The 56,501-nt window shown below is 72.6% G+C and carries 43 protein-coding genes, 1 tRNA gene and 1 other RNA gene (1 of these 45 running past the window's edge); 11 read left to right on the top strand and 34 right to left on the bottom strand.

Features of this window, described 5'->3' with window-relative positions:
• The 11 genes from recN to ABIC30_RS22355 form a co-directional block, all read right to left on the bottom strand.
• A protein-coding gene (recN, locus tag ABIC30_RS22405; RefSeq protein ID WP_020094135.1) for a DNA repair protein RecN crosses the window boundary here: on the bottom strand, nt 1-1,379 show its 5' portion. It extends 295 nt beyond the left edge of the window; the window shows 1,379 of its 1,674 coding nt (coding positions 1-1,379); the start codon lies at nt 1,377-1,379; the stop codon falls past the left edge of the window.
• A 183-nt stretch (nt 1,380-1,562) separates the two neighbouring features.
• On the bottom strand, nt 1,563-2,444 hold the full coding sequence (locus ABIC30_RS22400) for an outer membrane protein assembly factor BamD (protein WP_091979221.1): 882 nt from the start codon (nt 2,442-2,444) through the stop codon (nt 1,563-1,565).
• A gap of 187 nt (nt 2,445-2,631) precedes the next feature.
• The gene (gene lpxC, locus ABIC30_RS22395; RefSeq protein ID WP_020094133.1) at nt 2,632-3,579 is read right to left on the bottom strand and encodes a UDP-3-O-acyl-N-acetylglucosamine deacetylase; all 948 of its coding nucleotides are present in this window, start codon (nt 3,577-3,579) and stop codon (nt 2,632-2,634) included.
• Between the two features lie 436 nt (nt 3,580-4,015).
• Nucleotides 4,016-5,806, bottom strand: coding sequence for a cell division protein FtsZ (gene ftsZ / locus ABIC30_RS22390; RefSeq protein ID WP_354456101.1), 1,791 nt, complete (start codon nt 5,804-5,806; stop codon nt 4,016-4,018).
• A gap of 91 nt (nt 5,807-5,897) precedes the next feature.
• Nucleotides 5,898-7,220: a cell division protein FtsA gene (gene ftsA / locus ABIC30_RS22385; protein ID WP_012319319.1), complete on the bottom strand. Its 1,323-nt coding sequence runs from the start codon at nt 7,218-7,220 to the stop codon at nt 5,898-5,900.
• A 52-nt stretch (nt 7,221-7,272) separates the two neighbouring features.
• Nucleotides 7,273-8,226: a cell division protein FtsQ/DivIB gene (locus ABIC30_RS22380; RefSeq protein ID WP_020094131.1), complete on the bottom strand. Its 954-nt coding sequence runs from the start codon at nt 8,224-8,226 to the stop codon at nt 7,273-7,275.
• Nucleotides 8,193-9,116, bottom strand: coding sequence for a D-alanine--D-alanine ligase (locus ABIC30_RS22375; protein WP_020094130.1), 924 nt, complete (start codon nt 9,114-9,116; stop codon nt 8,193-8,195). The genes ABIC30_RS22380 and ABIC30_RS22375 overlap by 34 nt, the downstream gene beginning before the upstream one ends.
• Before the next feature lie 67 nt (nt 9,117-9,183).
• Entirely contained in the window at nt 9,184-10,110 is a 927-nt protein-coding gene (gene murB, locus ABIC30_RS22370) for a UDP-N-acetylmuramate dehydrogenase (RefSeq protein WP_020094129.1), read from the bottom strand.
• 199 nt (nt 10,111-10,309) lie between these two features.
• A complete protein-coding gene (murC, locus tag ABIC30_RS22365; RefSeq protein ID WP_091927097.1) occupies nt 10,310-11,716 on the bottom strand; it encodes a UDP-N-acetylmuramate--L-alanine ligase in 1,407 nt (468 codons plus the stop codon).
• A gap of 50 nt (nt 11,717-11,766) precedes the next feature.
• Entirely contained in the window at nt 11,767-12,876 is a 1,110-nt protein-coding gene (gene murG, locus ABIC30_RS22360; protein WP_354456100.1) for an undecaprenyldiphospho-muramoylpentapeptide beta-N-acetylglucosaminyltransferase, read from the bottom strand.
• Nucleotides 12,873-14,039 carry an FtsW/RodA/SpoVE family cell cycle protein gene (locus tag ABIC30_RS22355; protein WP_020094126.1) on the bottom strand — a complete coding sequence of 389 codons (1,167 nt, stop codon included), beginning with the start codon at nt 14,037-14,039 and terminating at the stop codon, nt 12,873-12,875. The genes murG and ABIC30_RS22355 overlap by 4 nt, the downstream gene beginning before the upstream one ends.
• Before the next feature lie 285 nt (nt 14,040-14,324).
• On the opposite strand from ABIC30_RS22355, the gene ABIC30_RS22350 reads away from it, so the two are divergent.
• Complete coding sequence (locus tag ABIC30_RS22350; RefSeq protein WP_020094125.1) at nt 14,325-15,800, top strand: methyl-accepting chemotaxis protein; 1,476 nt, start codon at nt 14,325-14,327, stop codon at nt 15,798-15,800.
• Nucleotides 15,801-15,828: 28 nt separating this feature from the next.
• On the opposite strand, the gene murD is transcribed toward ABIC30_RS22350, so the two are convergent.
• The 9 genes from murD to ABIC30_RS22305 all read right to left on the bottom strand — a co-directional run bounded on the left by murD (nt 15,829) and on the right by ABIC30_RS22305 (nt 26,191).
• The gene (gene murD, locus ABIC30_RS22345) at nt 15,829-17,193 is read right to left on the bottom strand and encodes a UDP-N-acetylmuramoyl-L-alanine--D-glutamate ligase (protein ID WP_354456099.1); all 1,365 of its coding nucleotides are present in this window, start codon (nt 17,191-17,193) and stop codon (nt 15,829-15,831) included.
• 205 nt (nt 17,194-17,398) lie between these two features.
• Entirely contained in the window at nt 17,399-18,484 is a 1,086-nt protein-coding gene (mraY, locus tag ABIC30_RS22340) for a phospho-N-acetylmuramoyl-pentapeptide-transferase (RefSeq protein WP_012319328.1), read from the bottom strand.
• A gap of 68 nt (nt 18,485-18,552) precedes the next feature.
• Entirely contained in the window at nt 18,553-20,001 is a 1,449-nt protein-coding gene (locus ABIC30_RS22335; RefSeq protein WP_234082790.1) for a UDP-N-acetylmuramoylalanyl-D-glutamyl-2,6-diaminopimelate--D-alanyl-D-alanine ligase, read from the bottom strand.
• A 19-nt stretch (nt 20,002-20,020) separates the two neighbouring features.
• A complete protein-coding gene (locus ABIC30_RS22330; protein WP_020094121.1) occupies nt 20,021-21,478 on the bottom strand; it encodes a UDP-N-acetylmuramoyl-L-alanyl-D-glutamate--2,6-diaminopimelate ligase in 1,458 nt (485 codons plus the stop codon).
• Nucleotides 21,479-21,502: 24 nt separating this feature from the next.
• Nucleotides 21,503-23,347: a peptidoglycan D,D-transpeptidase FtsI family protein gene (locus tag ABIC30_RS22325; RefSeq protein WP_376738867.1), complete on the bottom strand. Its 1,845-nt coding sequence runs from the start codon at nt 23,345-23,347 to the stop codon at nt 21,503-21,505.
• A gap of 54 nt (nt 23,348-23,401) precedes the next feature.
• Complete coding sequence (ftsL, locus tag ABIC30_RS22320; protein WP_012319332.1) at nt 23,402-23,815, bottom strand: cell division protein FtsL; 414 nt, start codon at nt 23,813-23,815, stop codon at nt 23,402-23,404.
• Nucleotides 23,812-24,873 carry a 16S rRNA (cytosine(1402)-N(4))-methyltransferase RsmH gene (gene rsmH / locus ABIC30_RS22315; protein WP_020094119.1) on the bottom strand — a complete coding sequence of 354 codons (1,062 nt, stop codon included), beginning with the start codon at nt 24,871-24,873 and terminating at the stop codon, nt 23,812-23,814. The genes ftsL and rsmH overlap by 4 nt, the downstream gene beginning before the upstream one ends.
• A 427-nt stretch (nt 24,874-25,300) precedes the next feature.
• Nucleotides 25,301-25,699: RNase P RNA component class A (rnpB, locus tag ABIC30_RS22310), an RNA gene on the bottom strand.
• Nucleotides 25,700-25,750: 51 nt separating this feature from the next.
• The gene (locus ABIC30_RS22305) at nt 25,751-26,191 is read right to left on the bottom strand and encodes a VOC family protein (protein ID WP_056534063.1); all 441 of its coding nucleotides are present in this window, start codon (nt 26,189-26,191) and stop codon (nt 25,751-25,753) included.
• A gap of 419 nt (nt 26,192-26,610) precedes the next feature.
• Between ABIC30_RS22305 and ABIC30_RS22300 the strand changes: the two genes are divergently transcribed.
• From ABIC30_RS22300 to ABIC30_RS22290, 3 genes are all read left to right on the top strand, one after another.
• Nucleotides 26,611-27,738 (top strand): acyltransferase family protein, encoded by a 1,128-nt coding sequence (locus ABIC30_RS22300; protein ID WP_354456098.1) that lies wholly within the window; start codon nt 26,611-26,613, stop codon nt 27,736-27,738.
• Between the two features lie 105 nt (nt 27,739-27,843).
• On the top strand, nt 27,844-30,468 hold the full coding sequence (pepN, locus tag ABIC30_RS22295; RefSeq protein ID WP_354456097.1) for an aminopeptidase N: 2,625 nt from the start codon (nt 27,844-27,846) through the stop codon (nt 30,466-30,468).
• Between the two features lie 253 nt (nt 30,469-30,721).
• Nucleotides 30,722-33,016: a PAS domain-containing sensor histidine kinase gene (locus ABIC30_RS22290; protein ID WP_234082780.1), complete on the top strand. Its 2,295-nt coding sequence runs from the start codon at nt 30,722-30,724 to the stop codon at nt 33,014-33,016.
• A gap of 10 nt (nt 33,017-33,026) precedes the next feature.
• On the opposite strand, the gene ABIC30_RS22285 is transcribed toward ABIC30_RS22290, so the two are convergent.
• Nucleotides 33,027-33,281 carry a hypothetical protein gene (locus ABIC30_RS22285; RefSeq protein WP_026605077.1) on the bottom strand — a complete coding sequence of 85 codons (255 nt, stop codon included), beginning with the start codon at nt 33,279-33,281 and terminating at the stop codon, nt 33,027-33,029.
• 169 nt (nt 33,282-33,450) lie between these two features.
• Here ABIC30_RS22285 and ABIC30_RS22280 point away from each other — a divergent pair, with 169 nt between their 5' ends.
• A complete protein-coding gene (locus ABIC30_RS22280) occupies nt 33,451-33,735 on the top strand; it encodes a hypothetical protein (RefSeq protein ID WP_020094113.1) in 285 nt (94 codons plus the stop codon).
• A gap of 307 nt (nt 33,736-34,042) precedes the next feature.
• Here the strand turns inward: ABIC30_RS22280 and ABIC30_RS22275 are convergent, their stop codons facing one another.
• The 4 genes from ABIC30_RS22275 to ABIC30_RS22260 are packed head-to-tail and all read right to left on the bottom strand — an operon-like array spanning nt 34,043 to nt 38,506.
• Nucleotides 34,043-35,182, bottom strand: coding sequence for a GNAT family N-acetyltransferase (locus tag ABIC30_RS22275; protein WP_234082779.1), 1,140 nt, complete (start codon nt 35,180-35,182; stop codon nt 34,043-34,045).
• Nucleotides 35,179-36,519: a lipopolysaccharide biosynthesis protein gene (locus ABIC30_RS22270; RefSeq protein ID WP_354456096.1), complete on the bottom strand. Its 1,341-nt coding sequence runs from the start codon at nt 36,517-36,519 to the stop codon at nt 35,179-35,181. The genes ABIC30_RS22275 and ABIC30_RS22270 overlap by 4 nt, the downstream gene beginning before the upstream one ends.
• A 56-nt stretch (nt 36,520-36,575) precedes the next feature.
• On the bottom strand, nt 36,576-37,448 hold the full coding sequence (locus ABIC30_RS22265; protein WP_354456095.1) for an SGNH/GDSL hydrolase family protein: 873 nt from the start codon (nt 37,446-37,448) through the stop codon (nt 36,576-36,578).
• Nucleotides 37,409-38,506, bottom strand: a complete 1,098-nt coding sequence (locus tag ABIC30_RS22260) for an OpgC family protein (protein ID WP_042672499.1) — start codon at nt 38,504-38,506, stop codon at nt 37,409-37,411. The genes ABIC30_RS22265 and ABIC30_RS22260 overlap by 40 nt, the downstream gene beginning before the upstream one ends.
• Before the next feature lie 169 nt (nt 38,507-38,675).
• Here ABIC30_RS22260 and ABIC30_RS22255 point away from each other — a divergent pair, with 169 nt between their 5' ends.
• Nucleotides 38,676-38,942: a hypothetical protein gene (locus tag ABIC30_RS22255; RefSeq protein WP_020094108.1), complete on the top strand. Its 267-nt coding sequence runs from the start codon at nt 38,676-38,678 to the stop codon at nt 38,940-38,942.
• Between the two features lie 30 nt (nt 38,943-38,972).
• On the opposite strand, the gene rfbA is transcribed toward ABIC30_RS22255, so the two are convergent.
• The 4 genes from rfbA to rfbC all read right to left on the bottom strand — a co-directional run bounded on the left by rfbA (nt 38,973) and on the right by rfbC (nt 42,468).
• On the bottom strand, nt 38,973-39,872 hold the full coding sequence (rfbA, locus tag ABIC30_RS22250; protein WP_020094107.1) for a glucose-1-phosphate thymidylyltransferase RfbA: 900 nt from the start codon (nt 39,870-39,872) through the stop codon (nt 38,973-38,975).
• Nucleotides 39,869-40,774 carry a dTDP-4-dehydrorhamnose reductase gene (gene rfbD / locus ABIC30_RS22245; protein ID WP_103985615.1) on the bottom strand — a complete coding sequence of 302 codons (906 nt, stop codon included), beginning with the start codon at nt 40,772-40,774 and terminating at the stop codon, nt 39,869-39,871. Before rfbD ends, rfbA begins: the two co-directional genes overlap by 4 nt.
• The gene (gene rfbB, locus ABIC30_RS22240) at nt 40,774-41,823 is read right to left on the bottom strand and encodes a dTDP-glucose 4,6-dehydratase (RefSeq protein WP_042672497.1); all 1,050 of its coding nucleotides are present in this window, start codon (nt 41,821-41,823) and stop codon (nt 40,774-40,776) included. The genes rfbD and rfbB overlap by 1 nt, the downstream gene beginning before the upstream one ends.
• A gap of 93 nt (nt 41,824-41,916) precedes the next feature.
• The gene (rfbC, locus tag ABIC30_RS22235) at nt 41,917-42,468 is read right to left on the bottom strand and encodes a dTDP-4-dehydrorhamnose 3,5-epimerase (RefSeq protein ID WP_020094104.1); all 552 of its coding nucleotides are present in this window, start codon (nt 42,466-42,468) and stop codon (nt 41,917-41,919) included.
• Between the two features lie 175 nt (nt 42,469-42,643).
• Between rfbC and ABIC30_RS22230 the strand changes: the two genes are divergently transcribed.
• Entirely contained in the window at nt 42,644-43,555 is a 912-nt protein-coding gene (locus ABIC30_RS22230; RefSeq protein WP_354456094.1) for a DUF6925 family protein, read from the top strand.
• A gap of 282 nt (nt 43,556-43,837) precedes the next feature.
• Here the strand turns inward: ABIC30_RS22230 and queE are convergent, their stop codons facing one another.
• Nucleotides 43,838-44,470: a 7-carboxy-7-deazaguanine synthase gene (gene queE / locus ABIC30_RS22225; protein WP_354456118.1), complete on the bottom strand. Its 633-nt coding sequence runs from the start codon at nt 44,468-44,470 to the stop codon at nt 43,838-43,840.
• Between the two features lie 270 nt (nt 44,471-44,740).
• Between queE and ABIC30_RS22220 the strand changes: the two genes are divergently transcribed.
• The 4 genes from ABIC30_RS22220 to ABIC30_RS22205 all read left to right on the top strand — a co-directional run bounded on the left by ABIC30_RS22220 (nt 44,741) and on the right by ABIC30_RS22205 (nt 49,216).
• Entirely contained in the window at nt 44,741-46,258 is a 1,518-nt protein-coding gene (locus tag ABIC30_RS22220; protein ID WP_354456093.1) for a D-alanyl-D-alanine carboxypeptidase family protein, read from the top strand.
• A gap of 66 nt (nt 46,259-46,324) precedes the next feature.
• Complete coding sequence (locus ABIC30_RS22215) at nt 46,325-47,431, top strand: CobW family GTP-binding protein (protein WP_042672494.1); 1,107 nt, start codon at nt 46,325-46,327, stop codon at nt 47,429-47,431.
• A 104-nt stretch (nt 47,432-47,535) separates the two neighbouring features.
• The gene (locus ABIC30_RS22210) at nt 47,536-48,423 is read left to right on the top strand and encodes a GNAT family N-acetyltransferase (RefSeq protein WP_020094099.1); all 888 of its coding nucleotides are present in this window, start codon (nt 47,536-47,538) and stop codon (nt 48,421-48,423) included.
• A gap of 73 nt (nt 48,424-48,496) precedes the next feature.
• Nucleotides 48,497-49,216, top strand: coding sequence for an endonuclease III domain-containing protein (locus ABIC30_RS22205; RefSeq protein WP_026605075.1), 720 nt, complete (start codon nt 48,497-48,499; stop codon nt 49,214-49,216).
• Between the two features lie 3 nt (nt 49,217-49,219).
• On the opposite strand, the gene ABIC30_RS22200 is transcribed toward ABIC30_RS22205, so the two are convergent.
• The 4 genes from ABIC30_RS22200 to ABIC30_RS22185 all read right to left on the bottom strand — a co-directional run bounded on the left by ABIC30_RS22200 (nt 49,220) and on the right by ABIC30_RS22185 (nt 56,491).
• On the bottom strand, nt 49,220-49,537 hold the full coding sequence (locus ABIC30_RS22200; RefSeq protein WP_020094097.1) for an HPr family phosphocarrier protein: 318 nt from the start codon (nt 49,535-49,537) through the stop codon (nt 49,220-49,222).
• Nucleotides 49,538-49,667: 130 nt separating this feature from the next.
• A complete protein-coding gene (locus ABIC30_RS22195; protein ID WP_354456092.1) occupies nt 49,668-54,020 on the bottom strand; it encodes a translocation/assembly module TamB domain-containing protein in 4,353 nt (1,450 codons plus the stop codon).
• Nucleotides 54,021-55,979, bottom strand: coding sequence for an autotransporter assembly complex protein TamA (locus ABIC30_RS22190; protein WP_020094095.1), 1,959 nt, complete (start codon nt 55,977-55,979; stop codon nt 54,021-54,023).
• A 435-nt stretch (nt 55,980-56,414) separates the two neighbouring features.
• A tRNA-Met gene (locus ABIC30_RS22185) sits at nt 56,415-56,491 on the bottom strand.
• Between the last annotated feature and the right edge of the window lie 10 nt (nt 56,492-56,501).

Below are 56,501 nucleotides of genomic sequence, written 5' to 3'. Positions count from 1 at the left end.
ATCTCGTCGAAGATGAGCGTCGGGGCCGAGCCCTTGTCGGCCAGCACGACCTTCAGCGCCAGCATGAAGCGCGACAGCTCGCCGCCCGAGGCGACCTTCATCATCGGGCCGGGCTTGGTCCCGGGATTGGTCTGGGCCCAGAACTCGACCCTGTCGGTGCCGGCCGGGTCGCGGGAATCCGGGTCCGTGGCGATCTCGGTGATGAAGCGGGCGCGCTCCAGCTTGAGCGGCGGCAGCTCGGCCTTCACGGCCGCGTCGAGCTGCTTGGCCGCCCGGCGCCGCCCGGCGCTGAGCTTCTCGGCCGCCTCGGCGTAGGCGGCCTCCGCCGTCGCGAGCGCCTGCTCCAGCCCGGCCAGGGCCGCCTCGCCGGCATCGATCGCCGCCACGTCGCCGGCGTAGCGCTCCGCCAGGGCCGCGAGGTCGTCGGCCGGGACATCGTACTTGCGCGAGGCGGCGCGCAGGGCGAAGAGCCGCTCCTCGACGCGCTCCAGGTCGCGGGGATCGAACTCCGTCTCGGCCACCGCCGCCTCGAGGACCGCGCGGGCTTCGTCGAGGGCGACCATCGCGGCGTCGAGGACGTTCACGCAAGGGTCCACCAGGGCCGGCAGCTGCGCCGCGCGCCGCTCCAGCTTGCGCAGGGCGGCCGAGAGGTGCGGCACGCCGGAATGGGGGCCGCCGACGGCCTCGAGCGCCTCGTTGAGCTCGCGCGCGACCTTCTCGGATTGCTGCATGATCGTGCGGCGCTCGGCGAGCTGGGCCTCCTCACCGGCGAGCGGCGCCAGTGCGGCGAGCTCCTCCACGGCGTGGCGCAGGAAGTCGGATTCCTTGCGGGCCGCCTCCACGCGGGCGCGGTGCTCGGCGAGTTCGGTGCGGGCATGCCGCACGGTCCGCGACGCGGCGGCGACCTTCGCGAGCTGGGTCTGGAGGCCGCCGAAGGCATCGAGGATCGCCCGGTGCGAGGCGGGGTCGGCCAGCGCCCGGTCATCGTGCTGACCGTGGATCTCCACGAGGGCCGCGCCGATCGCCCGCAGGACCTGCACGCCCACCGGCTGGTCGTTGACGAAGGCGCGGGTCCGGCCGTCCGCCATCTGGGTCCGGCGCAGGATCAGGTCGCCCTCGGTGTCGATCTCGGCCTCGGCCGCGATCCGGCGCGCCGGATGGTCGAGGGGCAGGTCGAACACCGCCGTGACCGCGCCCTGCGCCTCGCCGTGGCGGACCAAGCGGCCGTCGCCGCGGCCGCCGAGCGCCAGGGCGAAGGCGTCGAGCAGGATCGATTTGCCCGCGCCCGTCTCCCCGGTCAGGACGCTGAGTCCCGATCGGAAATTCAGTTCGAGCCTGTCGATCAGGACGATGTCGCGGATCGCGAGCTGCGCCAGCATGCGGCGACGGGGATTCCTCAGGATGGGACCGCAGACATAAGGCCGCCGCGGCGCGGATTCACCCCAAAAATGCGTCGCACCACGCGGTCGGTGCAACGCGCCGGGCGCCGCAATGGGCAAGGCCCGGAGCGGCGGCTCCGGGCCTCGAGGTTTCGTGGGCGGTCCCCGCGCGGGCGCGGCGGCTTACTGGGCCGAGGCGGTCTTGCCCGTGACGGTCCGGTAGATCTTCGAGAGGAACGAGCTCTTCTCCTCGCGGGGCTCGAGACCGCCCTGCGCCAGCAGCGCGTGGGCGTCCTTGTACCAGGGGCTCTCCGGGAAGTTGTGGCCGAGCACCGCGGCGGCGTTCTGCGCCTCCTGGGTGATGCCGAGCGCCCAGTAGGCCTCGGTCAGGCGCTCGAGCGCCTCCTCGGCGTGCCGGGTGGTCTGATACTTGGCGACCACGTCGCGGAAGCGGTTGATCGCCGCCGGGAAATTGCGCTTCTCGAGGTAGAAGCGGCCGATCTCCATCTCCTTGCCGGCGAGCTGATCGCGGGTGATCTGGATCTTCGCCTTCGCGTCCGCGGCGTATTCGGAGGTCGGGTACTTCTGCACCAGCTCCTGCAGCGCGACGAGGGCCTTCTCGGAGCGCTCCTGATCGCGGGTGACGTCCGGGATCTGCTTATAGTTCGACATCGCCATCAGGTACTGCGCGTAGGCCGCATCCTTGCTGGCCGGATGGCGCTGCAGGTAGCGCTTCGAGGCGCTGATCGCGTCGTCGTACTTCTGGCCCTCGTAATTGGCGTAGGCCGTCATCAGCAGCGCCTTCCGGGACCAATCGGAGTACTGGTACTGCTTGTCCAGGCTGTCGAACTTCTTGACCGCGCCCTCGTAGTCGCTGTCCTCGAGCTTGGCGAGGCCGTCGCTGTACAGCTTGTCGGCCGGAACGTCCGGCACGACCTCGGGCTTGTACTTCTCGGCGAAGATGCTCGTCGGGTCGAAGTCGCAGCCGCCGAGGCCCAGGCCGAGGACGGCCACGAGGGGCGCCGCGAAGGCCGCTGCCCGGCGATGACGAATGGTGACAGGCATCTGGCGCTCTTTCCCGGAACCGGCGCCGTTGCGCGCCGTCATGCCATCGCGTGGGTGGATCCGGCCCGCCCCGGGCCGTGCCCGCCGTTCACGGACCGTTAAACCGTGCCGTTCGATTCGGGCACGAAAGCGGCAAGGCTGCGGCAGTCAGGATCGGTTGCGGGCTGTGGCCCGTCGGTCACAGGGGCTACAGGTCGCCCGCGAAGGCGGCGAGGCCCAGGCCGGCGCCGAGTTCGGACAGCACGGTCTCGCGGCGCGAGCCCTGCGCCTCGACGATGGCGTAGTTCGCCCGGTCGGCGAACAGGGCCGACAGCACCCCGACATTCATCCGGTGGCCGCCGCAATACGAGCGGTAGGCTCCCTGGATCGGCAGGCCCGCCAGGGCGAGGTCGCCGATGGCGTCGAGGATCTTGTGGCGGACGAACTCGTCCTGGAAGCGCAGGCCCTCGGGATTGACCACCGCGGTCTCGCCGACCGCCACGGTGTTCTCCAGGGAGGCGCCGAGGGCGAAGCCCGCCTTCCAGTAGCGCTCCACGTCCCGCATCATCCCGAAGGTGCGGGCGCCGGCGATCTCGCGGCGGTAGGTCGCGGGCGACAGGTCCATCGCCTTGCGGGAACGGCCGATCACCGGGCTCTCGAAGTCGATCTCGACGTCGAGGCGGAAGCCGCGGTCGATCGGGCGCAGTTCCGCGAAGGATGTCCCGGTCTCGATGCGGACGTGGCGGAGGATCTTGAGCCAGCGCCGCGGCGTGTCGCAGGTGGCGATGCCGGTCTGGTCGATCGCCTGGACGAAGGGGAGCGCGGACCCGTCGAGGATCGGCATCTCGGGGCCGTCGATCTCGACCAGAGCGTTGTCGACGCCCAGCCCGTACAGGGCGGACATCAGGTGCTCGACGGTGGCGACCGCGCCGGTCTCGACGTCACCCAGGACGGTGCAGAGTTCGGTGGCGGAGACGAGGGCGTGATGCGCCTTGATCAGGCGGTCGTTGCCGTGGGTGGTGCCGGTGCGGAGGAAGGCGATGCCGTGATTGGCCGGAGCGGGTCGGATGGTGATCTCGGCGGGGTTGCCGGAGTGAACTCCGATCCCCGAGAGAGTCGCCGGCCCTTTGAGGGTCGTCTGTTTATGCGTTCGCATTCCTTAGCCCCCGGGCGCGATCATTTCCGCCACCCCGACTGGGGGTGAGGAGAAACTGACTGATCCGTCCGCTGCTTGATGCCCTAGCCCACGCGATCAGGTTGTGTCCTGCTGCGTGTCGTCTCGATCACATGGTTTCTATAGCTGCGCCGCACAGGGCAGCCAAATCACGGATTCTTACGGTCTGTTACAGACACGCTTAGCGGTTCGTAACCACAAAGCGCTGCTCCACCAAAGGCTTAAAGGTTGGTTAATGCGTGACTAACCCGCGGCCGTTCTGTGGCGCGGATGCACCATGCGCCACGGCTCGAGAGCCGCGGCGCACAGCCTCGTCGAGCCCTATTCCTCACTGCAACAACCATGAGTTGCTTTGCTGCAGCGCGAAGGGGCCGGCGGTTTCCCGCCAGCCCCGGGCCGTGCCGGAGACCCGCCCCGGTCAGTTCGCCTGACGGCGGAGGAAGGCCGGGATCTCGAGCTGATCGTCGTCCATCATCCGCGGCTGGGGCGCGGCCCGTCCCTGACCGTCGAGGTTGCCCTGGGCCGGGCGGTACTGCGGGACCGCGGGGGCGGCCGGAGCGCGCGGGGCCGGCGGCACGTGGGGCTGCGCCATGTGGGGCTGGGCCATGTGCGACTGGGCCATGTGCGACTGGGCCATATGCGGCTGCGGGGCGGCTGGCGAGGCCGGCCGGGCCGCCGGGGCGCCGTCCAAGTCCTCGCGGCGGCCGCCGAAGCCCACCGTCGCGAGCCGGCGCAGCAGCGAGGTCCGCTTGGATTCCGGGGCGGCCTCCTCGGCAGCGCGGTTCGCCATGATCTGCGTCTGGGCGATCGGCGGCAGCTCGTGGATCTGCGGCATGCGCGGGGCGCGGGCGAGCGGCGTGCCCGTCGGGGCGGCCGGACGCGGCGGCACGAACGGGCCGGCCTCGACGGCGGGCGCCGCCTCGACGCGCTGCGGCGCGGGGGCCGGGACGAACGGCGCCGCGGCGCGCGCCTGGACCGGGGCGAGCACGACGTCGTCGCGGGTCATCGGCGCGGCGGCCTCGATGCGGCTGTCGATCCGCGACTCGGGGCGCATCTCGGGGGCCGCGAGCGGCGCGGGGGCCGGGGCGGGCATCGGCGCCGGGGCGACCGACTCGGTGCGGATGCTCGGCACCGGCGAGGCGGCGCGCGAGCGGGCCTCGGCGCGCAGGCGCTCGGCAACCTCGGCGATGCGCTGCTCGGTCTCGGCGATGGCCGGGTTGTTGGGCGAGTTCGCCGAGATCAGCGCCGGCTCGATGCCGGTGGCGACCACCGACACGCGGATGATGCCGTCGAGGCTCTCGTCGAAGGTGGCGCCCAGGATGATGTTGGCGTCCTGGTCGACCTCCTCGCGGATGCGGGTGGCGGCCTCGTCGAGCTCGTAGAGGGTCAAGTCGGAGCCGCCGGTGATCGAGATCAGCAGGCCGCGGGCGCCCTTCATCGAGACGTCGTCGAGCAGCGGGTTGGCGATGGCGGCCTCGGCGGCGCGGTTGGCGCGCTTCTCGCCGGACGCCTCGCCGGTGCCCATCATGGCCTTGCCCATGCCGCGCATGATCGCCCGGACGTCGGCGAAGTCGAGGTTGATGAGGCCCTCCTTCACCATCAGGTCGGTGATGCAGGCGACGCCCGAGTAGAGCACCTGGTCGGCCATCGCGAAGGCGTCCGCGAAGGTGGTCTTCTCGTTGGCGACCCGGAACAGGTTCTGGTTCGGGATCACGATCAGGGTGTCGACCGCGGCCTGCAGCTCCTGGATGCCGGACTCGGCGGTCCGCATGCGGCGCATGCCCTCGAACTGGAACGGCTTGGTCACGACGCCGACCGTCAGGATGCCCATGTCGCGGGCCGCCCGGGCGATGACCGGCGCGGCGCCGGTGCCGGTGCCGCCGCCCATGCCGGCGGTGATGAAGCACATGTGGGCGCCGGAGAGCTGGTCGCGGATCTCGTCGATCACCTCGTCGGCGGCGGCCGAGCCGACCTCCGGGTGCGATCCGGCGCCGAGGCCCTGGGTGACGCCCAGGCCCATCTGGATCACCCGCTCGGCCTTCGAGGAGGTGAGCGCCTGCGCGTCGGTGTTGGCCACGACGAACTCGCAGCCGAGGAGGCCCGACTCGATCATGTTGTTGACGGCGTTGCCGCCGGCGCCGCCGACGCCGAAGACGGTGATGCGGGGCTTCAGTTCCCGGATGTCCGGCGCCTGGAGGGTGATGGCCATGGTGTCGAGCCTCTCGCTAACTGTGCTGTCCGTGCGACGCCTGGGCGCCGGATCCCTTCGATCCCCCCGCGCGAGCGGGCGGGCGTGAAACCTAGAAGCTGTCCCGGAGCCAGCGGCCGACCCGGTTCAGGTAGTTGTCGGTCCCGGTCGCCGCGAAGGCGCCGTGCCCCCGCGGCTCGAAATGCTCGGCATGGGCGACCTGCGGGTAGACGAGCAGGCCGACCGCGGCCGAGAAGGCCGGACCCTTGGCGGCTTCCGGCAGGCCCCGGATGCCGAGGGGCCGTCCGATCCGCACCTGACCCTGGAGGACGCGGCGGGCGACCTCGGGCAGACCGACGAGCTGGCTGGCGCCGCCGGTGAGGACGACGCGCCGCCCGGCCTGGGCGGCGAAGCCCGCGTCGCGCAGGCGGTCCCGCACCAGCTCGACCACCTCCTCGACGCGCGGCTTGATGATCCGCACGAGCTGCGAGCGCGGGATGTGGGCCGGCGCCTCGCCCTCGTCCTCGCCGACGCCGTGCACGGCGATCATGTCGCGGTCGTCGGAGGGGGTGGAGAGGGCCGAGCCGTAGAGGGTCTTCAGCCGCTCGGCCGCCGCCATGCGGGTGGAGAGGCCGCGGGCGATGTCCATGGTGACGTGGTGGCCGCCGACCGCCAGGGCGTCCACGTGAACGAGGTGGCCGCCGGAGAACACGCCGACGCTGGTGGTGCCGCCGCCCATGTCGACGACGCAGACGCCCATCTCGGCCTCGTCGTCGACCAGCGCCGAGAGGCCGGCCGCGTAGGGCGTGGCGATCACCGCCTCGACGCCGAGGTGGCAGTGCTCCACCGCCAGCATGACGTTGCGGGCGGCCGCGAGCTCGCTGGTGACGACGTGCAGGTCGACGCTGAGCGCCTCTCCGATCATGCCCGACGGGTCGATGACGGCGCCCTGCCCGTCGAGGGCGTAGCCGGTGGGCAGCGCGTGCAGCACGGCCCGGCCGGGGCTGACGCCGTGGGCGCTGGCGGTCTCGAGCACCCGCTCGACGTCGCTGCCCGTGACGGTGCCCGAGCGGACGTTCACCCGCGCCTGGAAATGCTGCGAGGCGAGCCGGCCGCCCGACATGTTGACGATGACCGACTGGACCTCGACCTTGGCCATCCGCTCGGCGGCGTGGACCGCCTGACGGATCGCGCTCTCGGCCGCGGCGAGATCGACGATGGCGCCGCCCTTCAGGCCCAGGGAGCGCTGGTGGCCGATGCCGATGATGCGCGCGAGGTGCGTGCGGCCGCGGAGCGTCGTGAGCGCTTCGGCGGGCTGCAGCTCGGCGATGAGGCAGACCACCTTGCTCGTGCCGATGTCGAGCACCGAGAGGGTGGTCGAGCGCCGGGCGGAGAGCGGCTTCAAGCGCGGCGTGAGGCCGTGTTGGCTGTGCATTGACGCTACCGGGCGCGGGATGCGGGACGGGCGGAGATCGACAGGAAGGGCATCAGCTGGCCGCGCCCTTCTTCTTCGCCTTCTGGGCTTCCGCGCGGGCGGCGGCGGCCTCCTCGGTCAGGCGCACCACCAGGCGGTCCGGCATGCGCAGGTCCACCGCGATGACGTCCTTCTCGAGCAGGTGGGCCTCGCGCTCGAACCGGACGAGGCGGGCGAGCGCCGCGGCCGGATCGACCTCGGGCAGGCGCACGTCGATGCCGTCGAACTTGAGGGTCCAGCGCCGGCCCGACACGTAGGTGCCGGCCTTGATCCGCTCGGCGAGCGGCCCCGCGGCGGCGATGAGGGCGAGGTATTCCGGAAGCTTGGTGTTGGCGTCCTCGCCGACCACCAGGGGCAGGCTGGCGTAGCGGTCGTCGCGCATGGCGTCGATGACGGTGCCGTCGGCGGCGATCACGCTGATCTCGCCGTTCTTCTGCCAGAGGGCCGCGGGCTCGCGCTCCACCTGGGTGATGGCGATCTCGTTGGGGTAGATCTTCCGGACCGAGGCCTGCGCGATCAGCGGCACGCGGAGCAGCCGCTCGCGCACGTCGTTGACGTCGAGGAAGGGAACCGAGGAGCGCCAGTCGATCCCGGCGGCCGCCAGGACCTCGCGCTCGTACATGCGGGAGATGCCCGAGATGGTGACGCGCTCGACGCCGAAGCCGGCGACGCGCGCGGCGATGTCGAGGGGGCGGCCCTGCTCGGCCACGAACGCGTCGTAGCGGCCGCTGGCCACGAAACCGGCGAGCGCCACGGCGGCGGCGGAGACGGAGACCGCCACGATCCCGGCGCCGCGGGGCAGGCGCTCGCTCAGGCGCTGACTCGGGCGGGCCCGACGAACCGAGAGCGACCGGGACGTGCCGCGGCCGGTGAGCCGTCCCAGGATCGCGCCGGCGAGGCGCGCGGGACCGCTCCGGCCGGCGGCGTCGCCGCTCAGCGATTCAGGGAAGCGTCCTCCACCATCCATCGGACGAGCTCACCGAAACTCAGGCCCGCATGGGCCGCCATCTCCGGCACAAGGCTCGTCTGGGTCATGCCGGGTTGCGTGTTGACCTCCAGAACCACGAGCAGACCGGTTCCACCCGGTGTGTCGTCGTAGCGAAGGTCGGCACGGCTGACGCCCCGACAGCCCAGTGCTTGATGCGCCGTTAACGACAGTTCTTGGACACGCTGGTAAACATTTGGTTTAAGTTCGGCCGGGAGCACGTGCACCGAGCCCCCCGGGGCGTACTTGGCGTCGTAATCGTACCAATCCCCCGTGGCGGCCTTCACCTCGATCACCCCGAGGGCCTTGTCGCCCATCACGCCGCAGGTGAGTTCGCGGCCAGCAATGTAAGGTTCTGCAAGGACTTGCTCGCCGAACGTCCACTCCTCGGAGGCGAGGATCTGGGGCGGGTGCGAGCGGCCGTCGCGCACGATGATCACACCCACCGATGAGCCTTCCGCGATCGGTTTCACGACGTAGGGTGGCGGCAGGGGGTGTGTCCTGGCGGCCTCACGACGGTTAACGATCCGGCCCTCGGGCACGTCGACGCCGGCGGCGCGCATGACGGTCTTGGCCCGCTCCTTGTTCATCGCGAGCGCCGACGCGAGGACGCCGGAATGGGTGTAGGGGATCTTGAGGATCTCCAGCAGGCCCTGGATGGTGCCGTCCTCGCCGTCCGGCCCGTGGAGCGCGTTGAAGGCCACGTCCGGCCGGAGCGCCGTCAGCACCGCGGCGATGTCGGGGCCGACATCGACCCGGGTGACCCGGTAGCCCTCCCCTTCGAGCGCGTCGGCGCAGGCCTTGCCGGAACTGAGGGAGACCTCGCGCTCGGCGGAGGTGCCGCCCAGCAGGACGGCGACGTGCTTGGACATCAGGGCACCTCGAATAGGTCGGCTTCAATCAGGATCTGAGCGCACCGGTCCGTCCGGAACACCGCTCTCACGTCGTGCCGGCGGGGCGGCCGATGCGCCGGATCTCCCAGCGCAATGCGACCCCGCTGGTCTCCCGGACGCGGCGGCGGACCTCCTCGCCGAGCCCCTCGATGTCGGCCGCGCTCGCGGTACCGGTGTTGATCAGGAAGTTGCAGTGCATCTCGCTGACCTGGGCGCCGCCCCGCCTCAATCCGCGGCAGCCGGCGGCGTCGACGAGCTGCCACGCCTTGCCGCCGTCCGGGTTGGCGAAGGTCGAGCCGCCGGTCCGCTCGCGGATCGGCTGCGCGGCCTCGCGGGCGGCGGTGACCCGCTCCATCTCGGCCTCGATGGCGACCCGGTCGCCGGGCCGCCCGCGGAAGACGGCGCGCGTGAAGATCACGTCCTCCGGGGCGTCCGAGTGCCGGTAGGAGAAGCCCATGTCGGCGTGGCTGAAGGTGCGCAGCGCGCCCCCGCGGTCGATGCCGCGGGCCTCGACCAGCACGTCAGTGGTCTCGCCACCGTGCGCGCCCGCGTTCATGCGCAGCGCCCCGCCGATCGAGCCGGGGATGCCCCGGTAGAAGGCGAGCCCGTCGAGCCCGGCCTCGGCGGCCGCCTTGGCGAGGCGCATGTCCGGGACCGCGGTGCCGACGGTCAGCGCGTCGCCGTCGACCGCGATGCTGCCGAAGGCCTTGCCGCCGAGGCGCACGACCACGCCCGGCACGCCGCCGTCCCGCACGATCAGGTTCGAGCCGAGCCCGATCACCGTGACCGGCACGTCCGGATCGAGAGCGGCGAGGAGGCGGGCGAGATCCTCCTCGTCGGCTGGGGTGAACAGCACCTCGGCCGGTCCGCCGACCCGGAACCAGGTGAGGTCGGCGAGCGGCTGGTCGGCGAGCAGGCGCCCGCGGAGGTCGGGCGCGGCGGCCCGGATGCGATCGTGCAGAGAGGCGGTCATCTGTGTGTCTCCCCTCGCCCCGCCCGCGGGGAGAGGGATGCGGCGATCCTGGTGTCGTCGCATCGGGGTGGCAGCGGACGCTGCGAGGCCGGGGTCCGGAGAGTCACCGCCGGGTTCATCCTCGGAGCGCAGCCCAGTGTGGACGGTCGAGGGTGCCGCCGACCCGAGAGGCCTCCCGGGGCAGGCGCGCGCACCGCGCCTACCGTCCCCGCGCGGCGAGTTCGTCCGGCAGGGCGTAGGCCCACTGGGTGATCGTGCCGGCGCCGAGGCACACCACGTAGTCGCCGGGCTTGGCGAGGTCCGCGATGATACCCGCGAGTTCCTCCGGCCGCTCCAGGGCCCGGGCGTCGCGGTGACCGCGGGAGCGCAGGCCGGCCACGAGGCTGTCGCGGTCGAAGCCCTCGATCGGCTGCTCGCCGGCCGCGTAGACAGGCGCGACGATGACCGTGTCGGCATCGTTGAAGCAGGTGCAGAAATCGTCGAACAGCGACTGCAGCCGGGTGTAGCGGTGCGGCTGCACGATGGCGACGACGCCGTGCTCGGTCGAGGCGCGGGCGGCCTTGAGCACCGCCTTGATCTCCACCGGATGGTGTCCGTAATCGTCGAAGATCGTCGCGCCGTTCCACTCGCCGGTGCGGGTGAAGCGCCGCTTCACGCCGCCGAAGCCCGCGAGCGCCTGGCGGATCGCGTCCGGCTTCACGCCGAGCTCGTGCGCGACGGCGAGCGCCGCGGTGGCGTTGAGGGCGTTGTGCTTGCCGGGCATCGGGAGGACGAGATCCTCCATCTCCATCCGGTAGCCGGGCCGACGGTCGCGGATCATCACCCGGAAGCGGCTCTGGCCGCCGCGCAGGTCCACGTCGATCAGGCGCACGTCGGCCTGCGGGTTCTCGCCGTAGGTGATGATCCGCCGGTCCTCGATATGGCCGACGAGATCCTGGACCACCGGGTGGTCGATGCACATCACCGCGAAGCCGTAGAACGGGATGTTGTCGATGAAGCGCCGGAACGCGTCCTTGATCGCGTCGAACGAGCCGAAATGGTCGAGATGCTCGGGATCGATGTTGGTGACGATCGCGACGTCGGCCGGCAGCTTCAGGAAGGTGCCGTCGGACTCGTCGGCCTCCACCACCATCCACTCGCCCGCCCCCATGCGGGCGTTGGTGCCGTAGGCGTTGATGATGCCGCCGTTGATCACGGTCGGGTCGAGGTTGCCGGCGTCGAGCAGCGTGGCGACGAGCGACGTGGTCGTGGTCTTGCCGTGCGTGCCGGCGATCGCCACGCAGGACTTGAAGCGCATCAGTTCGGCCAGCATCTCGGCCCGTCGCACCACGGGCAGGCGTCGCTCGCGGGCGGCCTGCAGCTCGGGGTTGTCGCGCCGGATCGCAGTCGAGACGACGACGAGGGCGGCCTCCTCGACGTTCTTGGCATCGTGGCCCACGAAGGTGCGCATGCCCTTCTCGGCGAGACGGCGGACATTGGCGTTGTCGGAGGCGTCCGAGCCCTGCACCGTGTAGCCGAGGTTGTGCATCACTTCGGCGATGCCGGACATGCCGATGCCGCCGATGCCGATGAAGTGGATGGGGCCGAGCTTGTCGGGCAGCTTCATGGGTCGAACCGTCTGGTGGCGGGACCGCCGGTGCGGAATCCCTCAAGAAATCAGGTGCGGGCGGCCGTCTCGACGACGACCTCGGCCAGCCGCTCGGCGGCGTCGTGGATGCCCGCGCTTCTGGCCGCATCGGCCGCCGCGGTCAATTTTGCCGGCGTCTCGAAGCAGGCGGTCAGCTCCGCGGCGAGGCGTTCGGGCGTGAATTCCGGCTGCTTCACCGCCAGCGCCGCGCCGATGGCGTCGAGAGTCGCGGCGTTGGCGGCCTGGTCCTGGTCGAGGGAGCCCGGCAGCGGCACGAGGATCGACGGGCGGCCGATCGCCGCGAGCTCGGAGACCGTCGAGGCGCCGGAGCGCGAGACCACGAGGTGGCTCGCGGCCATCCGCGCCGGCAGGTCCTTGAAGAACGGCGCCGCCTCGATTCCGGCGAGCCCCATGGCGAGATAGCGGTTCTGAACGGCCGTCAGGTCCTCGGGGCGGACCTGCTGGACGAGGTGCAGGCGGGCGCGCAGCGCGTCGGGCAGGCGGGCGATCGCCTCCGGCACGACCTCGCCCATCACGCGCGCGCCCTGGCTGCCGCCGAAGACGACGAGGCGCAGGGCGTCGCCTTCGCCGAAAGCGGGATAGGGGACCTTGGCCGCCTCGATCACCGCCGGGCGGAGCGGATTGCCGGTGTGGATCCGCGGAGCCTTGGCCTTGTCGGGCACGCCGCGCACGACCTTGAAGCCGGTCGCGATGGTGCGGGCGCCCCGCGCCAGGAAGGCGTTGGCCCGGCCCATCACGGCGTTCTGCTCGTGCAGGATCGTCGGCACGCGCAGGATCTGGCCGGCGAGCACCGGTGGGACGGTCGGGTAGCCGCCGAAGCCCACGATGGCGGCCGGGTTGATCCGGCGGATCTCCTTCGCGGCCACGCCGAAGCCCCGGCCGAGGGTCAGCACGGCGCCGGCCCGCTTCAGCGGCGAGCGGCCGGATGGCGTCGCTGAGGCGATGGTGACCACCTCGGAGGCCGGGAACTCGGACGCGATGGAATCGACCCGGGCGTCGGTGGCGAGCGCCACGCGGATGCCGCGGGCCCGCAGGGCGTGGGCGAGGCTCTCGGCCGGGAACAGGTGGCCACCGGTGCCGCCCGCGCAGAGCAGGATCGTGGGGGTGAAGACGGTCACCGCATCACCCCGGCGACGGTAGCCGGCGCGGTGCCGGGGGGCTTCTGGCTGAGCATGACGGTGCGGGGGCGCTTACGGGTCAGGGCGACGAGGAAGCCGGTGCCGAGCGCCAGCGAGATCAGCGAGGAGCCGCCGTAGGAGACGAACGGCAGCGTCATGCCCTTGGCGGGCATCAGCTGGGTGTTCACCGCCATGTTGATGCAGGCCTGCAGGCCGAACAGCGTGGTCAGGCCGGTGATCGCCAGCCGCGAGAAGGTGTCGTCGGTGCGCCGCGCGAGCTTGAGGCCGCGCAGGACGATGAAGGCGAACAGCGCCACGAGGCAGAGGCAGACGATCACGCCGAACTCCTCGCCGGTGACCGAGAAGATGAAGTCGGTATGCGCGTCCGGCAGGTGGCGCTTGGCCACGCCCTCACCCGGCCCGGTGCCGAACCAGCCGCCCGAGCGGAACGATTCGCGCGACCAGAAATCCTGGAAGCCGCCGCCGGAATCCCGGTCGAGGAACTTGTTGAAGCGCTCGCGGACGTGGTGGAAGAACAGGTAGGCAGCGAACACACCTCCGAGGCCCAGCACGCCGAGGACGGCCACCCAGATCAGGTGGAGGCCGGCCACGAAGAACAGCGCGCACCACACCATGGTAATCAGCATGGTCTGGCCGAAATCGGGCTGGAGCAGCAGCGGCACGATGGTGATCGGCAGGAGCAGCAGCGCCAGGATGCCGCCCGGCATGTCGCGGCGCTGGGCGCCCTCCGAGAAGGCCCAGGCGGCGACGACCACGAAGGCCGGCTTCACGAACTCCGAGGGCTGCAGGCCGAAGGAGCCGAACTGGATCCAGCGATGCGCGCCCTTGATCTCGGGCCCGAACTTGCCGGCGAGCAGGCACAGGATGACGCCCAGGATCCACGTGACGAGCGCGAGCCGCCGGATGCCGCGCAGCGACAGGAACGAGACCGCGCAGATCAGCAGGATGGTCGGCGCGAGGTACATCGCCTGCCGGTTGAGGAAGTAGAAGGTCGGCAGGCCGATCCGCTCGGCCACGGGCGGGCCGCCGCCCATCAGGAAGACGAGGCCCGCGACCATCAGCGCGAACAGCGCCGCGAGCAGGCCGCGGTCCACCGTCCACCACCAGTCCGTCAGGGGGGTGCGTTCCGCGCGTGACATCATGCCGGGCAACGACTCCAGGCCGCGCGGATGCCGATCCGCGCGGGTCGGCCGGGATCCTCGGCAGGAATGGTAAACGGAGCCTTATGACCGACAGGTCGGGGCGCGTCGGGGCACGTCAGGACGCGCCGGCCACGCAGCCGGCGGCCCCTGGGGTGCTGTATTAGGACGGCGCAATACTAGTAAAAAGACACTCTACGTTAATCTTCCCATTGCAACTTTCGGATGTATCGACCCGGCGGGTCGCGGTGCGCCGCGCCCGATCCGCCCAGCGGAAGCCGACGCGCCATGTTCTCTGCCCTGAACGTCCGTGAAGCGCATGCCAAGCTCGCGGCCCTCGACCGGGTTCAGGGCGTGATCGAGTTCGACCTAGCGGGGCGGATCCTGTCGGCGAACCGGAATTTCCTCGACGTCGTCGGGTACACGCTGCCGGAGATCGTCGGCCAGCACCACAGCATGTTCATGGAGCCCGCCCAGCGGGACGCGCCGGATTACCGGGCCTTCTGGGAGCGTCTGCGCTCCGGCACCTTCGAGTCGGGCCAGTTCCAGCGGGTCGGCCGGGGCGGCCGGTCGATCTGGATCCAGGCCTCCTACAACCCGATGCTCGACGTCCGCGGCCGGCCCTACAAGGTGGTGAAGTTCGCCACCGACATCACGCAGCAGCGCACCGAGGAGGCCGACCGCGCCGGGCAGATCGCCGCGATCGACAAGGTGCAGGCGGTCATCGCCTTCGACCTCGACGGCACGGTGATCGCGGTGAACGACAATTTCCTCGCCGCGATGGGCTACAGCCGCGCCGAGGTGCTCGGGCAGCATCACAGCCTGTTCGTGGAGCCCGCCTACCGGGAGAGCGAGGCCTACCGGGCCTTCTGGGCGGCCCTGCGGAACGGCACCTATCAGGCGGCCCAGTTCCGGCGGATCGGCAAGGACGGGCGCGAAGTCTGGATCCAGGCCTCCTACAACCCGATCCTCGACGCCGCCGGCCGGCCCTACAAGGTGGTGAAATTCGCCACCGACATCAGCGACCAGGTCCGGCTGTTCGCCAACCTGCGGACCCTGATCGATCAGAACTTCGGCGAGATCGAGCAGGCGGTGACGCACTCGACCACGGCGGCCTCGCTGGCCTCGTCGGCGGCGGACTCGACCTCCGGGAACGTCCAGACCGTGGCGGCCGCCGCCGAGGAGCTGGCGGCCTCGGTGGCGGAGATGTCCCAGAGCATCGTGCGCTCCCAGAGCGCCACCGACACCGCCTATGCCTGCGTTCAGGACGCGGACGGCCACACCAAGCGGCTGGCCGAGACCGCCACCGCCATGACCGGCATCGTCGGCCTGATCCAGGACATCGCCGGCCAGATCAACCTGCTGGCGCTGAACGCCACCATCGAGGCCGCCCGCGCGGGCGCGGCGGGCCGCGGCTTCGCGGTCGTCGCCTCCGAGGTTAAGGCGCTGGCCGACCAGGCGGCGCGCGCCACCGGTCAGATCAACGGCGAGATCGCCAGCGTGCAGCGCGTCTCGCAGGAGGTCGTGCAGGCTCTCAGCTCGATCGGGTCCTCGGTCTCGGTGATGCGCGAGACCGTGGTGGCCACCGCGGCCGCCATCGAGGAGCAGAGTGCCGTGACCCGGGATCTGGCCGAGAGCATGCAGAGCGCCGCGGGGGCCGTCACGGAGATCACCGGCAACATCGGGGCGATCGTCCAGTCGGTGGCCAACGTCTCGCATGCGGTCGACACCACCCGCGACGCCGCCAAGGTTCTGGCGCGCTGAGGTCCTGGCGCGCTGAAGTGGCGCTGACTCAGGGCAGCGCCTGCACCAGCTCGCGGAAGCGGTTGCCGCGGATCTCGAAGTTCCGGAACTGGTCGTAGGACGCGCAGGCCGGCGACAGGAGCACCACCGGCTCCGGTGCGCCCGAGGCGGCGGCGTTCTCGGCGGCCTTCGGGACGGCGTTCTCGAGGGTCTCGCAGCGCGTGTAGGGCACGGCGCCCTCCAGGGTCGCCGCGAAGGCGTCCGACGCCGCGCCGATCAGGTAGGCGTGCGCGACCCGCTCGAAATACGGCACCAGCGGGAAGATCCCGCCCTCCTTGGCCTTGCCGCCGAGGATCCAGTGGATGTCCCGGAAGGCGGTGAGGGCCTTCTCGGTGGAATCCGCGTTCGTCGCCTTGGAATCGTTGACGAACAGCACGTGGCCGCGCCGCCCGACCTCCTCCATCCGGTGCGGCAGGCCCGGGAACGAGGTCAGGCCGGCCTGGATCTGCTCCGGCGACAGGTCGAGGGCCCGCGCGACAGCCACCGCCACCGCGGCGTTCTGCCAGTTGTGCGCCCCCCGGAGCGAGCCGATCCCGTTGACGTCGGCGAGGGCCGTCCCGTCCGGCTCCCGGACGATCCCGTCGCGCACCGTCAGCGCGTCGGTGCACAGCACGTCGCCGTGGGGCACGTGGACGCGCACGAGGTCGGCGCCGCGGCGGTCCGCGATGGCGCGGCTCGGGGCGTCGTCGACGCCGACCACCGCGAGGCCGGCGCCCTGGATCAGACGCTCCTTGATGGCCGCGTACTGCTCCATCGTGCCGTGCCGGTCGAGATGGTCCGGCGTGATGTTCATCAGCACGCCGACGCTCGGGTCGAGGCTCGGCGTCAGGTCGATCTGGAACGACGACATCTCGATCACGTGGACGCGGTCGGCGGCCGGCGGCTCCAGCGACAGGATCGCGGTGCCGATGTTGCCGCCCATCTGCACGTCGCGGCCCCCCTGCGCGAGCACGTGGGCGATCAGCGCCGTGGTGGTCGACTTGCCGTTGGTCCCGGTGATCGCCACGAACGGCGCCCCCGGCGCCTGCGCCCGCCGCTCCCGGCAGAATAGCTCGATGTCGCCGATGATCTCGACGCCGGCATCCCGGGCGAGCCGGACGCTCCAGTGCGGCTCGGGATGGGTCAGCGGCACGCCCGGGCTCAGCACGAAGGCGGCGAACGCGGACCAGTCGGCCGCGCGCAGGTCCCGCGTCTCGATGCCGGCCTCCCGCGCGCGGGCGAGGCTGTCGGCATTGTCGTCCCAGGCCTGCACGCCCGCGCCACCGGCCTTCAGCGCCAGCGCCGTGGCGAGCCCCGAGCCGCCGAGGCCGAACAGGGCGACGGTCTTGTCCTGGAAGACGGTGACGGGTGTCATGCGGAACTCTGGATGCGGCGACCGGACCCGGCCGACCCGAACCGGACCCTCCTCCCGGGCGCCCCGCATCGGCGACCCCGAAGGCGGGCTCCCGGGATCGCGCGGCCGGCCGGGAGCCTCCTTCGAGGCTCCCCTCCGCGGCCGCGCCTCAGGACGAGGGCGAGGATCGGATCGACCTCTCAGGCCGCCCCTGTAGCACGATTTCTCAGCGCAGCTTCAGCGTCGCCAGGCCGGCCATCGCCAGGATCACCGCGATGATCCAGAAGCGGATCACGACCTGCGGCTCCTTCCAGCCCTTCTGCTCGAAATGGTGGTGGATCGGCGCCATGCGGAAGACGCGCTTGCCCGTCAGCTTGAACGACGCGACCTGGATGATCACCGACATCATCTCCAGCACGAACAGGCCGCCGACGATCGCCAGGACGATCTCGTGCTTCGTCGCCACCGCGATGGAGCCCAGCAGGCCGCCCAGCGCCAGGGAGCCGGTATCGCCCATGAAGATCTGGGCCGGCGGCGCGTTGAACCAGAGGAAGCCGAGCCCGGCGCCGATGACCGCGCCGCAGACGACGGCGAGCTCGCCCGTGTCGCGGACGTAGTTCACCTGCAGGTAGCTGGCGGTGAACGAGTTGCCGACGAGGTAGGCGATGAAGCCGAACGTGCCGCAGGCGATCATCACCGGCACGATCGCGAGGCCGTCGAGGCCGTCGGTCATGTTCACGGAATTGCCCGCCCCGACGATCACGAAGGCGCCGAACAGCGGGTAGAACCAGCCGAGGTTCAGCAGCGCGTCCTTGAACACCGGGAAGGCGAGCTGGTTCTGCAGCGCGGCGGGCGAGTAGACCGCGATGGTCACGCAGGCCGCCATGGCGATCACCGCCTCGAGGGCGAGGCGGAACTTGCCCGAGAAGCCCTTATGCGACTGCTTCGTGACCTTGAGGTAGTCGTCGTAGAAGCCGATCGCGCCGAAGCCGAGGGTGACGGTCAGCGTCACCCAGACGTAGTGGTTGCGCGGGTTGGCCCAGAGCAGGATCGCCACGACGGCGCCGGCCAGGATCATCAGGCCGCCCATGGTCGGCGTGCCGCGCTTGGTCAGCAGATGGGTCTGCGGCCCGTCCTCGCGGATCGGCTGGCCCTTGCCCTGGCGGATCCGCAGCAGCGAGATGATCCAGGGCCCGAACCAGAACACGAACAGGCCCGCCGTGAACAGCGCGCCGCCGGTGCGGAAGGTGATGTAGCGGAACACGTTGAGCGGCGTGAAGCTGCTGCTCAGGTCCGAGAGAAGGTACAGCATCCGGGCGCTCGGCCCCCTTGTTCAGGCTCAGGTTTCGGGGGACGGCGCCGCACGCGCAGGCGTGCCGGTCACGGGACGGCCTGGGTCCGCCGGGTCGGATCGACCGCGTAGCGGGCTTTCAGCGCCTCGACAATCCGGCCCATGCGGCTGCCGTTCGATCCCTTGACCATGACGGCGTCGCCGGACCGCAGGGTCCGGGCGAGTGGTTCGAGCAGGTCGGCCGCGGTGTCGGCCACCGCGCCGCGGCGGCTCACCGGCAGGGCCTCGAACAGGTGGCGCATCAGCGGACCGGCCGTGAAGACGAGGTCGACCCGAGCCGCCTCGATCGCCTCCGCCAGGCCGCGATGCAGGTCGGGCGCGGCGGCGCCGAGCTCGAGCATGTCGCCCAGCACCGCGATCCGGCGGCCGCGGGGCCCGGTCTCGATCCCCGCCAGGGTCGCCAGCGCCGCGCGGACGGCGACGGGATTGGCGTTGTAGCTCTCGTCCACGAGGTAGGCGGTGCCGCCGCCGATCTCGAGGGGGGTGCGCTCGCCGCGCCCCGCCGGCGGCTTTAGCCCCCCGAGCGACAGGGCCGCGCGGGCGAGGTCGGCCCCGAGGCTGTGGACCACCGCCATGACGCCCAGCGAGTTCAGCGCCGCGTGCCGGCCGGCGGTGCCGAGCTTGTAAGTGACGGGCTGGCCCATCACCACCGCGTCGATCACCGACAGGTCGGGCCGCAGCACGATCCTCAGGGCGCGGACGTCGGCATCCGCGTGCTCGCCGAAGGTCACCACCCGGCCCGCCCGGGAGGCCTGGGCGTGGGCGGCCAGGCGGTCGAAATGCGGGGCGTCGCGGTTCAGGATGGCGACGCCGCCGGGCTGGAGCCCGGAGAAGATCTCGCCCTTCGCGTCCGCGATCGCGGCCAGCGAGGCGAAATGCTCGATATGGGCGGGTGCGATCGTGGTGATCAGCGCGATGTCCGGTCGGACCTGCGCGGTCAGCGATACGATCTCGGCGCCGTGGTTCATGCCGATCTCGAACACGCCGTAGCGCGCGGAGCGCGGCATCCGCGTCAGGGTCAGGGGCACGCCCCAGTGGTTGTTGTAGGAGGCCGCCGAGGCGTGGGTCTCGCCCTGCTCGGACAGGACGTGGCGCAGGGCCTCCTTGGTCCCGGTCTTGCCGACCGAGCCCGTGACCGCCACGACCTGCGCGCGCGTCCGGTCCCGGGCGGCGGCACCGAGGCGCACCATCGCGGTGAGAACCGGGTCGGCGCCCCCCTCGGGCACCGCCAGGACGGGGCCGTGGACCGCGAGCGCCTCGGCGCGCGCGGCGCTCACCACGGCGGCGCCGGCGCCGCGCCCCAGGGCGTCGGGGACGAAGTCGTGGCCGTCGCGGGTGTCGCCGCGGATCGCGAAGAACAGGTCGCCGGGCTGGAGCGTGCGGGTGTCGATTGAGGCGCCGCCGATCGCGCGCCCGGCGCCGATCAACCGGCCGCCCGTCGCGGATTCCAGCTCCTGCCGCGTCCAGAGTGCGGTCATCGTCGGTCCCCCGTCGTCCTCAGGCCGCCGCGGCGATCGCGGCGCGCAGGACCGCGTGGTCCGAGAACGGCAGCGTGCGATCTCCCACGATCTGGCCGGTTTCATGACCCTTGCCGGCCACGACCAGCACGTCGCCCGGCCCGAGCCGGTCGACGGCGCTGTGAATCGCCTCCGACCGGTCGCCGATCTCCTCCGCGCCCGGCGCCGCGTCCAGGATGGCCCGGCGGATGGCGGCCGCGTCCTCGGTGCGCGGGTTGTCGTCCGTGACGATGACGACGTCGGCGAGCCGCTGCGCGATGGCGCCCATCAGCGGCCGCTTGCCCCGGTCGCGGTCGCCGCCGCAGCCGAACACCGCGATCAGCCGGCCCGACGCGAAGGGGCGGAGCGCGGCGAGCACGCTCTCCAGGGCCTCGGGCTTGTGGGCGTAGTCGACGAGGCAGAGGCCGCCCCGTGCCTCGCCGATCCGCTCCATGCGGCCGGGGACGCCGGTGAGGTGGTCGAGGGCCGCCAGGACGCCGTCGGGATCGGCCGCCCCCGCCGGGGTAGCCAGTGCGAGGCCGGCCGCCACCAGGGCATTCTCGACCTGGAACTCGCCGACGAGCGGCAGGCGCAGCTCCCGGGCCCGGCCCGCGAACAGGATCCGGGCGACCTGCGCGAACCCCTCCGTGCGGACCGCCTCGACCCGCAGGTCCCGGCCGCCCCGCCCGACCGTGCGGACCGGCCGGCCGGCGGCCTCGGCGGCGGCGATGACGCGCTCGGCGTAGGCGCCGTCGGCGTTGACGATGGCCGGGCGGCCCGCCGGGAGTAGGTCCGTGAAGAGGCGTAGCTTGGCCGCGAGGTACTCCTCGATGCTCGCGTGGTAGTCGAGATGGTCCCGGCCGAGATTGGTGAAGCCCGCCGCGTCGAGGCGCACGCCGTCGAGCCGGCGCTGCTCGATCCCGTGGGAGGACGCCTCCATGGCGAGGTCGGTGACGCCGTCCGCTGCGAGTTGCGCCAGCGTCCGGTGCAGCGTCACGGGGTCCGGGGTCGTGAGGGAGCCGTACTGCGCGCCGCGGTTGGTGACGATGCCGACGGTGCCGAGGCTCGCGGAGTCGCGGCCGAGACGCGCCAGGATCTGGCGGACGAAGTCGGCCACCGAGCTCTTCCCGGCGGTGCCGGTGACCGCCACCACGGTCTCGGGCTGCGGGCCCGCGAGGCGGGCCGCCGCGAGGGCGAGCGACCGGCGCGCGTCGGCGACCGGGATCCAGGCGACCGCGTCGGGCAGGTCGGCGGGACGGGCCCCCTCCCCGGCGACCGCGGCGGCGCCGCGCTGCGCGGCCTGCGCGGCGAAACGTCGGCCGTCGGCCTTCGTGCCGGGAACGGCGACGAACACCGTGCCGGTCGCGACCTGCCGGCTGTCGGCCGTGAGGTCCGAGACGGCGAGGTCCGCGGCGGGGCCGGCGGCCTCGGGGAAGAGGTCGGCGAGCCGCGCGCTCATCGCTGCACCCTCATCGATCCGGTCTCACGGGCCGCCCAGCTGGTTGACGTGGTAGGCGTTGAGCTTGACCATCTGCGGGAACGGCCTCACCGGCGGCTCGAACTGCGGCGGAAGGCCGAGGATCGGCGCCACGCGCTCGATCACCTTGCCGGTGACCACGCCGGAATTCCAGGCCGCCGTGGCGTAGCCGCCCGATTCCGGCAGGCCCTGCGGCTCGTCCATGATCGTCACGAACAGGTACTTCGGATCGTTCATCGGCGCCGCCGCCATGAAGGTCGTGAACAGGCGGTTGTGGATGTAGCGGCCGCCGATGACCTTCTCGGCGGTGCCGGTCTTGCCGCCGACGAAATAGTACGGGACCGCCGCCTTCTTGGCCGAGCCCTCGGCCGCGTTGAGCCGCATGATGTAGCGCATCGCCTCGGAAGTCTGGCCCGAGAGGACGTGCGTGGCCCGCGCCCGCGCCGCCTCGGGCGTCGTCTTGAGGAAGGTCGGCGTCATCAGGTCGCCGCCGTTGGCGATGGCCGCCACCGCGGCCGCGGCCTGGATCGGCGCCACCGCGATGCCGTGGCCGAACGCGATGGTGATGGTGTTGATCTCGGTCCAGCGGGACGGGACGATCGGCGCCGCGCTCTCCGGCAGCTCGGTGCGCAGCCGGTCGAGCAGGCCCATCTTCTTCAGGAAGGCCTTGTGGCCGGGCACGCCGACGCCGAGCGCCATCTTGGCGGAGCCGATGTTGGAGGAGTGGGTGAACACCTCCGGCATGGTGATGACGCGGTTCGTGCCGTGGTACTCGTGGATCTTCTGCCGGCCCCAGTTGAGCACGCCGCCCCGGGTGTCGAAGGTCGAGTTGACGTTGTACTTGCCGGAATCGAGCGCCATGGCGAGGGTCATCGCCTTGAAGGTCGAGCCCATCTCGTAGACGCCGACATTCATCCGGTTGATGCGGTCGGGCGAGAGCGCGTCCTTGGGGTCGTTCGGGTCGAAATCCGGCATGGAGACGAGCGCGATGACCTCGCCGGTCTTCACGTCGAGGATCATCGAGGCGCCGGCCTTGGCCTTGAAGTGGTCGATGCCCCAGGCCAGCTCGTCGCGCACGGCGAACTGCGCGCGCAGGTCGAGCGAGAGCTGCACCGGCTTCAGGTCGGCCTGCTTGTTGATCAGCCCGAAGCTGTTGAGGGCCTGCAGCCCGGTGGAGTCGATGTACTTCTCCATACCGGCGATGCCGATGCCGTCGAGGTTCGTCGCGCCCAGGATGTGGGCGGCCGCGACGCCGTTCGGGTAGACCCGCTTGTGGTCGGGCAGGAAGCCGATGCCGGGGATGCCGAGCCGGTGGACCTCGGCCTGCTGTTTCGGGGTCAGCTCGCGCTTCACCCAGACGAAGCCCGCGCCCTTCTTGTCCTTGCGTTGCGTCAGCTTGGCGCGCAGCTCGGAGGCGTTGAGTTCCGGCAGGACGGCGGTGAGCAGCTCGACCGCCTCGTCCTTGTCGTAGATGTTGCCCGGCTCGGCGAAGACCGAGACCGTGCGGATGTCGGTGGCCAGGATCTCGCCGTTGCGGTCGATGATGTCGGGCCGGAAGGCGGTTGAGGACGCGGCCGCGACCCGGTGCTCCTGGCTGGGCGGCTCCCCGAAGATCGCCATCATCAGGAGCTTGGCCGAGATCGTCCCGAACACGCCGACGAAGACCAGCCCGACCATCGCGACCCGCAGGTGCGAGCGCTCGATCGCCAGCCGGAACATGCTGCGCAGGAGCGCCTTGGCGCGGTCGGCGCGCGGCTCGGGCTCGCGCGCCTCCTCCTCCAAGGGGCGCGGCGCGCCGGCGGCATGCGCCAGCGCGGCGGCTTCGAGCAGCGCCGCCTCGTGGTCCGACACGGCGGGCTCGACCGCCGGGTCTAGGGTCTCGTCGGCGTGATCGGACACGGGGGTTTACCTCGAAGCCGTCGTCGGGGTGCGGGTCGTGGTGACGGTGCGGGTGATCGAGCCGGTCGTGCGCGGCTCGATCGCGCCCTTGTCCTTGGGCGTCGCCGTGGCGGCGAGCAGACGGCCGATCTCGTCGCCGCGCTCCGGCCGGGCGGGCAGATCCGAGAGGCGCGCCAGGTGGCTGGTGCCGATCGGCTCCAGGGCGAGATGCTTGTCGACGGCCGCCTGGAGCCGGTCGGGCCGCGTCAGGAGCTGCCACTCGGCGCGCAGCACGGCGATCGCCTGCCGCTCCTTGTGCAGGGCGGTCTGGAGCTTCGAGACCTGACCGCCCTGGTAGAGCGTGTCGTACTTGATCGAGTAGGCGTAGATCGCCGAGGCGACGAGGCCGGCCACCGCCAGCAGGTTCAGGAGGCGGATCATCGGCGATGGCCTCCGCGGGCCGCGTCGGGCAGGCTCGCCAGCGCGGTCAGCGCGGCCAGCGGCTCGGGAACGTCGGATTCGGTGCGCTCCGCGGCCCGGAGCTTGGCCGAGCGCGCGCGCGGGTTGCGGGCGGTCTCGGCCTCGCCCGGCAGGACCGGGCCCTTCGTGACGGGACGGAAGCTGCGGACGGTCTCGACCAGGCCCCCGGGCAGATGGCGGGAGCCCTGCGCGGAGCGGCCGCTGCGCGCCGCGAAGAACTGCTTGACGATGCGGTCCTCGAGCGAGTGGAACGTCACGACGGCGAGCCGGCCGCCGGGCCTGAGCACGCGCTCGGCCGCGTGCAGGGCACGGACCAGCTCGCCGAGCTCGTCGTTCACGGCGATGCGCAGGCCCTGGAAGGTCCGCGTCGCCGGGTGGATGTGGCTGCCGGGCTCGGTCCGGACCACGCCGGCGACGAGTTCGGCCAGCTGCGCGGTGGTCTCGATCCGCCCGCGGCGCCGCGCCTCGAGGATGGTCCGGGCGACCGCGCGCGAGCGCCGCTCCTCGCCGAAATGGTAGATGATGTCGGCCAGAACGGTCTCGTCGGCCTCGTTCACGAGGTCGGCGGCGCTCGGCCCGTCGCAGGCCATGCGCATGTCGAGGGGGCCGTCGCTGCGGAACGAGAAGCCCCGCTCCGGCGCGTCGAGCTGCATCGACGAGACGCCGATATCGAGGACGACCCGGTCGACCTGCGCGATGCCGGCCTCCGCGAGGAGGCTGTCGAGGTCGCCGAAGCGGCCGGAGAGGAGGCGCAGGCGCCCGCCGGACTCCGCGACGAGCGCCTGTCCGCCCGCGATGGCCGTGGGGTCACGATCGATCGCGACGACCTGCAGGGCCGGATCCGCCGCGAGGAGCGCGCGGGTGTAGCCGCCGGCACCGAACGTGCCGTCGACCGCGATCCCGCCCGCGGTGCCGAGCGCGTCGACGACTTCCGCGAGGAGGACGGGGACGTGCGGTTCAGCCGCCGCATCGCCGCCATGGCGGGGCGAACTCTCGGGAGAGGAGCGGCGCCGGCTCATGGCCGCCTCGACGCGCCGGCGCGCCGTGGCGCGCGCGGATGGGCGGATTGTCGGCGCGTCCCGGAAACCCGGGCGCGGATGCGGCTCGTGCGTCTCATGGTGCCCTGTGCCGGGCCGCGCGAGCGCGGCGCGCGTGACGGGAACGGCACCGGATGCGGAGCGCGCAAGACGCCGCGCACGGACGGGACCTGCGCGATGGCAGGGTGCGCCCGGCGATCCGATACACGCCGTTGACGGGAGGATGCCGGGTATCATGGGCCTCGGAGGATCGTCAACGCACAAGCTTGGCACTGCCGCGCGGACCGATCTGAACCCGGCAAGGTTAACCGAAGGTTTTTACCGCCGCGGAATCTTCGGCGCGCCGGCCGTCCGCGCGGGAACGCCGGCGGGGCGATAAAGCCTTGCAGGTGCAGGTCTTATCGGGAAGTGGATCAGCCGGCCTGTAAGCCGGGTTCTGTAGGGCCGGAGCGCTCGCGCGCGCCGGCGTGGCAGCCATTCCTCTGGGACGATCGTCGCCGATCGCCTCGAGCAACCAACCCGGGCGACTGGCCTGGAGAGCCGGCCTGCCCTTCTCGCGAAGGGCGCGCCGCCCCTATTCGGTCTTGCTCCCGGTGGGGTTTGCCGTGCCGTCCGCGTTGCCGCGTCCGCGGTGCGCTCTTACCGCACCCTTTCACCCTGACCCCGGACGGATCCGGGGCGGTCTGCTCTCTGTGGCACTGTCCCTGGGGTCGCCCCCGCCGGAGGTTATCCGGCACCGTCTCTCCATGGAGCCCGGACTTTCCTCCCCGAACACTCGCGCGTCCGGAGCGGCCGCCCGGCCGGCTGATCCGCGGGCAGATGCGCCCGCTGGGCCGTCCGGGTCAAGGGCGCGGGCCCGCTACCAGGTGCCGGTGTTCTCCATGGACTTCCACGGCTCCTGCGGCTCCTTGGCGCCGCCCTTCTGGAGGATCTCGATGGAGATGCCGTCCGGCGACTTCACGAAGGCCATGTAGCCGTCGCGCGGCGGCCGGTTGATGGTGACGCCCTTCTCCTGCAATTTGGCGCAGAAGCCGTAGATGTCGTCGACCTGATAGGCGAGATGGCCGAAATTGCGGCCGCCCGAGTAGGTTTCCGGATCCCAGTTGTAGGTGAGCTCGATCAGGGGCGACTTGGTCGCCGAGGCCCGCTCGACATCGCCGGGCGCGGCGAGGAAGACGAGGGTGAAGCGGCCCTTCTCGTTCTCGACGCGGCGCACCTCCTTCAGGCCGAACGTGTCGACGTAGAAGGCGAGTGCCCGGTCGAGGTCGGCGACCCGGACCATGGTGTGCAGAAATTCCATCGGATCCTGTCCTGTTCTCTTCGAAGACGGGCCACCGGCCGGCTCCGGCTGACTCGCTCCGCTAGCTAGCGGCCGCTCCGGCGGTGAGAAGGCCGTCCGATACAGACTCGGGACAATCGGGCCCGGGCGTTCGCGCGGTCGGACCCCGTCGAGCCGACCGGGCGGGCGTTTCGGCAGCCCCCGGCATCGTCGGCCCGGCGGCGGGCCTCGCGCCGCGTGCGTCCCGTCGGCCCCGCCGCGAACTCCCGATCCGCCGGAGGAGAGACCCTTCGGCCGAAAGTATGGGCGCGTCTTACCCAGCAAGATGTAGCCCGGCTGCGACGGATTCGTCTTACTCGGTGGGATGATGAGAGCGGTTTCGAACGTCGGGGGCCGTGATGAGGACGCAGGGATCCGAGGGCGGCAAGCATGATGCACAGATGATCGGTCTCGATGCGGCACGATTCCTAGCCGCAATGCTGGTCATGATCTTTCATCTCGGCGCCTACGCGTGGCAGGCGCCGCTCTCGACGGCCGGGCGCGCCTTCGACTCCGCCGCAGCTTACCCCGGCCTGTTCGCCTGGACGTGGTTCGGATGGATCGGGGTCGAGTTGTTCTTCGTCATCTCGGGCTTCGTGATCGCCTACTCGGCCGAGCACGCGACCGCGCGCGCCTTCCTGCGCAGCCGCATCCTGCGCCTCGTGCCGGCGGTCTGGATCTGCGCCACGCTCACCGCCCTGGTCTCGCTCGCCATCGGCCGCATGGGGTCCGGTCGGCACGTGCTGCGGGCCTATCTCGACTGCGTCCTGTTCGTTCCGGTCGAGCCGTGGCTGGACGGCGTCTACTGGACCCTCGGCGTGGAGATCGCCTTCTACGCACTCGTCGTCGCGCTGCTGCGGCTCGGGCGATTCCGGAGCATCGGCCCGATCTGCGCCGTGGTCGGCGGTGTGAGCACCCTCTTCTGGGTCGCGACCTTGGCCGTGCCGAACCTCCCCGCCCTGGCGGCGAACCGCGTGGCCGAGCTGACGCTCCTGCGCCACGGCTGCTGCTTCGCGCTCGGCGTCTTCCTGTGGTTGTCGCTCGTCAAGGGGCCGACGGCCGGTCGGCTCTGCGTGATCGCCGTCTGCGCCGTCGGGGCGCTCGTCGAGATCGGTGACGCGGCCGGGTCGTTCCTTTTCCAGATGGGCCGCAGCGAGGATCCGCTCCTCCCGCGCCTCGTCTTCGCTGGCTGCGTCCTGATGATCGTGGCCAGCGTGCGCGGCAACGCGTGGCTCCGCGCGCGGCTCGGCGAGCGGGGCTGCGCGCTGGCCCGACGGATCGGACTGATGACCTACCCGCTCTACCTCCTGCACAACGTCAACGGTGCCGCCCTGATCCACCGCCTCGTCGGCGGCGGGGTTCCGCCCTACGCGGCGCTCGTGGCCGCGTGCTGCGCCATGCTCCTGCTGAGCTACGCCGTGATGCGCTGGGCCGAGCCGTTCGTCCGCGCCCGCCTGTCCGCCACGCTCGACAGGGTCGGCCTCGAGCGGCCGCTCCGCGCGGAGGGCCGCCCCGCCCCGGGGCTCTGAGCCGGGCGAGGACCGCGCCACGCCGGCCGTTTCGACGGCTCCGATCGTTGCGCCGCGCGCTCCGAGGGACCAGAACGGGCCCGCCCCGCACCCGGAGTGAGCCGAATGCGCACCGAGACGCCGCCGCTGATCCGCCTCGAGGAATACCGGCCCAGCGACTACCTGATCGATCGCGTCGACCTCGACATCCGTCTCGACCCGCACGCGACCCGCGTCGACGCGACGCTGACGCTGCGGCCGAACCCGGCCGGCGTGCCGGCGGCGCCGCTCACCCTCGACGGCGACGATCTCCGGCTGGTCTCGGTCGCGCTCGACGGCGCGCCGCTGGCGCCCGACGCCTACGCGGCGACGCCGTCCGGACTGATCCTCCGCGATCCGCCGCAGCGGCCCTTCGCGCTGCGTCTCGTCACGGAGGTGGATCCGACCGCCAACACCAAGCTGATGGGCCTCTACCGGTCGAACGGCGTCTACTGCACCCAGTGCGAGGCGGACGGCTTCCGCCGGATCACCTACTTCCTCGATCGGCCGGACGTGCTGTCGGTCTACACCACGCGCATCGAGGCCGACCGGGCCGAGGCGCCGGTCCTGCTCGGCAACGGCAATCCCGTCGGGACCGGCGCGGCCGGGCCGGACCGCCACTTCGCGATCTGGCACGATCCCCACCCGAAGCCCGCCTACCTGTTCGCCCTCGTGGGCGGCCGGCTCGGGAAGGTCGAGACGCGCTTCACCACGATGGAGGGCCGCCCCGTCACCTGCGCGGTCTACGTCGAGCCCGGCAAGGAAGACCGGGCGGGCTACGCCCTCGACGCCGTCATCCGCTCCATGGCCTGGGACGAGACCGCCTTCGGCCGCGCCTACGACCTCGACGTGTTCAACGTCGTCGCGGTGTCCGACTTCAACATGGGCGCCATGGAGAACAAGGGCCTCAACATCTTCAACGACAAATACGTCCTGGCGAGTCCCGAGACCGCGACCGACGGCGACTACGCGGCGATCGAGGCGATCATCGCGCACGAGTACTTCCACAACTGGTCTGGCAACCGCGTCACGTGCCGGGACTGGTTCCAGCTCTGCCTGAAGGAGGGTCTCACGGTCTTCCGAGACCAGGAATTCTCCTCCGACATGCGCTCCCGGCCGGTGCACCGCATCGCCGAGGTGCGCTCGCTGCGGGCGCGCCAGTTCCCCGAGGATGCCGGGCCGCTGCGGCACCCGGTGCGGCCGCGGGCCTACGCGGAGATCAACAACTTCTACACGGCGACCGTCTACGACAAGGGCGCCGAGATCGTCCGGATGCTGCGGACGCTGATCGGTCCCGAGGCCTTCCGGGCCGGCATGGACCGGTACTACGCCGACAATGACGGCCGCGCCGCCACCGTCGAGGACTTCCTGGCGGCCTTCGCGGCCGTGACCGGGCGCGATCTCGGCGCCTTCGCCCGCTGGTACGAGCGTCCCGGCACGCCCCGCCTCGCCGTCGCGGCCGCGCACGATCCGGCCGCCGCGCGCTACACCCTCCGGCTCGCCCAGAGCCTGCCCGGCGGCGGCGCGGAGCCCGACGGGCCGCCGCTGGTGATCCCCGTGGCCCTCGGTCTCGTCGGGGCGTCCGGGCCGCTGACGGGCGCGACCTGCCCGGACGTGCGGGACGGCGTCTACGTGCTCGACCGCCCCGAGGCCGAGATCGCGTTCGACGCGGTCGCCGAGGAGCCGGTCCCCTCGCTCCTGCGCGACTTCTCCGCCCCGGTGCGGCTCGACCTCACCCTGACCGACGCGGAGCGGATGCGGCTCCTCGCGCAGGACAGCGACCCGTTCAACCGCTGGCAGGCCGCGCAGGACGTCGCTTTGCGGCTGATCCTCGAGCCAGACGCCGATCGGACGGAGGCGTTCGCCGCGGCACTCGGCCAGTTCCTCGAAGACGAGGCCCTGGCCGACCCGGCCTTCGCGGCCCTGGTCCTGGCGCTGCCGAGCGAGGGCGAGGCCGCCGACGCGGTGCCGGCCGACGTGGATCCCGACGCGATCCACCGGGCGCGATTCAACCTGCGGGCACGTCTGGGCCAGGCCCTGCGGCCGCGGCTCGAATCGATCGACGCGGCGCTCGCGCCGGTGGCCGGTGCGCCCTACAGCCCCGACGCCGCCTCGGCGGGGCGCCGGTCGCTCCGCAACGCGGCCCTCGACCTGGTCGCCGCCGGCGATCCCCGGGAGGGGGCCGCCCGCGCCGCCGCGCGGCTGGCCGAGGCCACCAACATGACCGACCGGCTCGCGGCCCTCGGCACGCTGGCGCTGATCCCGGGGGAGACCCGCGAGGCCGCCTTCGCGGAGTTCGCGGCCCGCTACGCCGACGAGCCCCTGGTCCTCGACAAGTGGTTCGCCCTCCAGGCCCAGATCCCGGAGCCCGGCACCCTCGACCGGATCGCGCGGCTGCAGGAACACCCGGCCTTCACCATGACCAACCCGAACCGCGTGCGGGCGCTGATCGGGAGCTTCGCGTTCGGCAACCCGACCCAGTTCGCCCGGCGGGACGGGGCGGGATTCGCCCGCGTGACCGAGACGGTCGCGGCGCTCGATTCGACCAACCCACAGGTGGCCGCACGGCTCCTCACGGCCTTCGGATCCTGGCGCCGGCTGGAAAAATCACGCGGCGCCAAAGCGGTCGAAATGCTGAATGGGATCAAGGCGATCCCGGGGCTTTCCCGGGACACCGCCGACATCCTCGCGCGCACCCTCGGAGGTGGCTAACCGTCTGAACCTGCGGTAGAAATCGATTCTCGGGCTCCCAGGCAACACCTGGGTTCCGTCAAGCCCTTATGGTAAAAAATCCGTGGACAAACTGCCCCCCGAAGTGATTGTATTCAGTCAGATTCGGGGGGCCTTCGGGGGCCGGGTGCCCACACCGGATCACAGTTCCCACGGGCGAGGTTCGGCCATGCCGGAGGCGGCTTCCGCTTCCTTCTCCGCGCGTGCGGATTCGAGTCTCACGATCTCGTGGCCCATGCGGAGCCGGGATCCGCGGCTCGGCCAGGCCGAGCGCTGGCTGCGCTACGCCGTGCCGGGAACGCTCGCGGTGTTCCTGGCCTGCCTCGTCGGGCTCGCCACCCTCCATATCCAGGGCCAGCGTGCCGAGATCCTGGCGGGCGCGAAGGCCGAGGTCGAAGGCTTCGCCCGTCTGGCCGCGCGGGCGGTGGATCCGGCCGGCACCGTGGCGGAGGACCTGCGCGCCCTGATGCCCGAGAGCGAGCGGCATCCCGGCCGCCGCCTGCTGGTGGTCCGCCCTGACACCCGCATCGTCGCCGCCCATCCGCCGCTGCCGGCCGACCGCACGACCCTCTCGGCGGTGCTCGGCGAGAGTGAGCCGCTCTCCGGCCTCGGCGAGCGCGCCGGCGCGATGGCCCTCGAGCTTCCCGGCGGCGAGAGCGTGCTCGCCGCGGTGCACAGCCTGCCCGGCGGCGCGGGACAGGTGGCGGTGCTCCAGCCCATCGAGCCGCTGCTGCGCGGCTGGAGCGCCCGGACCCGCGACCAGATCGTCCTGATCGCCGCCGCCGCGATCGTGATCGTCGGAGTCGGACTGGCCTACGGCCTGCAGACGCGCCAGGCCGCCCGCGCCGACCGGGCCCGCGAGCAGATCCGCGGCCGCCTGGAGACCGCCCTGCGCCGGGGCGCCTGCGGGTTGTGGGACTGGGACATCGCGCGCGGCCGGATCTACTGGTCCGATTCGATGTACACGCTGCTCGGCTACAGGCGGCAGCACGAGTACCTCTCGTTCGGCGACGTCAACGGCCTCGTCCATCCCGACGACGGCGACCTGTACAGCCTCGCCCGGGGGCTCGCGGCCAACCAGACGCATATCGACCACGCCTTCCGCATGCGCGGCGCCGACGGGGCCTACGTCTGGCTGCGCGCCCGCGCGGAGGTCGTGGCGGACGCCGCCGACGGCGGCCGCCACCTCGTCGGCATCGCCAACGACATCAGCGAGCAGCGGGCCCTGGAGGAGACCAACGCCGCGGCCGACATGCGCCTGCGCGACGCCGTCGAGGCGATCTCGGAGGCCTTCGTGCTCTGGGATACCGGCAACCGCCTGGTCCTGTGCAATTCGAAATTCCGCCACCTCCACGCCCTGAGCCCCGAGGATGCGCAGGCGGGCCGGAGCTACACGGACGTGATGGGACGCGGCGTGCTGCCCCAGGTCCGGCGGGAATCGCCCGAGGCCGGGATGGCGCTGACCGACATGGCGGCCCGCACCTTCGAGGCGGAACTCGCCGACGGCCGCTGGCTGCAGATCAGCGAGCGGCGCACGAAGGACGGGGGCTACGTGTCGGTCGGGACCGACATCACCAGCCTGAAGCGCAACCAGGAGCAGCTCCTCGCCTCCGAGCGCGAGCTGATCGAGACCGTCAAGGACCTCAAACGGTCCCGCCGCACCCTCGAACTCCAGACCCAGCAGCTCGCGGATCTCGCCGAGCGCTACCTCGACCAGAAGGCGGCCGCCGAGGCGGCCAACCAGGCCAAGGCGGAGTTCCTGGCCAATATGAGCCACGAGCTGCGCACCCCGCTCAACGCCATCATCGGCTTCGCCGACGTGATGGAGAACGCGGTTCTCGGGCCGCTCGGCACCCCGCGCTACACCGAGTATTGCCGCGACATCCGCGAGAGCGGTTCGCACCTGCTGTCCATGATCGACGACATCCTCGACATGGCCCGGCTGGAGGCCCGGCGCGTGCGCCTGAGCCCCAGGGCGATCTCCGCCGAGACCGCGATCAGCGCGGCCCTCGCGCCCGTCGAGGCGGCCGCCCGCGAGAAGGCGATCACCGTCAGCGTCGACGTCGTGCCCGGCCTCGAGCTGCTGGCCGATCCGCAGGCGATCCGGCAGATCCTCGCCAACCTCGTGCAGAACGCCGTGAAGTTCACGCCCGCCGGCGGCCGCGTCGCCGTCCGGGGCCGCCGTGCCGGCGCGTGCACCCACCTCTATATCGAGGACAACGGCATAGGCATCCCGACCTCCGACCTCGCCCGCCTCGGCCGGCCCTTCACGCAGGTCGAGCGGCAGATGACCCGGTGCCACAAGGGTTCGGGCCTGGGCCTCGCCATCACCCGATCGATGGTCGAGCTCCACGGCGGCTCGCTCCGGATCCGCTCCGAGGAGACGGTGGGCACCATCGTGCTCGTCCGCCTGCCGGCCACGCCGGCCGAGCGCGAGGCCGGCGTTCCGGCCGGCTCGGCCCCTTCCGCGACGGCCGATTCCACGATTGTCAGGCGCGAGGCGCCGCGGGCGGGCCGTTCCGCCGCCTGAGCGGGACCGTTCACGGACGCGGGTCGAGCCCGCCGCGGCGTGCGAGGCGGCCCTGTTCCGCGTGCCAGCGCGCGTCCGCCACGGCGCGTGCCAGGCGCCGGATGCGCCAGCGCCGGTACAGCGACAGGACCGGGTTGCCGCCGAGACCGGCCTGATGCCGGCTCAGGCGTCGCAGCAGGTCCGGCAGCTGCGCCGAGGCCGCCTCGCCCGTGGCGATGTCGATGGCCCGCATTTCCGCCCGGAGCCCCGCCTTCCAGTCGTCCATGACGCCCGCCTCCGCGATCATCGCCCGCCCCCGCGGCCGGCCGGAATTCCCAACAGCCCGCCCGCCGTCTCGCCCGCGGCATGAGTACACGCCGGAAAACCCTCCGTTCCCGATCCGGGTTTGCCCCGCAGGTGGTCCGCCCGGCGGACCGGACTGGAGAATACGGCCGATGCGATCCAGGACAACGTACCGCTGCACGCTGGCGCTCCTGCTCGGGCTCGCCGCCGGGCCCGCGCTCGCGCAGAGCACGGGCTACGTCACGGGTTTCCCGGGCAAGGATCCCGCGGGCGACGAGGAGATCGGCTGGGGGCCGGCCTACCGGCCCGAGACGAGCTTCGCGCAGCCCGGCACGCCGCCGACCCCCGGCGCGATCGCCGGCCGCGCCTATCGTGCCCGGACCGGGCACGGCGTCTACGATCGGGTGCAGGGCGACGGTCTGTACCGGGGCCGGTAGCGGGCCGCACCGCGGTTTCAGGGCGCCGTGGACCCGCCGCGAGAGGATGGGGTTGAGGCGCGAGAACCTGTCCCCATCGCTCTGGAACGGTTTGATAGGGCGGCGGCTCCGAACGCGACAGCCGCGCCATCGCCCCCTCTCCCGTGCGGGAGAGGGTTGGGGTGAGGGACAAGAGGCCTCTCGGTCGAGCGCACCATTGCCGCTCGGCCAGACTGCGCTTCGTTCGGACAGACCCGATCCCTCACCCTGTCCCTCTCCCGCACGGGAGAGGGGACCAGCGCCGCGTGCGGAACGCGCTGAACCGGCCCTAGCGCCGCCGCAGGGCCCGCTTCGCGGCCGCGCGCGCGTCCCGCTCGAACCGGGCGAGCCGGAGGCGCCGCTCCAGCGAGATCACCTGTCGACCGGGCGGGACCGCGATGATCTCGGCGACCGGAACCCGGTCGCGGTAGAGACCTTCCAGCGCCGATCCTTCCAGCGTCGCCGAGTCGAGCCGGTCGGCGAAGCCGGTCTCGTGGCAGGCCCGCACGATCTCGGCCTCGAGCAGCAGGCCCGGGGCGTGGCCGCGCAGATCCTCGTCGTAGGCGGTCTTCAGCAGGGTCGCGGTGCCGCCGCTGACCAGGGCGAGGCTGACGGCGACAGGCCGGCCGTCGAGGGTCAGCGCGTCGGCCCGGACGGCGACCGGGCCCGGAACCGCGGTGAACAGCGCCCTGGCCAGCGCGGCGCTCTCGGGCCGGCAGGCCATGGCGGTGCCGGCCTGCCCCTTCCAGCCGGCGCGCTCCAGGTCGAGGAAGGCCGCGACGAGGCGGGCGAGGTCCGATCCGCCCGTGGCGCACGCGTGGGCGACGGTTCCGGTCTCCGACAGGCGGCGCGCCCGGCGGCGCAGGTCCTTGAAGCGCGCCCGGCCGGGATGGTCGGCGAGGAACGCCGCGTGGTCGGCGCGCCGGTCCATGACCGGGCGGTCGAAGCCCGCCACCGTGCCGATGGCCCAGCCGCGCGCGCGCATCGCCGCGAGCATCTCCGGCACGGCGCCCTCCCCGGTCGGCAGCAGCGGCCAGCGCCAGGGGCATCCGCCGGAGGCGGCCTCGAGGCCGGCCACCAGGGCCAGCGCGTGCGCGGCCCGGTCCGGACCGTCGGCGACCAGGGGAGCCGTGGCGGTCACGTAGGGCGAGAGGAAGGGCCGCAGGACCCGGCCGCCGAGGCCCGTCAGGTCCCGGGCCCCATGGTACGGGAGCAGCCCGACGAGACGGTCGCCCGCGCGGACCGTGACGTAGCGGAGGGCCGCCGGCAGCAGCCCGGCGGTCCGATGGGCCTCGATGACGTGCCGGGAGAAGTGCGGGTGCGCCGCGGCGCCCGCCGCGACCAGCGCGTCCCAGGCCTCCGGCTCCGGCGGGTCGCCGAGGGTGACGACGGCTCCGGACGGCGCGCGCAGGGGGCTCGCGGCGATCATCGGACCGCTCCGGCGGCCCAGACCGGGGTCGGAAGCCCGTGGATCCGCCCCGCGGCGCGCGCGAGCAGGGCGGCCCGGCCCACGCTCGCCACCGCGACCGCCACGGCCGCGCCGAGCGTCCCGAGCGCCGGGACCAGGGCGAGGCACAGGCCGGCGGCGGCGAGGAGACTCCCCGCCGTGATGCCGGCGCAGAGCCGCTCCCCGCCCAGCATGGTCAGCAGATCCTCGCCCGGGCCGAACAGGCTCGCCCCGACGCTGCCGGCGATCAGGATGCACAGGATCGGCACGCTGTCGCCGAGACCCGGCCCGAACATGGCCAGCAGCAGGGGGCTGACGGCCAGGATCGCGCCGCCGACCACGAGCGTCGCGGCCGCCGTCAGGCGGCCCTGGCGCCGGACCAGCTCGGCGAGGAGGAAGCGGTTGGCCTGCGCCTGGGCGGCGCTGTAGCGCTGGAGCGTCGCCGCGCTGACCGCGTAGTGCACGAACACCACGAATTGCTGGATGCGGGTCGCCGCGAAGTAGATCCCGACCTCGGCCGGGCTCACCAGGGCGCCGAGCACGATCACGTCGACGAAGGTGAAGCCGGCATTGGCGAGGTCGATCGCGGCGATCGGCAGGCCCGTGCCGAGCCACGTGCGCCACCGGTAGCGGTGCGGCCCGGCCGGCAGCTCCCGCCGGAGCCGCGCGGCGAGGAGGGCGGCCTGCAGGGCGGTCGCGACCGCGGCGGCGACCAGCATGCAGGCCATCGCGACCTCGGCCCGGGGCGGCGCGCCGAGCAGGATCGCCGCGACCATGCAGGCCATCATCAGGGTCTGGCGCAGCAGGTAGGGCGGCGCGATGGCGAGCCCGACCCAGTTCTGGCTGCGCGCCACGCCCTCGAGGTAGTCCTGGAGCGCGAAGAGCGGCATCACGCAGAGCGCGACCAGGATCGGTGCCCAGTAGGCGGGGGCGAACAGGTCCGGCTCGAGCACGAGCAGCGCCGCGCCGAGGCAGGCGACGGCGAGCGCCGCTCCGCCGGTCACGAGGGCGCCGGCCCGGATGTAGCCGCGCGCGAGGTCGAGGTCGCCCTGCGCCTGATCACCCGGCACGAACCGGCACGCGCCCTGCGACAGGCCGAGGGTCAGGGTGTGGCCCAGCATCGCGGTCCAGACCCAGACCGACGCGAAGATCCCGTAGGCGTCCCAGCCCATCAGCCGCGCCGCGAGCACCTGGGCGCCGTAGGCGAAGCCGGCCGACCCCACGCGGATCGCGAAGACCGTCAGGGCCGCCCGCTGCGGGCCGCTGCGCAGCGCCCGGAGGTGCCGGAGCGCGAGGACAGGGAGGGCCGTGGCTGACACTACGCGCTCCGCGCCGGTCCCGAACTCGGCGGGAGGCCGATCTCTGGCCGTCCGGTCTAGCCCGGGGCGCGTTGCGGCTCGGTTAAGGGCGACTGGGCCGGCGCCGCCTTGGGCTCCTTGGGCGCCTCCGTCCGCATCAGCGAGGTGGCGATCGTCAGCGCCACGTGCTCGGCCATGCAGCGCAGGCCGAGGTCGTTGAGCCGGAACTGGCGGCCGAGCATGTGACCCTCGCCCTTGTCGCTGCGGCGCGACAGGTACTGCAGGGCCTCGTAGCGCCGGACCAGCGGCACGCCCTGCTGGGTCGCGACGCTCCGGACGGCCTCGACGATCCGGTTGTAGTCGACGTCGGCCGCCATGCTGGCCGTGTAGATCGGGTCGACCAGCACCACGTCGATCCCGTGCGACCGCATCCAGCCCACGGCCTCGGCCAGCGCGCTCGCGAAGGCGTCCACGTCGACGCGGGCGATGGCGTCGTGGGTGCCGACCTGCCAGACGACGAGGTCGGGCTCGGCCTCGGCCACCATGGTGCGCAGGCGCTCGGCGGCCCCGGAGGCGATCTCGCCCGGCAGGCCGCGGTGGTCGATCACCACGTCGACCTTCGGCAGGGCGTGTTCCAGCGCGGCCTCGAGCTTGGCCGGATAGGAGGCCGAGGCGCCCGGTGCCGCGCTGCCGCCGATCGCCAGGATCTTGAGCGGACGGTTCTCCGCCAGCGCCGCCTTGACGGCGCCGAGCTGGGCGACGCTGTAGAGCTGCGCCCCCGGGACCCGGCATTCCTGCGACAGGGCCGGATCGTCCGCCACGGGGCCGGCGGCCTGCTCGGCCGCGGCCGCGCCGCCGGCGGGGCCCGACAGCAGGAGCACGGCCAGCGCCGCGGCGAGCCGGGCCCGCGTCATGCGCGGGGTCGCGACGATCTGCTGCGGCTGCGCCATTCGACGAACCATGCCGTAAACCCCAGCCCGACCAGGCCCGAGCCGGCGACCAGCATATCGATCAGCGCGCCGCCGCCCGTCTGGAAACGCACGAGCTGTCCGATCAGGCTCAGGATAGAGCCCATCGAGAAGACAGCCAGTGAATTCCGGCCCATCTGACTCAGATAACCGACGACGCGGCCGATTCGGGGGGCGAGCACCGCGTAAAGCGGTGCAAACGCTAACAATACCCCCAGGAAATGAACCAGTCGCGCCGGGGTCAGGTAAGTCTTCTCGAACGTGAACAGCAGGCGCGGCTCCGGAACGAGCATCGGATCCGGGCGGATCTCCGTCACGGCGAGCACGATCCCGAGGAGAACGATCACGACGCCCGCCGGGATCAGGCGCCGCGACCAGCGGCGCAGGGCGTCGGAGCGGAGGTTCCAGCCCTGCAGGACGAAGCCCAGGACGAGCAGGAGCTGCCAGCAGAGCGGATCGAAGAACCAGTCGCCCTCGCCCGGCCAGGAGGGGACGTTCCACCCGAAGACGAGGCTCGCGAGATAGACGCTCACGGACAGGCCCAGGGCCCCGAGCAGGCTGAAGCGGCCGACCAGGACGAAGACGGGCGCGATGCCGATCAGCAGCACGTAGAGCGGCAGGATGTTGAAGTAGCCGAGCTGGTAGGTCAGCAGCGCCATCCCGCAGACCGACTGGATCGGGTCCGCGAAGAAATTGCCGGCATTGTGCCACTCGAGGATCAGCGGGTTGTCGAGCAGCAGCGCCGCCCCCGCGATGATCGCGAGCGCCAGGAGCATCACGGTGAGCTGCGCCCGGTAGACCTCGACCGTGCGGGCGAGGAGCCGCACCACGCTCCGGCCCGGCGGCTCCGGGTTGCCGTCGCGCCCGCGGGTGGCGATCCCGATCGACCAGCCGGCCAGGAACACGAACAGCTCGGCCGCGTCCGAGATGCCGTACTGCGAGAAGGTGTAGCGCTCGAAGGTGTTGCCCGGGATGTGGTTGATGAAGATCGTGATCAGGGCGAAGCCGCGCCAGAAGTCGATCGCGTTGGGGTCCCGCATCGTCGCGGCGGCTCCGAGTTTCGACGCATCAGGATGGCGGCGGCGGGAACGCGGCCCCTGATACGGCGCCGCAACGCGTCTGCAAAGGCGAACAAAGGTGGGGATCGCGCGGCCCGATCGAACCGGACGGTCACACCCGCGTTATGGCCCGGCACGGAGTTCCGCACCCATGACCCGCCCCCTCACCGCCCTCGGCCTCGCGCTCCTCCTGCCGGTCCTGGCGACCGGCCCCGCGCTGGCTCAGGCCCAGACCGGCACCGGCGGCGGCCCCGCCTCCACGGCGACCGCCCCCAACACCTCGTCGGTCGGCCGCGTCATGCCGCCGAGCCGCGGCGCCGGTGCCGAGACGCCGGACGACCGGCGCGTGCGGACGCCGCGCGAGGCGGAGAACGACAAGCTCATGCGCGGCATCTGCATCGGCTGCGCCCCCCGATAAGGGGGCAGCGCCCGGGTGCCGCCGACGACGCTACTTGCCGCGGCGCAGGCGCAGGTCGTCCTCGCTCTCGCGGGAGAGGCGCAGCAGGTTCTGCCCGTAATTGGTCTTGGCGAACATCTCGCCGCGGGCCACGAGCTGGTCGCGGGTGATGAACTTCTGCAGGTAGGCGATCTCCTCCAGACACGCCACCTGCAGGCCCTGCCGGTTCTGCAGGGTGCGGACGAACTCGCTCGCCTCCAGCAGGCTGTCGTGGGTCCCGGTGTCGAGCCACGCGTAGCCGCGCGACATGCGCTCCACGTGCAGCTGGCCGCGCTGCAGGTAGGCCTCGTTGACGCTGGTGATCTCCAGCTCGCCCCGGGCCGAGGGCTTCACGTCGGCGGCGATGTCGAGCACTTGGTTGTCGTAGAAGTACAGGCCGGTCACCGCCCAGGTCGATTCCGGGTTCTGCGGCTTCTCGACGATCTTCGTCGGCCGCCCCGACTTGTCGAGGTTGACGACGCCGTAGGCCTGGGGGTTGTCGACGTGGTAGGCGAAGACGGTCGCGCCCTGCTTGCGGCTCGACGCGCGCTCCAGGAGCTCGCCCATGCCGGCGCCGAAGAACAGGTTGTCGCCGAGGATCAGCGCCACGTCGTCGTCGCCGACGAAGTCGCGCCCGATCACGAAGGCCTGGGCGAGGCCCTCCGGCCGCGGCTGCAGGGCGTAGGAGAACTTGAGGCCGAACTGCTCGCCGGTGCCGAACAGGCGCTTGTAGTTGTCGAGGTGCTCCGGCGACGAGATGATCAGGATCTCGCGGATGCCGGCGAGCATCAGCACCGAGACCGGGTAGTAGATCATCGGCTTGTCGTAGACCGGCAGGAGCTGCTTGTTGATCGACAGCGTGGCCGGGTGCAGGCGCGTGCCGGATCCGCCGGCCAGAACGATGCCCTTCATGGCTTGGAAACTCCCTCTGAGACCGGCCCGACGAGCCGGTCCAGGATGTCGTCGAGCGCCGCCTGCCAGGGCCGCGGCGCGATGCCGTAGGCCTCGTTGAGGCTGTCGGTGGACAGGCGCGAATTGGCCGGCCGCCGGGCCGGTGTCGGGTAGGCGGAGGTCGGGATGCCCTTGACCGGCACGGAGCGCCCGCCGCGCCGGGCCGAGCCCGCCACGATCGCCTCGGCGAAGCCGCACCACGTGGTGTCGCCCCGGTTCACGCAGTGGAACGTGCCGGTCGGCGCCTCCGGATCCGCGGCCATGGCCTGCGCGATCGTCGCGAGGGCCGCGGCGAGGTCGGCGGCCGAGGTCGGGCAGCCATGCTGGTCGTTCACCACGGTCAGCGCGTCGCGCTCCGCCGCGAGCCGCAGCATCGTCTTGACGAAGTTGCCCCGGTGCGGGCTCACCACCCAGGCGGTCCGCACGATGGCGTGGCGCGGGTTGCCGGTGCGCACCGCCAGCTCGCCGGCGGCCTTGCTGGCACCGTAGACGCTCTGCGGGTCGATCGGCGCGTCGGGCGCGTAGGCCCCGTCGGGCTTGGTCCCGGCGAAGACGTAGTCGGTCGAGACGTGCACCAGCGGGATTCGCTTGGCGGCGGTCGCGGCCGCCAGGATCGCCGGGGCCAGCGCGTTGAGGCGCCACGCCGCGACGACGTCGGACTCGGCCTTGTCGACCGCCGTGTAGGCGGCGGTGTTGATCACCGCCCGGTAGGCGCGGGCGGCGAGCGCCGCCGCGACGGCGTCCGCGTCGGTGATGTCGAGGTCCGCGCGGCCCGGCGCGTGGACGGTGACGCCGTCCGGCCACGTCAGGGCCTGCAACTCGGTGCCGACCTGGCCGGCGCCGCCGAGGACGAGGACGTCCATCAGCCGTTGAGCCCCAGGCGCTCGCCCTTGTAGCGGCCCTCGCGGATCGGGCGCCACCAGCCCTCGTTGCCGAGGTACCACGCCACGGTCTCCTCCAGCGCCTGCTCGAAGGTCTTCTGCGGGCGCCAGCCGAGCTCGGTCTCGGCCTTGGTGCAGTCGATCGCGTAGCGCCGGTCATGGCCCGGGCGGTCGGCCACGAAGCTGATCAGCTGATCGTGCGGCGCGCCCTGCGGGCGCAGCCGGTCGAAGGCCGCGCACAGCGCCTTGACCACCGCGAGGTTGTTGCGCACCGCGCGGCCGCCGAGCAGGTAGGTCTCGCCGATCCGGCCGCGCTCCAGCACGGCCACGAGGCCCTTGGCGTGGTCCTCCACGTGGATCCAGTCGCGCTCGTTCAGGCCGTCGCCGTAGACGGGCAGCTTCTTGCCCTCGAGGGCGTTGAGGATCATCAGCGGGATCAGCTTCTCGGGGAAGTGACGCGGCCCGTAATTGTTCGAGCAGTTGGTCACTAGGACCGGTAGCCCGTAGGTCTCGTGCCAGGCGCGGGCGAGGTGGTCAGAGGCCGCCTTCGAGGCCGAGTAGGGCGAGCGCGGATCGTAGCGGCTCTCCTCCGTGAAGAACGCGTCCGGCGGCAGCGAGCCGTAGACCTCGTCGGTGGAGACGTGGAGGAAGCGGAAGGTCTTCCTCTCGGCCTCCGGCAGCGTCTCGTAATGGCCGCGGGCGCCGTCCAGCATGGTCTGCGTGCCGATCACGTTGGTGCGCACGAAGGCGCCCGGGTCGGTGATCGAGCGGTCGACGTGGCTCTCGGCGGCCAGGTGCATCACCGCCTCGGGCTTGAAGTCCGCATAGGCCTTCTGCACGGCGGCGCGGTCGCAGATATCGGCCTCGACCAGGCGATGGCGCGGGTTGTCGGCGAGCGGCGCCAGCGAGACCGGGTTGGCCGCGTAGGTCATCGCGTCGAGGGTGCAGACGTCGTGGCCGAGATCGTTGACGAGGTGCAGCACCAGCGCCGAGCCGATGAAGCCGCAGCCTCCGGTCACCAGGATGCGCATGGTGGATTACCTCTTCGGATCGATCGAGAACTGAGAAAGCCGGGGCAGCCTAAGACCGGCCGTCGTGACAAAATTGCGGCCGGGCCGCGCTCTTCAGAAGACGCGGCCGAGATCGGCGAGCTTCGGCGCCCGGCGATCCTTGTCGGACAGGATCGCCGCCTCGCCGGAGACCGGCCACGGGATCCCGATCGCTGGATCGTTCCAGAACAGCGCCCGGTCGTGCTCGGGGCTGTAGTAGTCGTCGACCTTGTAGGCGACCATGACGTCGGGCGTCAGGGTGCAGAAGCCGTGCGCGAAGCCGTGCGGGATGTAGAGCTGCTCGCCGTTCTCGGCGTCGAGCGTGACGGCGACGTACTTCCCGTAGGTCGGCGAGTCGCTGCGGATGTCGACCGCGACGTCGAGGATCGCGCCCTGCAGCACGCGGATCAGCTTGGCCTGCGCGCGGGGGGCGATCTGGAAGTGCAGGCCGCGGACCGTCCCCTGCGGGGCCGAGAAGGACTGGTTGTCCTGCACGAACGGCGTGGTGATGCCGGCCCGCGCCAGGGTGTCGGCCCGGAAGGTCTCCGAGAACCAGCCCCGCGCGTCGCCGAAGCGCTTCAGGACGATGCGCTTCACGTCCGGGATCTCGGTCTCGATGACGTCCATGCCAGCGCCCTTCTTGCGGATCCCGTCGCGAGGTCCAGCGGACGTCTCCGCGTCGGTCGTTCCGGGTCGCGCGCCCGCCTCGCCGACCACAACCTCGGTGATGCACCGCGACTTCCGGTCATTCGCCGTCCGTGTCAAGGCGTGCGGGCTGCGGTGGCGTGCACGAGGGGAGCCGATGACGGGCGGAGCCGGACCCGCGGTGGACGGCCTGCTGCGTGCCCAGCTGGCCGATCCGGCCTGCGCGTGGAGCCTCGGCGGCTACGGAGCCGCCGCCGTGTTCGCGCGGGAACCCGACGAGCCGGCACGGCCCCTCGAGGACGACGCGATCGGGCTCCGCACGGCCCGCGGCGCGCTCGCGGTCCGGGCGCATCCGGATCTCAGGCCGTTCGCCTACGAGACCGGCTTCGCCGACGGCTGGAGCCAGACGGTCGCGCTCTGCCTTCCCGAGGCCGCCTGCGCGATGGGCCGGCGCACCGTCCTGACCGAGCTGGGTCCCGACGGGGCGGCAATCCGGCCGGAGGACCGCGCCGCGCGCCTGTTCGATCTCGGCCTCGGTCTGCGCGCCGCGGATGCCTGCATCCGGACCGCCGACCCCGCGCGGATCGCCCGCTTGCGGGCGCTGGCGGGCCGTCCGCTCCTCGCCGCCGGCGCCGCGGCGATGCTGTCCGCTGTCATCTCGGGCCTGGACCAGACCGTCATCACCCGCATCGGTCGTGTCGAGGTCTTCGCGCCGGAGGCCGATCGGGCGGTCGCGGGGCCCGGGCCGCGGTGCCACCTGCTGCCGCAACTCCTGCGACTCGCACGCACGCACGCGGCCACCGCGCCGATCCCGCCGGGTTGGATACCCTGCGGGACGCTGCATCCAGCCCATCCCGCGCGGGACGGGGCCGGGCGACCGGTCCCGTTCGATGCCGGGCGCCACGCCGCGTTCGGACGCGTCCTCGACCGATGGGGCGATCCCGCGTTGGTGGCCCTGCGCCGCGCTGTGCTGGACGGCCGGGATCCCGATCCGCCGCGCGTGGGCGGACGGTTCGCGCGCTCGGCGATCCGCGCGGCGCGCGCTCAGCGGGGGGCTATCGTCAGGTAGTGCCGTCCCCGATCGCGTCCTGACGGTTCGGAGAGACGGCGATCCCGGTCGAGACAACTGCGCCGTAACCCCCTCTCCCGTGCGGGAGAGGGTCGCGGTGAGGGACGAGAAGCTTCAAGATCAGGCGCGCTCTCGGGTTGCCGACAGGCCGCGACGCGTCCGGATGGCCCTGATCCCTCACCCTGTCCCTCTCCCGCACGGGAGAGGGGACCGGCGCCTCGTGCGGCACCGGCTTGGCGATCACTTCGTCCGAACCCAATCCCGGGACCGAATCCAGGCCTCTCAGGGAATGCCGATCATCTTGTGGGTCTGCAGCGAGAGCCGCCAGCGGGCGTCCCGGCGGCAATAGGCGATCGCCGCCTCGGTGCTGGCGACCCGGTCGGGGCCGTCCATGGGCTGGAGGAAGCGGTGCTGGAAGTCGAGTTCCACGAAGGCCGCGGGATCGGCATCCGCCTGCGGGTAGACGAGCTTCAGCTCGTGGCCGGAGACCTGTGCGAGGGCGTTGCTCCCCTTCGGGCTGACGCAGATCCAGTCGATCCCCGGGGGCGCCGGCAGCGTGCCGTTGGTCTCGATGGCGATCTCGAACCCGGCCGCGTGGACGGCCTCGATCAGCGGCGTGTCGAGCTGGAGCAGCGGCTCGCCGCCGGTGAAGACAACGTAGCGGTTCGCGGTGCCGCCCGCCCAGGTGGCGGCGATCGCGTCGGCGAGGGAGGCCGCATCCGCGAAGCGCCCGCCGCCCTCCCCGTCCATCCCGACGAAATCGGTGTCGCAGAACCGGCAGGCCGCGGCGGCGCGATCGGCCTCGCGCCCGGACCAGAGGTTGCATCCGGCGAACCGGCAGAACACGGCGGCACGGCCCGCCTGCGCGCCCTCGCCCTGGAGCGTGTGGAAGATCTCCTTGACCGCGTAAGCCACAACCGTCCCAGTCACCGTCGCGCGCGATCCGGCTTGCGCGCCCGGCCTGCACATAAGCCGTGCCGCCCGCGCGGGCCACCGACAACCGCGCCGTGCAGACCCGCGATGTGATCTCGCCTTGCTCTTGCCACGGTAGGCTCGTTCATGCCGAGATGCAGTCCGGCGATCGCCTTTCGGCCGTCCGGGTTGCGCCGCTCTCCGGCTGGCCGGCCGGAAATCCGACGCCCCCAGGGCGTCGATCCAGGCGATCCTCTGACGAGTCGGGCTCGAATGTCCTCTTCTCTCTACCGACGCCTCACCGTCGGGCTTGCGGCGCTGACGGGTCTGCTCGGGGCAGACCTGGTCGGGATCGGCGCCGCGAACGCCGTGACGGTGCCGATCCTCGTGGCCGACGTGGATTCGGGCAAGGTCATCTACGCGCAGGCGCCGACCGATCCCTGGTACCCGGCCTCGATCACGAAGCTGATGACGACCTACGTCGCCCTGGACCTCGTCCGCCAGGGCAAGGTCTCGCTCGACTCGATGATCACCATCTCGGCCGCCGCCGCCGCCGAGCCGCCCTCGAAGATGGGCTTTAGGCCGGGGACGCAGCTCACCCTCGACAACGCCCTGAAGATCATCATGGTCAAGTCGGCGAACGACGTCGCCTACGCGATCGGCGAGTCGCTCGGGGGATCCGTCGAGAACTTCGCCGCGCTGATGAACGAGACCGGGCAGCGGATCGGCATGCACGACAGCCGCTGGTTCAACCCGAACGGCCTGCCCGACCCGCGCCAGTGGACCTCCGCCCGCGACATGGCGGTCCTCGCCCGGGCGCTGATCCGCGACTTCCCGGATTCCCACGACCTGTTCTCGATCTCGGCGATCCAGTTCGGCCGCGCCGTGATGGCGAACCACAACGGCCTGCTCGGGCGCTATCCCGGCACGGACGGGATGAAGACCGGCTTCATCTGCTCGGGCGGTTTCAACGTCGTGGCGACCGCCACGCGCAACGGCCGGCGGATCGTCACCATCGTGATGGGGCAGCCGACCCCGCGCGAGCGCGACGTGAAGACCGCCGACCTGTTCGACTACGCCTTCGGCCAGAGCGCCGGCTGGACCAGCCCGACCCTCGACGCGCTGCCGGCCTCCGCGATCCCGGCGCCGCCGGACATGCGTCCCTTCGTGTGCGGCGGCAAGAAGCCCCCGGCCATCGAGGACGGTCCCGGCGCGCTGAGCGCCCCCGGTTCGGCCGCGCAGCTGATCGGCGGCTCGGCGGCGAACTCGCCGGCGCTGGCGCTCGCCGCGTTCTCCAACCCGGCCCTCCGGGCGCGGTCCCTGCCGCCGCGGGCGCCGCTCCAGCCGATCGCCGTCTGGGTCGGTCGCAACCCGGCCGAGGGCCAGCAGATCCTCGAGGCGCAGGAGGCCGAGCAGAAGGCCGCCGCCGCCAACACCCGCGCCGCCAAGCTGGAGGCCGCCAAGGCCAAGCGCGCGGCGGCCCTCGAGGCGGCCAAGCAGGCGCGCGCGGCGCGCCTGGAGCGCGCCGAGGCCGCGAAGGCGGCCGCCAAATCCGCTCCCAAGGTCGCCGCGAAGCCGGGCCACGGCGTGCCGCGGAACGCCAGCGCCTACACGTCGGACGTCACGCCCGGGATGCCGGAGGCCAAGCCCGGGAAGGGCCTGACCAAGCCGGCTCCGAAGGCGGCCGCCCACAAGCCGGTGCCCGCCAAGGCCGATACGGCGTCCCACAAGGCGGCCGCGAAGGCTCCGGCCAGGAAGCCGGCCGCCAAGAAGGCGGCGGCCGACGAGTAGGCCCACTCCGGTGCTCGGCGCACCGCCGCGTTGCCGCGGAGGCCGCCACACCCCACTTCGTCGCCCATGTCGCCGCCTCTGTCAGAGACCCCCGCCCCCGCTCCGGACCCGCGCCGCCCGGAGCCCATCCCGCTGACCGTGCTCACCGGCTTCCTCGGAGCCGGGAAGACCACCCTGCTGAACCGGCTGCTGCGCGATCCCGCGCTCGCCGACACGGTGGTGATCGTCAACGAGTTCGGCGAGATCGGCCTGGACCACCTGCTGATCGAGACCGTCGACGAGGACATGATCCTGCTCGGCGCCGGCTGCCTGTGCTGCACGGTGCGGGGCGACCTGATCGCGACCCTTGAGGATCTGCTGCGCAAGCGCGACAACGGCCGGATCCGGCCGTTCCGCCGGGTCGTGATCGAGACGACGGGCCTCGCCGATCCGGCGCCGATCCTGCACGCGCTGATCTACCATCCCTATCTGGTGCTGCGGTACCGTCTCCAGGCCGTGGTGACGGTGGTGGACGCGTCCACCGGCGCCGCGACCCTCGACGCCCATCCGGAAGCCCTGCGGCAGGCCGCGGTCGCCGACCGGATCGTGCTGACCAAGGCCGACCTCGCGGGCGACCTCTCGGGGATCCGCGCGCGCCTCGCGGCGCTCAACCCGGCCGCCCCGATCGTCGCGCCCGACGCCCCCGCGGACACGCTCCTCGGCGGCCTGTTCGGCCTCGACGGCAAGACCGCCGACGTGCGCGCGTGGCTCGGCGACGCGGCGCTGGAGCAGGCGCATCACCGCCACGCCGACGTGAACCGCCACGACGCGTCGATCCGGGCGATCTGCCTGACCAGCGCGGCGCCCGTGCCGCGCCCCGCCTTCGAGATGTTCATGGATCTCCTGCGCTCCGGCCACGGGCCGAAGCTGCTCCGGCTCAAGGGCCTCGTCGCCCTCGCCGACGATCCCGAGCGGCCCCTCGTCGTCCACGGCGTCCAGCACGTGTTCCACGCGCCGGTCACCCTGCCGGCCTGGCCGGATCCCGACCACACCTCGCGCCTCGTCCTGATCCTGCGCGACCTCGATCCGGCCTTCGTGCGCCAGCTCTGGGACGCCTTCCTCGGCCGCCCCCGGGTCGACGCGCCGGATGCCGCCGCCCTGACCGACAATCCCCTGGCGATCCCCGGCCCCTGACGCCGGCGGTCGGCACCGTCCTTGAAGCCCTCGACGCGAAGGGCGCCCCGGAGGCGCCGGATCGTCCCGGATCGGGACGGGTCGTCGAGAGGCAGGACACGCGGATGGCGCGACGCTTCACCGTGATACAGGGCGGGCTCACCGAGCGGCCGGACCGCGCGGCGGATCCGGAAGCCGGAGCCGGTGCCGAGGACGGCGCCGAGGACGGCGCCGAGACCGGGACCTGGCGGGTCGATCTGCGGCGACCCGGTGCCGTCGACGCGGCCTCCGTCGCCGCGTGGCGGGCCATGCTGGTGCGCAACGCGGTGACCGACCCGCTGCGCGACCCGGACCACCTTCTCCCGCTCGCCCAGCACCGCCCGGCCGGTCGTCCCGTCGCCGTCGCCCTCGCCTGGAGCCGCGACGCGCGCGACGGCCACGAGACCCTGCGCGGCGTGGTCCCGCTGGCGATGCCGCATCCGGTCTGGGGCCGCCGCGCCCGGCCCTGGCAGCTCGCCGAGCCCGACGCGGCTGCCCTCGTGGAGCGCGCGGCCGCGGAGGCCGTCGACCGGGCGCTGCGGGAGCGGCTCGGGGCGCTGCGCCGCCCGCTCCGACTCGTCGGCCAGTCCGCACCCGCCCCGGATCCGGAGCCGCGGCGCCCCGTCCTGGCGGCCAGCCGCCCGGCGCGTTCCCGGCCGATCCCGGCCGGGAACCTGCTCGGCGTGCGTCCCGAGGGCTGGGAGCCCGCGGAGACCGAGATGCTCGCCGTCACCGAGCCGGAAGCGGTCCGCGACGCCGTCGAGACCTTCCTCGCCCTCGACGCCCGCACGGCCGCGCGGCCGATCATCGCCGATCCGGCCGAGGCGTCGCTGGTGCGTGTGGTCACCCGGCTGTTCGCCCGCCGCGGCGCGCTGCGGGTCGAGTTCCGCCGGCGGGCCGGCGCGGTGGTCGCCGGGACGCTCCACCTGTGCGCCGGCGCCAACGCGGTGCCCTGGCGCCGCGCCCGGGCCTGAGTGGTCGGTGAGCGGTCAATCCGCCGCGTCCGGGGCGCCTGTCGACGGGGGCGGCGAACCCTAGCTGGCCGACATGACCCGCGACCTGCCCCACGGCGTTCGACCCGCTCCGCGCCGGAAGGCGGCCGCACAGACTGTGCCGCGCTCGCGCGGGGCGGGCGAGGCCGACCGGGTGGCCGCCATCCTCGCGCGCCTCGCCGAGCGGGACCCGGATCCGAAGGCCGGATTCGACCGCACCGACCCGTTCCGCCTGCTCGTGACCGTGCTGCTCTCGGCCCAGTCCACCGGCCCGACCGTCTCGCGGATCGCGGACGCGCTGTTCGCCGAGGCCCGCGATCCCGCCGCCATGGCGGCCCTGGGGGAGGCCCGGATCACCGAGATCGTCCGGCCGGTCGGGCTCGGGCCCTCCAAGGCGCGCAACATCGTCAGGCTGTCGGCGGTCCTGCTCGCGGAGCACGGCGGCGCCGTCCCGCGCAGCGCCGCGGAGATGCGCCGCCTGCCGGGGATCGGCCGGAAGAGCGCCGAGGTCACGGCGAACTTCGCCTTCCACGAGCCGGTGATCGCGGTCGACACCCACATCTTCCGGATCGCGAACCGGATCCCCCTCGCCCCGGCCGCGACCGTCGACGCGGTGGCCGACGGCCTCGCCCGAGTCGTGCCGGACGCGTTCAAGGACAACGCCCATGTCTGGCTGTTCCGGCACGGGCGCGACACCTGCACGGCCCGGAAGCCCGCCTGCCCCCGGTGCCCGGTCTCCGACCTGTGCGCGTGGCCGGGCAAGGCGACGGCCTAGACGCTACTCGTCCTCGCCGAAGCGGTTGGCCAGCAGGGCCTCGATGGCGTCGAGGCAGCTCTCCGCGTCCGGGCCGACGGCGGTGACGGCGATGCGTGTGCCCATGGCGGCGCCGAGCGTCAGCAGGCCCATGATCGAGCGTCCGCCGACTGTCTCGCCGGCCCGGGTGACCGTCACGGCGGCGTCGTAGCGCTCCACGGTCTGCACGAACTTCGCGGAGGCGCGGGCGTGGAGGCCCCGCCTGTTGATGATCGGGAGCTTGCGGATAAGGCCGCCCTCCGGAACCGGCGGATCGTCATCGGTCTCGAAAAGCTCGTCCATCGCCCGTGGTGTTTCCCGCCCGATCGGCGGCCCTGGCGGCCGCTCGTCCCGAACCTAAACCATTGACCGGGCGTGTCGATCCCGCAGCCCCGCGGGCGCGGTGGAACGGGCGGCTGTGTGACCGTGCCGGCTACCACTCGTACTCGGCGCCGACGCCGAGGCTGGTGCGGCCGTCGGTCCCGGCCTCGCCCTTCAGCTTGATCCGGCGGGTGACGTCGAAGTCGACCCCGACGGCGGTGTCGGCGGGCTTCGCCCCGGCCTTCACGCCGACGCTGACCCGATCCGAGATGTAGCGCGAGGCGCCGATCGCCGGCCCGCCGCTCGCGCCGGTGGAGACGTCGAGGCTGTCGAGGCCGAGGCTCTTGCGCGCCTGCTCGAACACGTCCGGACCGGCGGCGCCCCCCGAGAGCTGGGCGACCGCCTGGGCGAGCTGCAGCGCCTGGAACGGCGACAGGCCGGCCGAGGCCTTCTTGAACAGGATCCGCGACAGGATCTCGTCCTGCGGCAGGACCGGATCCGAGGTCAGGGAGAATTGCGGCGCGTCCGCGAAGCCCGAGACCGCGATGCGGGCGGTCACGTCGGTGGCCTTGGTCTCGGCGACGAAATCGAGCTCCGGCGTGGTCAGGCTGCCGGCGAAGGTCAGCCGGCCGCGGCTGAAATCCAGGCGCTGGCCGACGAGCTCGAACTGTCCGCGCCGCAGCGAGAACGCGCCGTTGGCGTTGGGCGACGCGGAGGTGCCGGTGACGCGCAGCGCACCGCCGAGTTCCGCGTCGATGCCGCGCCCGCGCACGAAGATGCGGCTCGGCGCGTCGATCGTCACGTCGAGGGTGGCGTCGAACGGGACGGCCGGCTTCCCGCCCCGTCGCCCGGACCGGGTCGCGGCCTTCCGCTCCGCCCGCTGCGCCAGGCGCGCCTTCAGGGCCGGCGGCGTGTTGACGTGGCGGACGCCCGGCAGCGGCCGGATAGTGGCCGGCAGCCGGTCCGGAACCGCGACGTCGATCGACACGACGTTCACCCGGCCGGCGATCCGCGGCGTCCGCGCCAGCGGCCCCGCCAGCGTGATGTCGACGCTCGACACGGCCGTCATCAGAGGGCTCGAGACGAGTTCGGCCTTGTCGGCGACGACGTGGAAATTGCCCGGGAAGTCGGGCGCGAGGGAGACGCGGCCGGTTACGGAGACCTGACCGCCGTTGCGGGCGGTCGCGGTCAGGCGCTCGACCACGACGCTGTCGCCGCGGCCGGTGACGCGACCCTCGATCCCGGTGAAGCGGAGCCCGTTCAGCGGATCGGTGAAGCTCCCGCCGCTCAGCACCGCCGCGCCCTGGGCCCGCGGCGCCGCGAGCGTGCCGGTGACGCCGCCGTCGATGGCGATCTTGCCGGTGACGCTCTGGCCGCCGACGCTCAGGAGGGAATTGGCGAGGGCGGCGTCGAGCGTCCCGCGCGCGCGCAGGTCCAGCGGACCCCCGGCCTCCACGGGCAGCGACCCGGAGACCGTCAGGGCGACGCCGCGCCCGGCCGTGACCCGCCCGTCCAGGCTCGCCTGCCCGTCCGACAGCGTGCCCTTGGCGGTCGCGTCGATCGCCGGCAAGCCGGCCTGCCGCGTCTGCGGGGCAACGAGCTTGGCGACGCTGACCGCGTAGCGCCCCTCCGGCCGCGTCGCGGGGCCGCGGAGATCCGCCTCCCCGTCCAGGGTCCCCGAGAGGGCGAGGCTCGGTGCGGCGATCCGGGCGAGCGACAGGGGCAGCGACCGGATCGCCACCTTGAGGTCGAGATCCCGCCCGGCGCGGCCCGCGACCGTGACGCGGCCGGAGCCCGCCGCGATCGACAGGCCGTCGATCACCGCGCCGCCGTCCCGGAGGGTGATCGCCGCCGGCCCGGTGAGGGCGAAGCGGTCGTTGCCGCGGGCCGCCGACAGGCGCTGGATCTCGATCCGCGTGTCCGCGGCCGGGACGACCCGCGCGGCGCCGTCGAGCGTGAAGCCGCGCGCCCGGGCGGTGAGGCTCACGTCGCTGAAGGCGGGCGTGCCGTTCGCGAGGAGCCGGATCGTGTCGACCTGCTGGCCGGCGGCCACGAGCCGGTCGGCCTCGATGCGCCCGTCGAGGACCGGGTGGGCGCGCAGGTCGCGTCCCGAGAGGTCCGCGTCGAGCCGCGCGAGGGCGGTCTCGCCGTAGCGGAGACCGGCCCCGGTGGCGCGGACGGTCACGTCCTGGCGCCCGCCGTCGCGGGCGAGGGTCAGTGCGGCGTTGAGGCGGCCCGCGACCGGTTCCGGGACCAGGGGCGCGATGTCCGTCAGGTCGCCGGCCCGCACGGTGAGTGCGCCGGCCGACAGCCACGTGTCGGCCGCGACCGTCGCCTGGCCGGCGACGGAGACCGAGCCGAGATCGAGGCCGAGCCGGTCGAGGACCCAGTCCCCGCCGACGCGCGCGAGGTGCGCGCCGCCGGTCAGCGGCTTGCCGCCGACATCGCCGCCGAGCCGGACCGTGCCGTCCGGCGCGAGGAGCGCGTCCCGCAGGACCGCCTCGACGCGCAGGTCCCGGATCGGCTTGCCGGCCGCCGTGGCGGAGGGCGCCGTCAGGGTCGCGGTCACGTCCGGATGCTCGAGGGATCCGGTCAGGCGCGCGTCGACGCCCGCCCTGCCGGTGAGGCGCCCGTCGAGATCCGCGAGGCTCTTGAGGTCGATCCTGCCGGTGACGTCCGCGCGGGTCGCCGTCGCCTCGCCCTGCAGGGTCGCGGTGACGCCGGAGCCTTCCAGGCGCAGATGGTCGAAGCCGTACCCGTCGAAGGTCTGGGAGACGCGCCCCTGGAGGCTCGGCGCGGGGCCGAGGGTGCGGTCGGCCGCCCGGACCCCGGTGACGACGCCGCTCGTCGTCACGGCGAGGTCGGCGGCGACGGCCTTGCGCGCCGGATCGCCGCTGAGCCGCGCCTTGGCGTCGAGGCTGCCCGCGAGACCCTGGCCCGCGAGGCCCGAGAAGACGGAGAGGTCCGGCAGCGCCGCGTCCACGGTGCCGGTCAGGGTGTTCTGGCCGACCCGGCCGGCATAGGCGGCCCGCGCCGTGTCGGAATCGAGGTTGAGCGCCGCGATATCGAGAACGCCGTCGGCGCCGGCCGAGGCCCGGAGCGTCACGGTGGCCCGGCTGCCGATCGCCCGACGCAGGGCCGGGTCGGCGAGCTTCAGCCCGTCGACCCGGCCGTCCGCCGCGATGGCGAAACGCTGCGCCGACGGCTCGCCCTGCGGGTCGATGCCGAGGCTGGCCTCGATCCGGTCGAGGCTGGAATCGCGGCTGCGCAGGGCGGCCGCGTCGAGACGGCCCCGGACGGTGGGCGCCGCCAGCGGTCCCTTGAGGCTGCCGTCGAAGACGAGCTTGCCGATCTCGGCCTCGCCGGCCCGGGTGACGTCGCCCTCCGTCGGCAGGGCGCGCGCCTGCAGCGTCAGGTCGGCGATCCGGTCGCGGGTGAGGCTGCCGCCGGCCGTCAGGCGCGCCGTGCGGGAGGTCAGCTCCAGCCGGTCGATCCGGAAGGCGCCGCTATCCGCGAAGGCGAGGCCGCCGTCGAGCTTAGTGGTGCCGGCGAAGACCGCCGCCGCCGGACCGGGCATCAGCCCCTCGATCCGGGCCGCGAGGTCGAGGGCGAGGCGCCGCTCGGCCCCGATGCGGGAGATCTTCGCCCCGCCCCTGGCGCCGATGTCGGGACCGGCCGTGAAGTCGAGCTTGGCCCCCCAGGCATCCAGTGTCCCGGTCCCGTCGAGCGCGAAGTCGATCGGCGGGGTGCCGGGCAGGTTGGCGGCCTTCGAGAGCAGGCCGCCCGCCGGCTCGACCAGGTTCGCCTTGAGTTCCAGCCGCTCGCCGTTCGGCACGAACAGCAGCGACAGCAGGAAGCGGCCCGGCGCGTCGAGGCGCTGCGCCCTCGCCTGCAGGTCGAGCCCCTCGCTGGCGGCGCCGAGCTTCGCCCGGCCCTCCGCCGACAGCCGCGCCGGCTGCCCGGCCACCGCCTCGCCCAGGGTCAGCTCGGCCAGCTTGAAGCCCTTGATCTCGACCTTGACCGGCAGGTCCGGGAGGAGCCGCCCGTCGGGCTTGGCCTCGGGCGGCGGCGGTCCGGGTATCGGCCGGCGCAGCACGTCGAGATGCCCGATCTCGAGGCTGTCGACCTCCAGCCGTCCCGACAGGAGGGCCAGCCGCCGCCAGACGATGCGGGCCCGGTCGAGCTTCAGCCAGACGCCGTCGCGGTCGCTGATCGCCACGTCCCGGATGGTCGCGTCCGAGGACAGGGCGCCGTCGATGGCGCCGATCGCCACCCGCGACGAGGGCGTCGACAGGGCGCGGGACAGGAGGCCGCCGAGGACGGACTTGTCGCCCTCGTCGGCGCGCGTCGCCGCGAGGGTCCAGGGCAGCAGGGCGAGGCAGACCAGGACGAGCGCCAGGCTCCACCGGCCGGGACGGGCGGTCGGACGCGCGGTGCGCGGCGTGAGTCCGGTTCGGAACACCATTCAGAACGCCTGCCCCAGGCTGAGATACAGGACGGCGGGACGCACGTGTCCGCCCTTGTAGGGGTCGAGCGGGAAGGCGACGTCCGCGCGGATCGGCCCGATGCCGGTGTAGTAGCGCAGGCCGATGCCCACGGATTTGCGGATCTTCTCATCGAAATCCGGCGTCGCCGAGGCGAAGGCGGTGCCCGCGTCGAAGAACGGCACGACGCCGATCGTGTCGGTGACCTTGATGCGCGCCTCGAGCGAGGCCTCCAGCAGGCTGCGGCCGCCGATCGGCAGGTTGAAGGGACCGATCGGCCCGAGGGTCCGGTACGGGTAGCCGCGGACCGAGCCGCCGCCGCCCGCGAAGAACCTGAAATTGTCGGGGATCTCCCCCAGCGGCGCGCCCGAGACCGAGCCGAAGCCGACGCGGCCGGCCAGGATCACGCGGGCCTCGTCGTCCAGGGCGTAGTAGGTCGATCCCTGCGCCTTGGCCACGACGATGCCGGGCGAGGAGATCGCGCCGGGATAGACCGCCAGCGACGCGATGGCCCGGACGCCCCGGGTCGGGTCGAGGAGGCTGTCGGTGGAATCGTAGGTCACCGAGGCCGGCACGCCGATCAGCCGGTAATTGACCGTGCCGAGGGCGTCCTTCGACCGGCCCGCCTGCGCGTCGAGCCCGATCTGCGCCGAGAACGTGTCCGAGAACCGGTGGCGGATCGCCCCCGAGACGCCCCCGCCATCCACGAGGTAGCTCTGCTGCACCTCGCGGGTGATGAAGGCGTTGGCGAGAAAGTCGTTGCGCGTCCCCCACAGGGCCGGCTGGACGTAGGTCGCAGAGAGGCGGCCGCCGAGGCCGTTCGTGCCGATCCCCGCGAGCTTGCGCTGGTTGGCGAACGGGTCGTTCCCGAGGCCCAGGTAGTAGATGTCGGCGTCCACCCTGAAGGACTCGCCGCCACCGAACAGGTTGCGGTTGGCGTAGTAGGCCCGCACGCCCGGCCCGTCGACGGTGGAGTAGCGCGCCGAGACGCCCACGAGGTTGCGCTCGCGCTCGGTGACCGCGACGAACAGCGGCAGGTTCCCGTCGGCGTCGAGGGTCGTGCCCTCGCGGACCCGCACGCCGCCGATCCCCTCGATCCGCGCCACCGACCGGCGGATCGCCGCCACCGCCTGGGGCGAGTACGGGTCGCCCGGCTCGGCGTAGATGAAGGAGCGGATGGTGGCCGGGTCGATGCCCGGCGCTCCGCTGATGGCGACCGGGCCGAGTCCGGCCACCGGGCCCGGCGCCACCGTGAAGGTCACGTCCATGACGTGGGCGGAATCGTCCACCACGGGGTCGCGCGCGATCACCTTGGCGAAGGGATGGCCCTGCGCGCGGAACTGGTCGACGATCTGCGCTTCCCGCGCCAGCACCGTGGCCGAGCGCGCGGGAACGTCGTCGTCGACGCGGGTGACCCGCGCGGGTAGCGCGGAGTCCGGGAACGGGTTGCCCGCCGGATCGCGCACGGTGATCCGGCGCAGCTGGTAGAGGGGCCCGAGATCGACCGCGATCCGCACCGGGACGAGGCCGCGGTTGCGCCACGCCTCCGCGGCACCGACCGCCGACGCCGCCTGGCCCGGCACCGGCGCGCCGTCGATCCGGATCGTGACCGTTCCCTGATAGTAGCCGTAGCCCGACAGGACGTCGGCGAGCTTGGCGCGATCGGTCTCGGCCCGGCGCAGCAGGCCCTCGCCGTCGGGCGGCGGCTCCTGACGCAGGCGATAGAGGGTGGACGTGTCCTGCAGGGCCCGCAGCACGTCGGAATCGTCCGTGCCGGTGATCCGCAGCGTGTACGGAAGCGCCGTCGCGCTCGGTGGCGGCGGCTCCGGCTCGCTGCCGAACAGGCCGAACAGGTCGAAGGCACGCGCGGGTTGAGTCCCCACGGCGATGAGCAGGGTCAGGGCCAGGGCGACCAGCCTCGGCGGCGATGCGCGACGCATCACCGGGCGGGCCGCACGATGAGAGGGAGCGGAGACGCGCAAACCGCGCTCTTCAGCTCCGATCGAGGTCGGCCGTGCCGCCTGCCTGTGAGATCATTGCCGCTCCCCCCTCACGCCGTATCACGACGTACCCCACCGCATCTTAAGGCCAGGTGCCTGCGAGGCCAACACCGCCAAGGTCGCGGCCCGGGGACCGCGCCCGGGAACCGGTTCGGCCGCTCGCGATGAGGCTGGTCAACGACGGGCTCCGACGCGCGTGATGCAGGCGGCACAGACCGCGAACCCGGGGCGGCGCGGTGCTCGGACTCCCCTCCCCTCGCGGAGGGCAGGCCGTGTTCCGGAGCGTGTCCGCGCCACGAGCGGGTCCACGCGACTTACTGCCACAACGCAGAACCCGCCGCGCTGTTAAGCGCGGCGGGTTCTGTGCGTCGGATTTGGTTGCGGGGACAGGATTTGAACCTGTGACCTTCAGGTTATGAGCCTGACGAGCTACCGGGCTGCTCCACCCCGCGCCAAGTCTGT

Source organism: Methylobacterium sp. 1030 (assembly GCF_040544715.1).
Classification (GTDB): domain Bacteria; phylum Pseudomonadota; class Alphaproteobacteria; order Rhizobiales; family Beijerinckiaceae; genus Methylobacterium.
This window is presented reverse-complemented; position numbering and strand designations above follow the sequence as displayed.

Excerpts from the sequence above, each read along its gene's own strand:
- ABIC30_RS22400 (WP_091979221.1), bottom strand. The coding sequence starts at position 2,444 with ATGCCTGTCACCATTCGTCATCGCCGGGCAGCGGCCTTCGCGGCGCCC.
- ABIC30_RS22355 (WP_020094126.1), bottom strand. The coding sequence starts at position 14,039 with ATGATGTCACGCGCGGAACGCACCCCCCTGACGGACTGGTGGTGGACG.
- ABIC30_RS22305 (WP_056534063.1), bottom strand. The coding sequence starts at position 26,191 with ATGGAATTTCTGCACACCATGGTCCGGGTCGCCGACCTCGACCGGGCA.
- ABIC30_RS22260 (WP_042672499.1), bottom strand. The coding sequence starts at position 38,506 with ATGCGGGACCCCAACGCGATCGACTTCTGGCGCGGCTTCGCCCTGATC.
- ABIC30_RS22220 (WP_354456093.1), top strand. The coding sequence starts at position 44,741 with ATGTCCTCTTCTCTCTACCGACGCCTCACCGTCGGGCTTGCGGCGCTG.
- rsmH (WP_020094119.1), bottom strand. The coding sequence starts at position 24,873 with ATGAGCCGGCGCCGCTCCTCTCCCGAGAGTTCGCCCCGCCATGGCGGC.
- ABIC30_RS22230 (WP_354456094.1), top strand. The coding sequence starts at position 42,644 with ATGACGGGCGGAGCCGGACCCGCGGTGGACGGCCTGCTGCGTGCCCAG.
- rfbA (WP_020094107.1), bottom strand. The coding sequence starts at position 39,872 with ATGAAGGGCATCGTTCTGGCCGGCGGATCCGGCACGCGCCTGCACCCG.
- ABIC30_RS22280 (WP_020094113.1), top strand. The coding sequence starts at position 33,451 with ATGCGATCCAGGACAACGTACCGCTGCACGCTGGCGCTCCTGCTCGGG.
- ABIC30_RS22350 (WP_020094125.1), top strand. The coding sequence starts at position 14,325 with ATGTTCTCTGCCCTGAACGTCCGTGAAGCGCATGCCAAGCTCGCGGCC.
- rfbC (WP_020094104.1), bottom strand. The coding sequence starts at position 42,468 with ATGGACGTCATCGAGACCGAGATCCCGGACGTGAAGCGCATCGTCCTG.
- ABIC30_RS22265 (WP_354456095.1), bottom strand. The coding sequence starts at position 37,448 with ATGGCGCAGCCGCAGCAGATCGTCGCGACCCCGCGCATGACGCGGGCC.
- mraY (WP_012319328.1), bottom strand. The coding sequence starts at position 18,484 with ATGCTGTACCTTCTCTCGGACCTGAGCAGCAGCTTCACGCCGCTCAAC.
- ABIC30_RS22200 (WP_020094097.1), bottom strand. The coding sequence starts at position 49,537 with ATGGACGAGCTTTTCGAGACCGATGACGATCCGCCGGTTCCGGAGGGC.
- ABIC30_RS22205 (WP_026605075.1), top strand. The coding sequence starts at position 48,497 with ATGACCCGCGACCTGCCCCACGGCGTTCGACCCGCTCCGCGCCGGAAG.
- ABIC30_RS22195 (WP_354456092.1), bottom strand. The coding sequence starts at position 54,020 with ATGGTGTTCCGAACCGGACTCACGCCGCGCACCGCGCGTCCGACCGCC.
- ABIC30_RS22215 (WP_042672494.1), top strand. The coding sequence starts at position 46,325 with ATGTCGCCGCCTCTGTCAGAGACCCCCGCCCCCGCTCCGGACCCGCGC.
- ftsZ (WP_354456101.1), bottom strand. The coding sequence starts at position 5,806 with ATGGCCATCACCCTCCAGGCGCCGGACATCCGGGAACTGAAGCCCCGC.
- ftsL (WP_012319332.1), bottom strand. The coding sequence starts at position 23,815 with ATGATCCGCCTCCTGAACCTGCTGGCGGTGGCCGGCCTCGTCGCCTCG.
- ABIC30_RS22300 (WP_354456098.1), top strand. The coding sequence starts at position 26,611 with ATGATCGGTCTCGATGCGGCACGATTCCTAGCCGCAATGCTGGTCATG.
- rfbD (WP_103985615.1), bottom strand. The coding sequence starts at position 40,774 with ATGGACGTCCTCGTCCTCGGCGGCGCCGGCCAGGTCGGCACCGAGTTG.
- ABIC30_RS22210 (WP_020094099.1), top strand. The coding sequence starts at position 47,536 with ATGGCGCGACGCTTCACCGTGATACAGGGCGGGCTCACCGAGCGGCCG.
- ABIC30_RS22375 (WP_020094130.1), bottom strand. The coding sequence starts at position 9,116 with ATGTCCAAGCACGTCGCCGTCCTGCTGGGCGGCACCTCCGCCGAGCGC.
- ABIC30_RS22290 (WP_234082780.1), top strand. The coding sequence starts at position 30,722 with ATGCGGAGCCGGGATCCGCGGCTCGGCCAGGCCGAGCGCTGGCTGCGC.
- ABIC30_RS22255 (WP_020094108.1), top strand. The coding sequence starts at position 38,676 with ATGACCCGCCCCCTCACCGCCCTCGGCCTCGCGCTCCTCCTGCCGGTC.
- murC (WP_091927097.1), bottom strand. The coding sequence starts at position 11,716 with ATGAAGCTGCCCGACAAGCTCGGCCCCATCCACTTCATCGGCATCGGC.
- rfbB (WP_042672497.1), bottom strand. The coding sequence starts at position 41,823 with ATGCGCATCCTGGTGACCGGAGGCTGCGGCTTCATCGGCTCGGCGCTG.
- ABIC30_RS22335 (WP_234082790.1), bottom strand. The coding sequence starts at position 20,001 with ATGACCGCACTCTGGACGCGGCAGGAGCTGGAATCCGCGACGGGCGGC.
- ABIC30_RS22380 (WP_020094131.1), bottom strand. The coding sequence starts at position 8,226 with ATGGATGGTGGAGGACGCTTCCCTGAATCGCTGAGCGGCGACGCCGCC.
- ABIC30_RS22275 (WP_234082779.1), bottom strand. The coding sequence starts at position 35,182 with ATGATCGCCGCGAGCCCCCTGCGCGCGCCGTCCGGAGCCGTCGTCACC.
- ABIC30_RS22190 (WP_020094095.1), bottom strand. The coding sequence starts at position 55,979 with ATGCGTCGCGCATCGCCGCCGAGGCTGGTCGCCCTGGCCCTGACCCTG.
- lpxC (WP_020094133.1), bottom strand. The coding sequence starts at position 3,579 with ATGCGAACGCATAAACAGACGACCCTCAAAGGGCCGGCGACTCTCTCG.
- ABIC30_RS22330 (WP_020094121.1), bottom strand. The coding sequence starts at position 21,478 with ATGAGCGCGCGGCTCGCCGACCTCTTCCCCGAGGCCGCCGGCCCCGCC.
- pepN (WP_354456097.1), top strand. The coding sequence starts at position 27,844 with ATGCGCACCGAGACGCCGCCGCTGATCCGCCTCGAGGAATACCGGCCC.
- murD (WP_354456099.1), bottom strand. The coding sequence starts at position 17,193 with ATGACACCCGTCACCGTCTTCCAGGACAAGACCGTCGCCCTGTTCGGC.
- ABIC30_RS22285 (WP_026605077.1), bottom strand. The coding sequence starts at position 33,281 with ATGGACGACTGGAAGGCGGGGCTCCGGGCGGAAATGCGGGCCATCGAC.
- murB (WP_020094129.1), bottom strand. The coding sequence starts at position 10,110 with ATGACCGCCTCTCTGCACGATCGCATCCGGGCCGCCGCGCCCGACCTC.
- ftsA (WP_012319319.1), bottom strand. The coding sequence starts at position 7,220 with ATGCACAGCCAACACGGCCTCACGCCGCGCTTGAAGCCGCTCTCCGCC.